The sequence below is a fragment of the Streptomyces sp. HNM0574 genome, from assembly GCF_012726235.1.
Classification (GTDB): domain Bacteria; phylum Actinomycetota; class Actinomycetes; order Streptomycetales; family Streptomycetaceae; genus Streptomyces.
Window position 1 is genome coordinate 171336 of record NZ_JAASAH010000001.1, and the last position, 57671, is coordinate 229006.

The following is a 57671-nucleotide window of genomic DNA, read 5'->3' on the forward strand; positions in this document are numbered from 1 at the left end:
CGCCGCTTGAGCCGGGAGACGGCCGACCGCACCGAGGGCGGGTCGACGCCGAGCGCGCCCATCAGCCGGATCAGGGTCGCGACGGGCACCGTGCCGCCGCCGGGGAACTCGCGGCCGTAGGCGCCGTACAGGGTCAGGATCAGCGGCCCGGGGGCCCGCGCGGAGGCGGCAACTGCGGGCGTGCCGCCGGGAGTCGGCGACTGCGGTGGCGGGCCGTCGGGCCGGTCGGGCTGAGTCACGCGGTCACTCTAGGCCGGTGCCCCGCCGCCCAGGGCGGCCCCCCGGCCCCGTTCCGGTCCGGTCCGCCGCACCCGCTCCGGACGGGGTTCCGGTTCCGGCGTCCGGCCGGTCCTCCGTGCGGAGGCGGAAGCGCTGGAGCTTGCCGGTGGGGGTGCGCGGCAGGGCCTCGGCGAAGACGACGCGGCGCGGGCACTTGTACGGGGCCAGCTCGCCCTTGGTGAACTCCCGCAGCGCGGCGGCGGTTTCGCCGTCCCGCGCGGCACCCTCGCGCAGCACGACGTGCGCGACCGCCACCTGCCCCCGCTTCTCGTCCGGCATCCCGACCACGGCGGCCTCCACCACGTCCGGGTGCCGCAGCAGCGCCTCCTCGACCTCGGGGCCCGCGATGTTGTACCCGGCCGAGACGATCATGTCGTCGGCGCGGGCGACGTACCGGAAGTAGCCGTCCGGTTCGCGGACGTAGGTGTCACCGGTGATGTTCCAGCCGTCCCGTACGTACTCGCGCTGGCGCTCGTCCGCGAGGTAGCGGCAGCCGACGGGGCCGCGCACCGCGAGCAGCCCCGGCTCCCCGTCGGGCACCTCGGCCACGGGGCCGGGCCCGTCCCGCACCACGCGTGCCTCGAAGCCGGGGACGGCTCGGCCGGTGGTGCCGGGGCGCTGGGTCTCCTCGGGCGCGGAGAGGAAGATGTGCAGCATCTCCGTCGCGCCGATGCCGTTGATCAGCCGCAGCCCGGTGCGCTCGTGCCAGGCGTGCCAGGTGGCGGCCGGCAGGTTCTCGCCGGCCGAGACGCAGCGGCGCAGCGAGCCGATCGCGTACGGCCGCTCCCGGCCCTGGCCCTCGGGTTTGTCGAGGGCGGCGAGCATGCCCCGGTAGGCGGTCGGCGCGGTGAACAGCACCGAGACGCGGTGCGCTTCGACGGCCTCCAGCATCTGGTGCGCGCCGCTCCACTGGTCCAGCAGCGCGGAGGCGCCGGCGCGCAGCGGGAAGAGGACGAGCCCGCCGAGGCCGAAGGTGAAGCCGAGCGGCGGGCTGCCCGCGAACACGTCCTCGGGCAGCGGGCGCAGCACCTGCGCGGAGAAGGTGTCGGCGACGGCGAGCACGTCGCGGTGGAAGTGGACGCACCCCTTCGGCCTGCCCGTCGTCCCCGAGGTGAAGGCGATCAGCGCGACGTCATCGGCGGCCGTCGGCACGGCCCGGAACGGCCGCCCGCGGTGCCGCCCGGCCAGCCGCAACAGCTCGGGGCCCGCCTCCGGTTCCGGTTCCGCTTCCGGCCCCGCGTCCCGTTCCGCTTCCGGGCGCGGGCCGTCCCCGCCCACCGTGAACGGGGTGATCCGCAGGCCGGGGAGGTCGCGCGCCGCCTCGGTCAGCCCGTCCAGCGAGCGGCTGTCGCACAGTGCGTGGCTCACCCGCGCGATCGCGCCGATGGTGCGCAGCTCGTGCGCGCTCTGCGCGGCCAGCACCGTCACGGCCACCGCGCCGGCCTTCATCACCGCGAGCCAGCAGGCCGCCAGATACGGGCTGGTGGGCCCGCGCAGCAGCACCCGGTTGCCGGGGACGACGCCGAGGTCCTCGGTCAGCGCGTGCGCGATCCCGTCCACCCGTTCCCGCAGCCCGGCGTACGACCAGATCTCGCCGCTGCCGCCGCGCACCGCGGGCCGTGCCGGACCGTCGGGCCCGAAGCGGGCGACGGTGTGGTCGAGGAGCTCCGCACCGCAGTTGAGGCGCTCGGGGTAGTGCAGCCCGGGACGGTCGAAGACCAGGCGGGGCCACTGTTCGCGCGGCGGCAGATGGTCGCGGGCGAAGGTGTCGACGTGCGCGGACGGGATCGTGTGCATGGCGGATGCGCCCCCTCGCGGGTCCCGGCTCGGCGGTCGCGGCAGGCCCGGCGGGTGAGGCCGGTGCTGCCGGTTCCGGGGAGCGGGAAGGTGATGGATCCTTGCGTGCCGATGTGCCGTTGAGCGTAACGTGATGGTGACGACAGTCAACGGTCCGCGATACAGGAGGCGTTTCGATGCCCGCTTTCGCACTGGAAGCCGAACAGCTGGAGTGGTGCGAGGACCTGCGGAAACTCACGGCCGCACGGCTGCGCCCCCTGGCCGGACGGGCCGCCCCCGGCACCCTCAACCGCGAACTCGTCGCGGAACTCGGCGAACTGGGCCTCGTCGCCCGCGTCGCCCCGCCCGACGGCGCCCCCGTCCGGGCCCTCGACCTGTGCCTGCTGCGGGAGACCCTGGCCCGCGAGTGCACCGAGGCCGAGACGGCGCTCGCGCTCCAGGGCCTCGGCGCCGGACCGCTCGCCCTCGACGGCACGGCGGAGCAGCGGGCGCGCTGGCTGGGCGAGATCGCCGCGGGCCGCGCCGTCGCCGCCTTCGCGCTGAGCGAGCCGGGCGCGGGCAGCGACGCGGCGGCCCTCGCGCTCGCCGCCGCTCCGGACGGCACGGGCGAGGGCTGGCAGCTGTCCGGCACCAAGACCTGGATCTCCAACGCCCCGCACGCCGACGTCCACAGCGTCTTCGCCCGTACCGGCGACGCGGCGGAGGGCGCGCGGGGCATCACCGCCTTCCTCGTCCCCGCGGACCGGCCCGGGCTCACGGGCGAGCCGCTGGACATGCTCTCGCCGCACCCCATCGGCACCCTCAGCTTCGACCGGGTACCCGTCACCCGGGCCGATGTCCTCGGCGAGGTGGGGCGCGGCTTCGGCGTCGCCATGCGCACCCTCAACCTGTTCCGGCCCAGCGTCGGCGCGTTCGCCGTCGGCATGGCCCAGGCCGCCCTCGACGCCGCGCTCGAACACGCCGGACGGCGCCGGGCCTTCGGCGCCCCGCTCCGCGAACTCCAGTCCGTGGCCCACCAGTTGGCCGAGACCGCCACCCGCGTCGAGTCCGCGCGGCTGCTGGTCTACGCCGCGGCCGCCGCGTACGACCGCGGCGACCCCGGCATCGCGCGGTACGCCGCGATGGCCAAGCTGCACGCCACCGAGACCGCGCAGCAGGCCGTCGACACGGCCGTCCAGATCCACGGCGCCGCCGCGCTCCAGCGCGGCCACCTGCTCGAACACCTCTACCGCGAGGTGCGCGCCCCGCGCATCTACGAAGGCGCGAGCGAGGTCCAGCGCTCGATCATCGCGAAGGAGCTCTACCGGTGACCCCCACCCCCGGCACCCCCGTCCCGCACCTGGCACGCACCAACCCCGGCGCGCTCTCCCCGCCCACCGGCTTCTCGCACGCCGTGACCGCCACCGGATCGCGGCTGGTCTTCCTCGCCGGGCAGACCGCGCTCGACGGGGACGGGCACGTCCGGCACCCCGGCGACCTGCCGGCCCAGTTCCGGCTCGCCCTCGGCAACCTCCTCGCCGCGCTGGACGCCTCCGGCGGCACCCCGGCCGACCTCGCCCGCGTCACCGTCTACACCACCGACGTCCCCGCCTACCGCGCCGTGGCCCGCGAACTGGGCGCCGTCTGGCGGGAGCTGGCGGGCCGCGACTACCCGGCGATGGCCGTGATCGGCGCCGTCCGCCTCTGGGACGAGCAGGCCCTCGTCGAACTCGACGGCATCGCGGCCCTGCCCTGAGCGGCACCCCGTGCCCGGCCCCCGGCGCACCGTGCCGGGGGCCGGGCCCCGCTGCCGCGCGATGAGTTCCGTCCGGGGCTACGGTCCGTACCAGGGACAGGGCTGTGCGGCGCCCGGCCGCACCCCGGACCGGCGCTCGCGGAGGTACGGCCATGAAACTCACGCTGACGCTCTTCCTCACCCTGGACGGCGTCTTCCAGGGCCCGGGCGGCCCCGACGAGGACCGCAGCGGCGGCTTCACGCTGGGCGGCTGGGTGGTGCCGTACCTGGACGAGGACTTCAACGCCGCGGTGACGGCCTGGTTCGCCCGGGCCGACGCCTTCCTGCTGGGCCGCCGGACGTACGAGATCTTCGCCGGGTACTGGCCCAAGGTCACCGACCCGGACGACCCCGTCGCAGGACCGCTCAACGCGCTGCCGAAGTACGTCGCCTCCAGCACGCTGACCTCGGCCGACTGGGAGCACGCGGTACTGCTGGAGGGGGACTCCGTCGAGGCGGTGCGGCAACTGAAGCAGGCCCCGGGCCGCGAGCTCCAGATCCACGGCAGCGGCACCCTCGCCCGCACCCTCCTCGCCCACCAACTCATCGACGAGTACCGCCTGTTGACCTTCCCCGTCGTCCTCGGCCACGGCAAACACCTCTTCACCGAGGGCACCCCGCCCACCGCCCTCAAGCCGGCCGACAGCAGCACCACCTCGACGGGCGTCCGCATCACCACGTACCACCCGGCGGGGGCACCGGAGTTCGGGACGGTGGGGGAGTAGGGCCCCGAACGGCCGCGGTGGCGCGCCCGTCCCCGGCCGGGACGGACGCGCCACCGCGCGCGAAGGGGCCGTCAGCGGAGCAGGCCCCCGCCCAGGAGGTTGTCCGTCACCTCGCCCGCGAAGCGCAGGCCCGCGCGCTCCTTGGGCGTGAGCCGGTCGTGGTCGCCGGAGGGGGCGGCGGTGGCGGTGCCGGTGCCGAGGCAGACGGCGGCGAGCAGGACGGCGAGCGGGACGGTGAGCCGACGGAACATGGGCAATCCTTCGTGGTGAGCGGTCCGTTGAACGCCGTCAGCCTGGCCCACCCGCGGGCTCCCGCCCCGCCGTACGACACGGCCGCTGCTGCGAAAGGCCCAGCACCTTCGCCCGCACAGCACGACGCTCCCGGCTCCGCCGCGGACAGGCGGGGCCGGGAGCGTGCCGGGACCGGGAGCGTGCGGGCCCCTCAGATGTCCCGGAAGGTCTCGATCTGGGCGCCGACCTCGTTGAGGCGTTCGGCGAGGTCCTCGTAGCCGCGGTTGATGACGTAGACGTTGCGCAGCACCGAGGTGCCCTCGGCGGCCATCATCGCGAGGAGGACGACGACGGCGGGGCGGAGCGCGGGCGGGCACATCATCTCGGAGGCGCGCCACCGCGTCGGCCCCTCGACCAGCACCCGGTGCGGGTCGAGCAACTGGAGCCTGCCGCCGAGGCGGTTGAGGTCGGTGAGGTAGATGGCGCGGTTGTCGTAGACCCAGTCGTGGATGAGGGTCTGGCCCTGCGCGGACGCGGCGATGGCCGCGAAGAAGGGCACGTTGTCGATGTTGAGGCCGGGGAACGGCATCGGGTGGATCTTGTCGATCGGCGCCTCCAGCTTGGAGGGCCGGACGGTGAGGTCGAGCAGCCGGGTGCGGCCGTTGTCCGCGCGGTACTCGGTGCCGCGTTCGACGTCGAGCCCCATCTCCTCCAGCACCGCGAGCTCGATCTCCAGGAACTCCACCGGCACGCGCCGCACGGTGAGTTCGGACTCGGTCACGACGGCGGCGGCGACCAGGCTCATCGCCTCGACCGGGTCCTCGGAGGGCGAGTAGTCGACGTCGACGTCGATGTGCGGGACGCCGTGCACGGTCAGCGTCGTCGTGCCCACGCCCTCGACCCGTACGCCGAGCTGCTCCAGGTAGAAGCACAGGTCCTGGACCATGTAGTTGGAGGAGGCGTTGCGGATGACAGTGACGCCGTCGTGCCGGGCCGCGGCGAGCAGCGCGTTCTCCGTGACGGTGTCCCCGCGTTCGGTCAGCACGATGGGCCGGGACGGGGAGACCTCGCGGTCGACCTCGGCGTGGTAGATGCCCTCGGTGGCGGTGACGTCCAGACCGAAGTGGCGCAGGGCGCTCATGTGCGGCTCGACGGTGCGGGTGCCGAGGTCGCAGCCGCCCGCGTACGGGATGCGGAAGCGGTCGACGCGGTGCAGCAGCGGGCCGAGGAACATGATGATGCTGCGGGTGCGGCGCGCGGCCTCCTCGTCGATGCCCGCCAGGTCGAGTTCGGCCGGGGGCACGATCTCCAGGTCCGCGCCGTCGTTGATCCAGCGGGTGCGGACGCCGACGGAGGAGAGGACCTCCAGGATGCGGTAGACCTCCTCGATCCGCGCGACCCGACGGAGCACCGTGCGGCCGGAGTTGAGGAGCGAGGCGCACAGCAGCGCGACGCAGGCGTTCTTGCTCGTCTTCACGTCGATGCTGCCGGAGAGCCGGCGTCCGCCGACGACGCGCAGATGCATCGGGCCCGAGTACCCGAGGGAGACGATCTCGCTGTCGAGCGCCTCCGAGATCCGGGCGATCATCTCAAGGCTGATGTTCTGATTACCGCGCTCGATGCGGTTCACGGCGCTCTGGCTGGTGCCGAGCGCTTCCGCGAGTTGCGCCTGGGTCCAGCCACGGTGCTGGCGGGCGTCACGGATCAGCTGCCCGATGCGGGCGAGGTAGTCGTCGGTCATGGAGATGACCGTATCTCAGTTGTGAGATAGCGGCGCGAGGGGGTGCGGCGGGGCGTGTCGTGCCCGGTGCGCGCGTCCACGCGCGGGGCCTGTGAGGCCCGTGTTGCGGGGGTACGCGGCGGGGGCGGCCCCGTGTGTACGGTTCCGCCCCCGGTCACCCGTTCGCCGTATTCGTTCGCCTTGCTCAGCTTTCGGTGGGCTTCCAGGCGGCGGCGATCTCCTCGGCCGCGCGCTCGCCGGAGGCGATGGCGCCGTCGATGTACCCGTTCCAGACGGAGGCGCTCTCGGTGCCGGCCCAGTGGACGCGGCCGGCCGGTGCGCGCCAGCCGTCCTCGCCGTACGCGTGCCAGGTGCCGGGGGTGGGGACGGCCGCGTAGCCGCCGCCGGCCCAGGTGTCGGACGGCCAGATCTTCTCGGTGTAGTCGCGGGGCTCGCCGGCGTCCGGGCCGAACAGCTCCGTCAGCGTGCCCAGCACCTCGCGCCTGCGCGCATCCGCGTCCAGCCGCTGCCAGTGCCGCAGCCGGTCGCCGTAGACGAAGGCGACGAGGGTGCCGGAGGCGGCGTCCTCGGGGGAGTTGTCGAAGACGACGCCGACGGGGTGCTCCCCGTACAGCGTGGCCTGGCCCGAGAGTCCGGCCTCGCGCCAGAAGGGGCGGTCGTAGCAGGCGTGCACCTTGGCGACGTCGCCCATCGGGCTGCGGTGCAGCCAACGGCGTCGCGCGAGGGGCAGTTGGGGGCTGAAGGCGATGCCCGTCGTCGCCTGGGGCGGGGTGGCGACCACGACGCGCTCGGCGCGCACGCTCCCCCGCGCGGTGTGTACGCGCACGCCGTCCGGGAGCTGTTCGACGCGGAGGACGGGGGTGTTCAGGTGCAGGCGGTCGCCCAGGTGCGCTGCGGCGGCGAGCGCGGGGGCCTGCGCGCCGTCGGCGAAGCGGCGTTCCTGGGCGCAGCCCTCGGTCTCCATCAGCTCGTCGAAGCTGCCCGCGGCGGCGATGTAGAAGAGCAGGTGGAAGAGGGAGAGGTCGCGCGGTTCGCAGGACCACACGCCCTGGACGGCGAGGGCGAGGCGGCGCCGCGCCGCGGGTGAGGCGACGGTGCGCTCGCACCAGGAGTGCACGGTCTCGCTGTCCCACTCCTCGGCGCGGGGCGTCCCGGCGGGGGCGTCGAGCCGGATGTGCGCGGCGAGTTCGTCGAGGCGTTCGGCGGCGGCGAGGTACTCCGCCATGCCGGGGCCTTCGTCCGGGCCGGCCCCGTCGTAGGGGCTGCGGGTGCCGTCGTGCCAGAGCTCCAGGTGCTTGCCGGTGTTCCAGGTGGGGAAGGTGGCGCAGCCGAAGCGCTCGGCCCAGGCGAGCAGCCGGTGCTGGGTCGGGCCCGCCCACTGGCCGCCGTGGTCGATGACGGCGGTGCCGCGCCGCTCGGTGAGGACGCGCCCGCCGACGCGTGCGGAGGCTTCGAGCAGCACGGCGGGGATGCCGCGTTCGGTGAGGTTCAGCGCGGCGGACAGCCCGGCGTACCCGGCGCCGATGACGACGGCCGGTGCCTGTGCGGGGAGCTCAGCCTGAGGGGACATACCGGCTTCCTTCTCTTCTCTGACTGGTCAGTCAATTTACGCGCCTACCCCAACTCCCGCTCCATGAACGCCTCTGAGGTCTTCATCACCCAGGCGTTGACAGTTGGTGGGCCCGTCAGAACACTCACTTGACTAGTCAGCCAATCAACAAAGCAAGGAGTGGTCCCCGTGGACGCCAAGGAGTTCGACGCGGAACTGGAGCGCAGACTGCGGCTCCTGGAGGACCCCGGCAGCGGCGAGGGCGTCCTCGACCCCCTGCCCGCGCGCGATCTGTGGCTGACGGTCCTGGGGCTGATCGCCGTGAGCGCCGTCATGTTGTGGTGGGGGTATCCGGGGTGAGCGCCACCGAAGCCGGCCGCGGCGCGGACGCCGCGCGGGCCGCGGACACCGAGGGCGCCGAGGCGGTGCCGTCCGACGCGAAACTGAACGAACTTCCCGTACTGCGCAAGGAACGCATATGGGGCTTCTGGGAGTTCTCCTCCGTCAACGTCGGCCTGGCGATCGCCACCTGGGCGTTCCTCCAGGGCGGCGCCGTCGCGTACTACGTCGGCGCGAAGGCGGCCATCGCGAGCATCGTGATCGGTTACGGGATCAGCGTGTTCCTGGTGGCCCTCGCGCCGAGCCTGCCGTCCGGACGGTACGGGGTGGAGCAATTCACCGCGCTGCGCAGCGTGTTCGGTGGCAAGGGCGCCCGGATCGTGATGATCGTCATGTCCGCGCTGCTCGCCGCCGCCTGGTCCGCGGTGCTGGCGATCATGTGCGGGCACGCGATCGCGAACGTCTCCAACCAGCTCTTCGGCACGCACCTCGGGCACGGCGGGATCGCCGTCAGCCTGATCGCGCTCGCGGCCGTCGTCGTCTCCTGGCTGGTGCTGGCCCGCGGCCCGGTCTCGATCGCCTGGGTGAACCGCTTCGTGGCGCCCGGGCTCGTCGTCGTCACACTCGGCATGCTGGCGCTGGTCTTCACGAAGGCGAGCTGGTCCGAGCTGGTCGCGGCGCCGCCGCTCGGCGGCGCCGGGGGTGATCCGCACCTGAACTTCATGCTCGCCGTCGAGCTCAACATCGCGGGCGGGTTCGCCTGGTGGCCGAACGTGGGCAACCTCGCCCGGCTCTCGCGCAGCAGCCGGGCCGCGTACTGGCCCAACGTCGTCGGACTCTTCCTCGCCTCCGTACTCGCCGCCGTCGTCGGGGTGTTCGCCGCGCTCGTGCTCTCCTCCGAGGACCCGACGCTGTGGATGGTGCCGCTCGGCGGGGCCGTGCTCGGCGTGGTCGCGCTGGCGTTCGTCGGCTTCGCGAACGTCACCAGCGTCGTGGCGCAGGGGTACTCGTCGATGGTCGCGCTCAAGGGCGGCGGCGGGCGGCTGCTGCGCCGCGTCTCCTGGCCGGTGCTCGCCGCCGTCGTGCTCGCGCCCGCCGCGGTCGTGGTCTTCTTCCCGGAGGCGGTGTACGACAATTACGGCCGGTTCGTCTCCTGGGGCGCCGTGCTCGTCGCGCCGCTCTGCGGGGTGCAGATCACCGACTTCTTCCTGCTGCGCCGGGGCGAGCTGCGCTTGCGGGATCTGTACCTGCCGGACGACGTATCGCGATACGCTTTCTGGCGCGGCTACAACCCGGTCGCGTTCCTGGCGGTGGCCGCCGGGGCCGTGACCTACGCGCTGCTGCTCAACCCCGTCAGCTACGAACCGGAGCCAGTCTTCGCATATGTGACGGCATCCCTGCCGTCGTTCGCTGTCGCGGCTGTGCTGCACTATGTGCTGTCGCTCGTGGTCGTGCGACGGCTCGGCCGGGGTGGCTACGCCGCGCGGACGCGGCGCTGAAGACCGCCGCCGCCGTCCGGTGCAAAGTGCGCTTCGGGGATGTGGCGCGCTCGGGGTGCACCGGCCGGCGGCGGCTCCCCCGCCTCTCCACCCGCCCCGCTCCCCTCCCGGTTCGCGCTCGTGAAGTGCCTTTCCCGGCAGGGGAGTTGGGCGTGGCGAGCGTCACTCCGATGTTGACTGGTCGGCAAGTCAGGATTGATAGGCTGCCGTTGATCTTTACCGGACCGAGGGGGTCGCGACCATGCCCAGGCCGAGCGTCGAGGCGGAACGCCGGGCTCAGATCCTCGATTCCGCGTGCCGGGTGATCGCCCGTACCGGAGTCGCGGCGCTGCGCGTCGCCGACGTCGCCAAGGGTGCCGGGATGTCGCCGGGGATCATCCACTACTACTTCGACAACAAGCGCGACCTGACCCGCGCCGCCTTCGAGCAGAACTTCCGGCGCTCGCTGGAGCGCCGCGCCGTCGTCTTCGAGGCCGACCGGGAGCCGGGCCAGAAGCTGCGCGACCTGGTCGAGGTCTACCTGCCGCACGGCGAGGAGACCACCGACGCCTGGCACGTGTGGACCCAGCTGTGGGCCACCGCGCTGCACGACACCGAGCTGCGCGACCTCAGCGACCGCGCGTACGGCGAGTGGCGGCGCAGCATCGCCAGCATCATCCGGGACGGCCAGGCCGCGGGGCAGGTCGCCGAGGGCGACCCGGTGGATCTGGCCAATCTGCTGATAGGAGTGCTGGACGGGCTCGCCGTGCAGGTGCTCGTCGGCTCCCACGTGATGTCGCCGTCCCGGGTACGGGGCATGTGCGGCACCTTCCTCGACCGGCTGCTGCTCGGCCCGGCCGCCTGACGGCCCTCTCCGCCGCCTGCCCTCTCTTGGCCGGAACCCGCTCCGACCTGCGCTGATGCCGTGTGCGCCGGTCCGCTCCGCGGTGTCCGGCGGCGGGCGCGCGTGCGGGGTTTCGGGGGTGGGGTGAAGGTGGTGCGGGGTACCCGTGCGGCACGCCCCGCGCCGGGGGTCCGTGGAATCCGCCGGGGCAGGGCATGACCGCCCGGCGGTCGTGTACTAGTGTTATCTCGACATCGAGATAACTGGCAAAGGCGCACACCGACCGCTCAAGTAAGGCTTACCTAACCAAGCCTTGCCCACCATAGCGGATCGCTAGTCATGCACTGAAGGAGACTGTCGTGTCGGCGAACAGCTTCGACGCCCGCAGCACGCTGCAGGTGGGCGACGAGTCGTACGAGATCTTCAAGCTGGACAAGGTCGAGGGCTCCGCCCGACTGCCGTACAGCCTGAAGGTGCTGCTGGAGAACCTGCTCCGCACCGAGGACGGCGCGAACATCACCGCCGACCACATCCGTGCGCTGGGGAACTGGGACCAGAACGCCCAGCCCAGCCACGAGATCCAGTTCACCCCCGCCCGCGTGATCATGCAGGACTTCACCGGCGTCCCCTGCGTCGTGGACCTCGCCACGATGCGTGAGGCCGTGAAGGAACTCGGCGGCGACGCCGACAAGATCAACCCGCTGGCCCCCGCCGAGCTGGTCATCGACCACTCGGTCATCGCCGACAAGTTCGGCACCCCGAACGCCTTCGCGCAGAACGTGGAGCTGGAGTACGGGCGCAACAAGGAGCGTTACCAGTTCCTGCGCTGGGGCCAGACCGCGTTCGACGAGTTCAAGGTCGTCCCGCCCGGCACCGGCATCGTCCACCAGGTCAACATCGAGCACCTGGCCCGCACCGTCATGGTCCGCAACGGCCAGGCGTACCCCGACACCCTCGTCGGCACCGACTCGCACACCACCATGGTCAACGGCCTCGGTGTGCTGGGCTGGGGCGTCGGTGGCATCGAGGCCGAGGCCGCGATGCTCGGCCAGCCGGTCTCGATGCTCATCCCGCGCGTCGTCGGCTTCAAGCTGACCGGTCAGCTGCCCACCGGCACCACCGCGACCGACCTCGTGCTCACGATCACCGAGATGCTGCGCAAGCACGGCGTCGTCGGCAAGTTCGTCGAGTTCTACGGTGACGGCGTCGGCTCCGTGCCGCTCGCCAACCGCGCCACGATCGGCAACATGTCGCCGGAGTTCGGCTCCACCGCGGCGATCTTCCCGATCGACGACGAGACCATCAACTACCTGAAGCTCACCGGCCGCGACGAGCAGCAGCTCGCGCTGGTCGAGGCGTACGCCAAGGAGCAGGGTCTCTGGCACGACGCCGCGCACGAGCCGGTCTACTCCGAGTACCTGGAGCTGGACCTCTCCACCGTCGTGCCGTCCATCGCCGGACCGAAGCGTCCGCAGGACCGCATCGCGCTCGCCGACGCCAAGGCCCAGTTCGGCCAGGACGTGAAGAACTACGTCGCCGCCGAGACCGACCTGGACGAGGCGGGCAAGGAGTCCTTCCCGGCCTCCGACGCCCCCGCCGTCTCCAACGGCGTGCCCAGCAAGCCGACTCAGGTCACCGGCCCCGACGGCAAGACCTACGAGATCGACCACGGTGCCGTCGCCGTCGCGGCGATCACCTCCTGCACCAACACCTCGAACCCGTACGTCATGGTCGGCGCCGCGCTCGTCGCCAAGAAGGCGGTCGAGAAGGGCCTTTCGCGCAAGCCGTGGGTCAAGACGACGCTGGCCCCGGGCTCGCAGGTCGTCATGGACTACTACGACCGCGCCGGTCTGACCCCGTACCTCGACAAGCTCGGGTTCAACCTCGTCGGCTACGGCTGCACCACCTGCATCGGCAACTCCGGCCCGCTGCCGGAGGAGATCTCCCAGGCCGTCAACGAGAACGACCTGGCCGTCACCTCGGTGCTCTCCGGCAACCGGAACTTCGAGGGCCGGATCAACCCCGACGTCAAGATGAACTACCTGGCGTCCCCGCCGCTGGTCGTGGCCTACGCGATCGCCGGCTCCATGAAGGTCGACATCACCACCGAGGCGCTCGGCGTCGACCAGGACGGCAACCCCGTCTACCTCGAGGACATCTGGCCCTCCGAGCAGGAGGTCGAGGAGGTCGTCGCGGGCGCGATCGGCCAGGAGATGTTCACCAAGAGCTACTCCGACGTCTTCGCCGGTGACGCCCAGTGGCAGGCGCTCCCCGTCCCGACGGGCAACACCTTCGAGTGGGACCAGGAGTCCACCTACGTCCGCAAGCCCCCGTACTTCGAGGGCATGGGCATGGAGCCCACCGCGGTCGAGGACATCTCCGGCGCCCGCGTGCTGGCCAAGCTGGGCGACTCGGTCACCACCGACCACATCTCCCCGGCCGGTGCGATCAAGGCCGACACCCCCGCGGGCAAGTACCTCACCGAACACGGCGTCGAGCGCCGTGACTTCAACAGCTACGGCTCGCGCCGCGGCAACCACGAGGTCATGATCCGCGGCACGTTCGCCAACATCCGCCTGCGGAACCAGATCGCGCCGGGCACCGAGGGCGGCTTCACGCGTGACTTCACGCAGGAGGGCGGCCCGGTCTCCTTCATCTACGACGCCTCGCAGAACTACCAGGCGCAGGGCACCCCGCTGGTCATCCTCGCGGGCAAGGAGTACGGCTCCGGCTCGTCCCGCGACTGGGCGGCCAAGGGCACCGCGCTGCTCGGTGTGAAGGCCGTCATCGCCGAGTCCTACGAGCGCATCCACCGCTCGAACCTCATCGGCATGGGCGTCCTGCCGCTCCAGTTCCCCGAGGGCGGCTCCACCGAGACGCTCGGCCTGAGCGGCGAGGAGTCCTTCTCCATCTCGGGTATCTCCGCGCTCAACGAGGGCGGCATCCCGGAGACGGTCAAGGTGACGACGGACAGCGGTGTCGAGTTCGACGCCAAGGTCCGCATCGACACCCCCGGCGAGGCGGACTACTACCGCAACGGCGGCATCCTGCAGTACGTCCTCCGTTCGCTGATCAACAGCTGAGGTCCGTGACGGCCGGCTGACGGCTCGTCGCGCCGCGGCCGAAGGGCCGCACCCCGCTTCGTGCGGGGTGCGGCCCTTCCGCGTTCCCGGGCTCAGCCCAGGAGTTCGACCTCCGCCAGGCGCGCGCCGCCGCCCCGCGGGACGAGCCGGTAGGTGTCGTACCGGGCCGGCTCCGGCAGCGAGAAGACGCGGGTCTGGCGGTCCCAGCGGAAGCGCTCGTCCCGGCGCCGGTCGACGGGCGTCCACGGCCCGTCGCCGCTGCGGCCCTCCAGCACCCAGCGCCGGGGCGCGTCCCCGGCCCGGTCCGAGGTCAGGGTGTACGCGCGGACCCGGGACCCGTCCTCGACGGTGAACCCGCCGCCCGGTACGGCCCCGGCCGTCGCCGAGGTGTTGTCGAGCAGCGGGCCCTTGCCCGGCGCGGTCACGTCCCGGGGCGGGTCGGGGACCTCGACGTCGCGGGAGAGCGAACTCGGCCCGTCCTGCTTCCCGCTGCCCCACTTCGAGGGCTCGGAGCCCATGTCGAACTCCAGGGTGGCGCCCCGCGCGAGCAGCCGGTGCGGCAGCCGCGTCGACGTCCACTCCTTCCCGTTGACCTTCAGCCCCTGCACGTACGGCGTCCGCGCGCTGTTCCCCGGCGCCTTGACGACCAGCTCGCGGCCGCCGCCGAGCCGGACCCTGGCCTCGGTGAACAGCGGTGATCCGACGGTGTATTCGGGCGCGCCCATCACCAGCGGGTAGAAGCCGAGCGCGGAGAACAGGTGCCAGGCGGACATCTCGCCGTTGTCCTCGTCCCCGGGGTAGCCCTGGCCGATCTCGCTGCCGAGGTAGAGCCGGGAGAGGACCTCGCGGACCTTCGCCTGCGTCTTCCACGGCTGTCCCGCCGCGTTGTACAGGTACGCGATGTGGTGCGCGGGCTGGTTGCTGTGCCCGTACATGCCCATCCGCACGTCGCGGGCCTCCGTCATCTCGTGGATGACGTCCCCGTAGGAGCCCGCGTACTTCTTCTCCGCGGTCTCCGGGGTCGCGAAGTAGCGGTCCAGTTTCCTCGCGAGGCCGGCGCGGCCGCCGTGCAGCGCGGCCAGTCCGCGGGTGTCCTGCGGCGCGGTGAAGGCGAAGTTCCAGCCGTTGGTCTCGGTGTAGTCGTGGCCCCAGACGCGCGGGTCGTAGGCGTCGGGGGCCAGCCGCCAGGAACCGTCCGGCTTCCGGCCCTGGAAGAAGCCGGTCCGTTTGTCGAAGTGGCGGACGTAGTTCTGCGCACGGCCCCGGAAGTACGCCGCCTCCTCCGCGTACCGCCGCTTCCCGGTCTTCCGGTGCAGCGCGGAGGCCATGCGGGCGATGCCCGAGTCGTTGAGGTAGCCCTCCAGCGCCCAGGACATGCCCTCGGGGGTGTCCGTGCTCGTGTAGCCGAGGAACGGCGAGGTCGCCATGCCCTTGCGGCCGACGCCGGGGTCCGGCGGGGCGACCGTCGCGTTCTTCAGCGCCGCCTCGTACGCGGTCTCCGCGTCCAGGCGCACGCCCTTGGCGTACGCGTCGGCGAAGGCGACGTCCGAGCTGGTGCCGGTCATCAGGTCCGCGTAACCGGGCGAGGACCAGCGGGAGATCCACCCGCCGTCGCGGTACTGCTGCACGAAACCGTCGGCCATCCGCGCCGCCCGCTCGGGGGTGAGCAGGGAGTAGGCGGGCCAGGTCGTGCGATAGGTGTCCCAGAAGCCGTTGTTGACGTTGACCTCGCCGTCGACGATCTTCGAACCGGTCTCGGTCGGGGTGTCGGGACGCTCGGCCTTCGAGAACGGGCTGGCGTAGCGGGTGCGTGAACCCACCCGCTCGTGGCCGGAGTTGGGGTAGAGGTAGAGCCGGTAGAGGTTCGAGTACAGCGTCGTGAGCTGGTCCTCGGAGGCGCCCTTCACCTCGACGCGGCCGAGGATGCGGTCCCACTGCCGCCGCGCCCGCTCCCGCACCCGGTCGAAGGCGTCGGCGGCCTTGAGCGCGCCCTTCTTCCCGCCGGAGCCGCTTCCGGCGACCTCCGGGATCTCCTGCCGCAGGTTGTCCTTCGCCTGCTCGACGCTGATCAGCGAGGTGGCGATGCGCATGCTGACGGTGCGGTCGGCGCCCGGAGCGAAGCGCAGGTAGCCCGTGACGTTCCCGTCCTCGCCGCTGCCGCCGCCCCGGAGCGGGCCGCCGTCGGTCACGGGCGCGTCGAAGGCGGCGTACACGAACATCCGGGTGGCGCCGGTCGACAGCCCGCTCTTGACGTCGGAGTAGCCGGTGACGACGCCGCGTTCGGTGTCGAGGCTCAGCCCGCCGCGGTCGTCGACGTTGTCGAAGATCAGGCTCGCGTCGTCGCCGGGGAAGGTGAAGCGCATCATCGCGGCGTGGTCGGCCGGCGCGATCTCGGTGCGCAGGCCGTTCTCGAAGGTCACGCCGTAGTGGTGCGGTTTCGCCGTCTCCCGCTCGTGCCGGAAGGGCAGTGCCCGCTTCTTCCGCGAGGCGTCCGGGGTGCCCCGCGCCGTCGACGGCATGACCTGGAAGGTCTGCCGGTCGCCCATCCACGGGCTCGGCTCGTGGCTCGCGCCGAACGCCTGGAGGGTGGGCCGGTTCTCCGCGTCGTTCCCGCGCGCGTACTCGTACAGCCAGTCCGTGGAGCCCGCGTCGGTCACCGGGGTCCAGAAGTTGAAGCCGCCCGGGACAGCCGTCGCGGGGAAGGTGTTGCCGCGCGAGAAGTCGCCGCTGGAGTGGGTGCCCCGGGTGGTCACCACGTGGTCGGACGGGCGGGCCCGCGGCTCCGGCTCGGGCCGGGGCGCGAGCGTCACGTCGTCCACCCAGCCGCTGAACCGGCCGCCGCCGCGCGGGTTGTCGTACGCGAGGAGGACCCGGTCGACGGTCTTGCCCGCGGCGACGCGGCCGATCCGGGCCTCCCGGTGGTTCCACTGGTTGACGTGCAGCGTCTTCGCGCGGCCCTGCCCGCGCGGCGACATGCGCGTGCCGTGCTGGTCCCGGGCGCGCAGGTCGCTCAGGTAGGTGCCGTCGGTGAAGGCGAGGTCGAGGGAGGCGTGGGTGGCCGCGTAGCGGCGGTCGCCCTCCGGCATCTCGGGGAACAGGCGGTAGGAGAGGACGGTGTCCCGGGTGACGCGGGTGTCGACGTCGAAGACCCGGTTGTAGGACCAGCCGCGGCCGGTGCCCGCGTGCGTCCCGGCGTAGCGCAGCGCCCGGAGGCCGGTGAAGCCGGCGTGCGGCTTGGCCGTCGGGGACTCGGCGGGGCCGCCGCCGGTGCGGGTGGACATGCCGCGGGGCGTGCGGCCGTCGTCGTCGTGGGTGACGCCGCCGGTGCGCGGGGTGCCGTCCGGGGCGGTCTCGACGGAGTCGGCCCAGTCGGGGGCCGGTTCGCCGGGTTCGAAGGAGGAGTGGAAGCGGGTGTGGCCGTCCGCGGCGTCCGGGTGCGGGACGGCGGTGGCCGCGCCCTGGGCCGTCACGACGAGCAGGACGGCGGACAGCAGGGTCGCCGTCCGGGCGGGGCGGGACGGTGCCGGGCGCGCGGGGTGTCGCATCGGGGACCTCGCAACGAGTCTGACATCGTTGTCAACTGCGTGGTGCGAGTGTCAAGTAAGCGGTGCGGAACGGGTGTTGTCAAGGACGCCGAAAGGGCCGGAACTCCGGTGGGGGAGCGGCCGTCGCCGGGGTGGCCTGGGGCGGACCCGCGCGGTTCCGTCCAAGCGTGGCGCGCGGATGTCCAACACCCGCCGCGAAATCGACGGGGGTGAGGTCTCAACTCGGGAAAGATGGACGGCGGGCTTGCTTTCGATCTTGCCCTGCCGACGAAAAGTGGACTATACCTGTCGGCACCTTGCGCGGCCCCACACGGCCGCCGCGGTAGCGAGACCAGCAAGACCCCAGCTTCAACTGACCCGCGGTGCCGGGCCCTTCGCCCGTGGGCGAGCTGACGGGAGGCCGGCGCACCGCCTGAGTCCTGGAGAAGGCGAGGACTTGAGCATGGGATCCACCAGCGTCAACCGTCGCGATCTGATCAAGCGGGCCGCGGCCGCGGGCCTTGTCACCGTTCCCGCGGTATCCGCGCTGACCTCCTGCGCCAGCGGGAGCGGCGACAGCGACCAGGTCGACAAGGGCAAGAAGACCAAGGACAACCCTCTCGGGGTGAACGGCAAGGCCCCGCTGGAGCTGTACATCTTCGACGGCGGATTCGGCGTCAAGTACGCGCAGGACGCGCGGAAGGTCTACGAGAAGAAGTTCCCCGAGGCCAAGGTGGAACTCAAGTCGACGCAGAAGATCCAGTCGGTGCTCCAGCCGCGCTTCAACGGCGGTACGCCGCCCGACCTCATCGACAACAACGGTGCCGAGCAGATGGACATGGGCACCCTCGTCGGCAAGGACCAACTCACCGATCTCACCCCGCTGATGGACGCCCCGTCCTACGACGACCCGGGCAAGAAGGTGCGCGAGACGCTGCGCCCCGGAGTCGTGGAGATGGGCCAGTTCGACGGAAAGCCCGTCTGGGTCCTGTACTACGCCTACACGGTGTACGGCGTGTGGTATTCGCAGACCGCGCTGGAAAAGCTGGACGTGACGTACCCGGAGACCTGGGACGACATGATGAAGGTGTGCGCGAAGGCGAAGAAGGAGGGAATCGCCGGGTGGACCTACCCCGGCAAGTACCCCTATTACTGGCCCTTCAGCCTCTACCCCTTCATCGCCAAGATCGGCGGTCCCGAGACGCTGGACGCCATCGACAACCTGGAGCCCAACGCCTGGAAGCACCCGGCCGTGAAGGCCGCCTTCGAGGCGTACTACGAGCTGGTCCGGAAGGACTACATCCTCAAGGGGAGCCCGGGGCTCACGCACATCGAGTCGCAGACGGCCTGGAACCAGGGCAAGGCGCTTTTCGTGCCGAACGGTTCGTGGGTCGAGAACGAGTCGAAGAACACGACGCCGAAGGATTTCCGGATGCGGGTGTCCGGGCCGACCGGCCTGGACAGCTCGGACAAGATGCCGTTCGGCACGCTCTGGGCCTCGGGCGGTGAACCGTTCATCGTGCCGAAGAACGCCAAGAACCCCGACGGCGGGATGGAACAGCTCCGCGTCATGCTCGGTGAGAAGTCCTCGAAGAACTTCATCCGGCAGGTCTCCTCCCTCACCTCCCTCGACGGCGGGACGGACGGACTCGACCTGCCGCCCGGGCTCAACTCCGCGGTCGAGGCGCTGGACAAGGCGGGCAAGAACATCGTCAACCCCCGTATGCAGGACTGGTACGTGGCACTCCAGAAGGAGAAGATCGGCGTCGGCGGCCTGGGCGAGATGATGGCGGGCCGGGCGACCCCGGCGGAGACCATCAAGAAGATCCAGAAGTACGCGGACGACGCGGCCAAGGACGACTCGATCAAGCACTACAAGCACCGGTGAGCCGGCCGGGGAGCGAGGGGCGCCCCGGAGCGTCCCCGTGACGGCGACGGCACCTGCGGGAAGATCGGGGACACGGTAATGCAGCACGGCAAGTACCGCTTCATCGCGGGATTCCTGGCCGTACCTCTGGGCGTCTATCTGCTCTTTGTCGTATGGCCCTTCATCCAGTCGATCTATTATTCCTTCACCGACTGGACGGGACTCAGTCCGCAGTTCTCGATGGTGGGTTTTGACAACTACACCAAGATGTTCGGGGACGAGACGTTCTGGAAGGCGCTCCAGCACAGCCTCACCTTCATGCTGCTGCTGCCGCTGGTGACGCTGGGCATCGCGCTGTTCCTGGCGTACATGATCAATGTGGGCGGGCGACGGCGTAAGAACGCGGTGGTGGGCGGCGTCCGGGGGGCCGGGCTCTACAAGGTGCTCTACTTCTTCCCGCAGGTGCTGTCGATCGCCATCGTCGCGCTGCTCTTCCAGTTCGCGTACAACCCCCGCAGCGGGGCGCTGAGTTCGGGGCTGGAGGCGCTCGGGCTCGAATCCCTGAAGCGGAACTGGCTCGGTGATCCGCAGACGGCGCTGTGGTGCATCATGGCCGTTCTGGTCTGGAGCACGGTGGGTTTCTTCGTGGTCCTCTTCTCCGCCGGAATGACCTCCATCCCGAAGGATTTCTACGAGGCGGCCGTGCTGGACGGCGCGAACCGCGTGACCACCTTTTTCCGGATCACCCTGCCGCTGCTGTGGGACACCGTGCAGTCGGGCTGGATCTACATGGGTGTGATGGTGCTGGGCGCCGAGGGATTCGCCGTCGTCCAGATCATGACGGTGGGCCCGGGCGGGCCGAACGATTCCACGCAGGTGCTGCCGCTGTACGTGTACCAGAAGGCATTCCGTGACGGCCAGGCCGCGTACGCGACGACCGTCGGCGTCGCGCTTCTCCTCGTCACCCTGGCCTTCGCCGCCATCGTATTGAAGCTCGGACGCCGCGAGCGGCTGGAGTACTGATGAAGACCACGGACATCACGCGGCCCGAGGACACCTCGGGGGAGCCGGGCCCGGAACCGGTGCGGAAAGCGCCGGAAGCGGAGGACGTACGGAAACCCGAGGGCCGGGTGCTCAACGTCTTCTCCCACGGCATGCTCGTGCTCTGGGCGTTCATGGTCACGCTGCCGCTGCTGTGGGCGGTGATGACCTCGTTCAAGACCGACCGCGACATCTTCACCTCGCCCTGGTCGCTGCCGGACGCGCTGCATTTCGAGAACTGGGCCCGTGCCTGGTCCGAGGCGCACATGAGCGAGTATTTCCTCAACACCGTTCTGGTGGTGGGGTGTTCGCTCACCGGCACGCTCGTGCTCGGCTCGATGGTGGCGTACGTGCTGGCCCGCTTCGAATTCCCGGGGAACCGGGCGCTGTACTTCCTGTTCATCGGCGGCATGAGCTTTCCGGTGATGCTGGCCCTCGTCCCGCTGTTCTACGTCCTGAACAACATGGGGATGCTGAACACCTTCCACGGGCTCGTCCTCGTCTACATCGCCTATTCGCTGCCGTTCACGGTGTTCTTCCTGACGGCCTTCTTCCGGACGCTGCCGACCTCGGTCGCGGAGGCCGCCTTCATCGACGGGGCCTCGCACACCCGGACGTTCTTCCAGGTGATGCTCCCGATGGCCAAGCCGGGGCTGATCAGTGTGGGCATCTTCAACTTCCTCGGGCAGTGGAACCAGTACATGCTGCCGACGGTGCTCAACACCGAGAGCGACAACAAGGTGCTGGCGCAGGGGCTGGTGGAACTCGCCGTGAGCCAGGGCTACAAGGGCGACTGGTCCGGGCTCTTCGCCGGCCTGGTGATGGCGATGCTCCCGGTGCTCGCCGCGTACATCCTCTTCCAGCGTCAGGTGGTCTCCGGGCTGACGGCGGGGGCGCTCAAGTAGCACGGCCCGTGACGGCACACGTCGTACCGGCGGTACGAGGGTGGTACGGCGCCCGTACGGCAGGGGCAGGACGGGGCGGTTCCGCGTGAAGGCGGGACCGCCCCGCGTCGTGCCCGCTCACGCTCCGTAGAATGACTCCACATATGAGCGCACCCCCCGCTCAGTCTGCGTTCAAGGTCTTGACGGGGAACTGCGAGCGGGGCTGTGCTTAGAGTTCATATATTGGAGACATGGCCGCGTTCCGACGACGTGACGCGGCAGCACGGGAGGGCCGTCGCGCCGCCCGTCGAGGCAGGAGTGGATCGCAAGTGGAGACTCCGGGGTCGCAGTCCTCGCTGCACCGGGCGAACCTGGAGCGGGTCGTACGGGCCGTACGCATGGCGGGCTCGCTCACGCAGGCGGAGATCGCCCGCACCACAGGGCTGTCGGCGGCCACCGTCTCCAACATCGTCCGGGAGCTGAAGGACGGCGGCACCGTCGAGGTCACCCCGACCTCCGCCGGGGGCCGCCGGGCCAGGGCCGTCTCGCTCAGCGACGACGCGGGCACCGTCGTCGGCGTCGACTTCGGGCACTCGCACCTGCGCGTCGCCGTCGGCAACCTCGCGCACCAGGTGCTCGCCGAGGAGGCCGAGCCGATCGACGTCGACGCCTCGGCCGGAGAGGGCTTCGACCGGGCGGAACAGCTGGTCAAGCGGCTGATCGCGGAGACGGGCGTCAGCCCGGACAAGGTCGTCGGCGTCGGCCTCGGCGTCCCGGGGCCGATCGACGCGGCCACCGGCGTGCTCGGCTCCTCGTCGATCCTCCCGGGCTGGGCCGGCACCAACCCGCGCGAGGAGCTGGCCTCCCGGCTCAGCGTCCCCGTGCACGTCGACAACGACGCCAACCTCGGCGCGCTCGGCGAGCAGGTGTGGGGCAACGGCCGCGGCGCCGCCGACCTCGCGTACATCAAGGTCGCCAGCGGCGTCGGCGCCGGACTGGTGATCAACGGCCAGATCTACCGGGGTCCCGGGGGCACGGCCGGGGAGATCGGGCACATCACGCTCGACGAGTCGGGGCCCGTCTGCCGCTGCGGCAACCGCGGTTGCCTGGAGACGTTCACCGCGGCCCGGTACGTCCTGCCGCTGCTGCACTCCACCCACGGCACCGACCTGACGATGGCCCGCGTCGTCCGGCTCGCCTCGGAGGGCGACCCGGGCTGCCGCCGCGTCATCGTGGACGTCGGCCGGCACGTCGGCAGCGGCGTCGCGAACCTGTGCAATCTGCTCAACCCCTCCCGGGTCGTGCTCGGCGGCGACCTCGCCGAGGCGGGCGACCTCGTCCTCGACCCGATCCGCGACTCGGTCGCCCGGTACGCGATCCCCAGCGCGGCACGGCAGTTGACGGTCGCGCCGGGGACACTCGGCGGGCGGGCCGAGGTGCTGGGGGCGCTGGCGCTGGTCCTCAGCGAGATGGACGAGACGCGGGGGCTGGGGCGGTAGTCGCTCGCGCGGCGGCTCGCCGACGGGTGCCGTGCCGCGCCAACTCGGCTCACCGTATTCAGAGTTGAAACAGATGGCATCGTTGCCGTCTCGTTAATGATTTACTTCTTGACGGTCGAATGCCCTGCGAGTTGACTTCCAGCCACCTCGGCCGCGACGACGCGGCCCCGTCAGGGAGGTTGGGACCGCATGAACGCGTATCCGCGTCGCGTCGTCTTCTCGGCGACCGCCATATGCCTGGCTGTTTCGCTCTCCGCCTGCGGAAAGGCGGGCGGCGGTGACGGCGCCGAAGACGGCGCGGGAGGGGACGGCAAGTCCATCGGCCTGCTGCTTCCGGAGAACAAGACCACCCGTTACGAAACCTTCGACCGCCCGCTCATCGAGAAGAAGATCAAATCCCTCTGCTCGGACTGCGAAGTGCGGTACAACAACGCCACGCAGGACACCGAGACGCAGAAGAAGCAGTTCGACGCGCTGATCACCCAGGGCGTCAAGGTGATCATTCTGGACGCGGTGAACGCCGAGGCCACGAAATCCTGGGTCGACCGCGCGGCCAGGAAGGGCGTCAAGGTCGTCGCCTACGACCGGCTGGCCGAGGGGGACATCTCCGCGTACGTCTCCTACGACAACGAGGAGATCGGCCGCCTCCAAGGGCAGGGCCTCGTACGGGCGTTGGGCGAGAAGGCCGGGGACAGCCGGATCGTCATGATCAACGGTTCGCCGACCGACCCGAACGCCGCGCTCTACAAGAAGGGCGCCCACTCGGTCCTCGACAAGAAGACCGGCGAGATCGTCTACGAGCAGGACATCCCCGACTGGTCGCCGGACGAGGCCAACAAGAAGATGGGCGCGGCGATCACCAAGGTCGGCAAGGACGGGTTCGACGGGGTCTACGCGGCGAACGACGGCATGGCCGGCGGCGTCGCCACGGCGATGAAGAAGTCCGGCGTCCAGGACGTCCCGCTGGGCGGCCAGGACGCCGAACTCGCGGGCCTGCAGCGGATCGTGAAGGGTGATCAGGACTTCACGGTCTACAAGGCGATCAAGCCGGAGGCCGAGACGGCGGCGGCGATCGCGGTCAAGCTGCTCAAGGGCGGCGACATCGGGAAGCTGGCCCCGGAGCGGACCGACAGCAAGAGCGCCCGCGATATCCCGGCGAAGCTGTACGACGCGGAGATCGTGACCCGGGACAACATCAAGGACACGGTCGTCAAGGACAAGGTCTACACGCCCCGCCAGATCTGCGACGGCAAGCAGCTCGCCAAGGCCTGCGCGGACGCGGGCCTGCTGTAGCCGCCCCGTCCCTGTCCAAGTCCCGTACCCCGCAAGCCCGTTCCGCAGTACGCCCGTGCCCGGCGGGGGCAGCAGCGCGCCCCCGCAGATCGGAGTTGGCCCCGTGCCGAACGAACCCGCACCCGAAGAATCCCCGCCGCCCGCGCCGTCCCCGTCCTACGCGCAGGTGCCGCCCGCGCGGCCCGGCGGGGACGACGGGCCCGTGCTGGCGCTGCGCGGGGTGTCCAAGCGGTTCGGCGCCGTGCAGGCGCTGACCGATGTCGACCTGGAGATCCGGGCCGGTGAGGTCGTCGCGCTCGTCGGCGACAACGGCGCCGGGAAGTCCACGCTGGTCAAGACTGTCGCCGGGGTGCACGGCGTCGACGGGGGCCGCGTCGAGTGGCGCGGCCGGCCCGTCACGATCGGCCGGCCGCACGACGCGCAGCACCTCGGAATCGCCACCGTGTACCAGGACCTGGCGCTCTGCGACAACCTCGACGTCGTCGCCAACCTCTTCCTCGGCAGCGAACTGCGGGGCCGGGGCGGGGTGCTGGACGAGATCGCGATGGAGAAGCGGGCCAAGGAGCTGCTGGACACCCTGTCCATCCGGATTCCGAGCGTCCGGATTCCCGTCGCGGCGCTCTCCGGCGGGCAGCGGCAGGTCGTCGCGATCGCCCGCGCGCTGATCGGCGACCCGTCCGTGGTGATCCTGGACGAGCCGACGGCGGCGCTCGGCGTGGAGCAGACGGCGCAGGTGCTCGACCTCGTCGAGCGGCTCCGCGAACGGGGCCTCGGCGTGCTGCTGATCAGCCACAACATGGCCGACGTGCAGGCCGTCGCCGACCGGGTCGCGGTGCTGCGGCTCGGCCGGAACAACGGCGTCTTCCCCGTGGCGGGCACCTCGCACGAGACGGTCGTCGCCGCGATCACCGGCGCCTCCGACAACGCGGTCACCCGCCGCCGCGCCCGCACGGCGACGCCGGAGCAAGCGACCGAACCCGCACCGGAGGGGGAGCAGTGAGCGACAGCCTGACCAGGAGCACGGACGGCGAGCGAGCCCGGGAGGAGGCGGGCGCCCCCGATCCGCGGCTGCTGGTGCGCGAGGCGGGGCTCGCCGGGTACTGGGGCGCGCTGCGGCGCCGGGTGCGCGGGGGCGAGCTGGGCTCGCTGCCGGTCGTCGTTGGCCTGATCGTCATCGCCGTGGTCTTCCAGTCCCTGAACCCGAGCTTCCTCTCGGCGGGGAGCCTGAGCGACATCGGGGTCTACATCGCGGGCACCGGGATCATGGCGACCGGCATCGTCTTCGTCCTCCTTCTGGGCGAGATCGACCTGTCCGTGGGGTCCGTCGCCGGGGTGGGTGCCGCCGTCTGGGCGGTGCTGAGCGTGACGCATGGGGTCGCCGACTGGCTCGCGGTGCTGCTCGCGATCGGCGCCGGGCTGGTGATCGGCGCGCTGCACGGGTTCTTCTTCGCCAGGGTCGGCGTCCCCGCCTTCGTCGTGACACTGGCCGGATTTCTCGGCTGGAGCGGGCTGCAGATCTGGCTCATGGGCGAGGAAGGCAGCATCACCACCCCCGAGGGCAGCATCGTCGAGCACCTGACCGGCTTCTACTTCTCGGACATCTCCGCCGCCTACGGGCTCGCCCTCGCCGCCGTCCTGGTGTACGGCGGGACGCGGCTGGCGGACGCGCGGCGGCGCTCGGCCGCGGGGCTGCCCGCGCCGCCGCCGGCCGAGACGCTGCTGCGTACGGCGCTGATGGCGCTGCTCGCCTTCGCCGCGGCGTACGTGCTCAATCAGTCCCGCGGGCTGCCGCTGGCGCTGGTGCTGTTCCTGGCGGTGCTGGTCGTCGCGGATTTCGTGGTGCGGCGTACGACGTACGGGCGGCGGATCTTCGCCGTCGGCGGGAACGCGGAGGCGGCGCGGCGGGCCGGGGTGAACGTGGAGGCGGTGCGGATCTCGGTGTTCGCCGTCGCGGGGATGCTGGCGGCCTTCGGCGGGCTGTTCATCGCGAGCCTCTCGGGCGGCGCGACGAAGAGCCTGGGCGCGGGGAACACCCTGATGAACGTGATCGCGGCGGCGGTCATCGGCGGTACCAGCCTGTTCGGCGGCAGGGGCAGGATCTGGTCGGCGCTGCTGGGCATCCTGGTGATCCAGTCGATTCAGCAGGGGCTGAATCTGCTCGGTATGGCCAGCGAGATCCAGTTCATGATCACGGGTGCGGTGCTGCTGGCGGCCGTCGTGATCGACTCCGTCTCCCGGCGTACCCAGAAGACCGCGGGCCGCACGTAGCGCCCCGCGCCCGGCCCCGCGCACGCCCCTCGGGGGCGCCCGGGCGTGCGCGGGGGAGTGCGGCGGAGCGCGGAACCTCGGATTGCATCGGCTACCGGGCAACCGCGGGGCCCCGGGCGCGCGTCTGGTGGCTCGTACGGAAGATCGGGACGTGGGTACGGGGGCCCGTGTGCCCGCTCCGGAGGGACGGCCGATCGCGTGACGGGGATCGCACGGCCGGATGCCCCGCCATCCAGGCGGAACATTAGACTCGACGGATCGGCACACAAGCTCTCGATCGCTCGCCAGTGACAGCGACAGCAAGGAGGCACGGGTGGCGTTGCTGACCCGCATCACGGGACCACGTGATCTCGACCCGCTCAGTCCGGAGCAGCTCGAAGAGCTTGCGGCAGAAATTCGGACATTCCTCGTCGAATCGGTCTCGAAGACCGGTGGTCACCTGGGGCCCAACCTCGGCGTGGTGGAGTTGACGATCGCCCTGCACCGGGCCTTCGACTCCCCCCGGGACAAGGTGCTCTGGGACACCGGGCACCAGTCCTACGTGCACAAGCTGCTCACGGGCCGTCAGGACTTCTCGGCGCTGCGCGCCAGGGGCGGCATGTCCGGCTACCCCTCGCGCGCCGAGTCCGAGCACGACGTCATCGAGAACAGCCACGCCTCCACCGTCCTCGGCTGGGCCGACGGCATCGCGAAGGCGAACGAGCTGCGCGAGACGGGCGACCACGTCGTCGCCGTCATCGGTGACGGCGCCCTCACCGGCGGCATGGCCTGGGAGGCGCTGAACAACATCGCCGCCGCCCAGGACCGCCCGCTGGTCATCGTCGTCAACGACAACGAGCGCTCGTACGCGCCGACCATCGGCGGCCTCGCCGACCACCTGGCGACGCTGCGCACCACCGACGGGTACGAGCGCTTCCTCGCCCGCGGCAAGGAGGTCCTCAACCGGACCCCGGTCGTCGGCCGGCCGCTGTACGAGACGCTGCACGGCGCCAAGAAGGGCCTGAAGGACTTCATCGCCCCGCAGGGCATGTTCGAGGACCTCGGCCTGAAGTACGTCGGCCCGATCGACGGCCACGACGTCACCGCCGTCGAGTCCGCGCTCCAGCGCGCCAAGCGCTTCGGCGGCCCCGTCCTGGTGCACTGCCTCACCGAGAAGGGCCGCGGCTACCAGCCGGCCCGCCAGGACGAGGCGGACCAGATGCACGCCGTCGGCGTCATCCACCCGGACACCGGCCTGCCGGTCAAGTCCTCGGGCGCCGACTGGACTTCGGTCTTCAGCGACGAGATGGTCAAGCTCGGCCGCGAGCGCGAGGACGTCGTCGCGATCACCGCGGCGATGATGCGTCCGGTCGGACTGCACGAGTTCGCGCAGGAGTTCCCCGACCGCGTCTACGACGTCGGCATCGCCGAGCAGCACGCGGCGGTCTCCGCCGCCGGTCTCGCCACCGGCGGGCTGCACCCGGTCTTCGCGGTCTACGCGACCTTCCTCAACCGCGCCTTCGACCAGCTGCTGATGGACGTGGCGCTGCACGAGTGCGGGGTCACCTTCGTGCTCGACCGGGCCGGGGTCACCGGCTCGGACGGCGCCTCGCACAACGGCATGTGGGACATGTCGATCCTCCAGTGCGTCCCGGGGCTCCGGCTCGCCGCGCCGCGCGACGCCGACCAGGTGCGCGCCCAGCTGCGCGAGGCCGTCGACGTCGAGAACGCGCCGACCGTCGTCCGGTACTCGAAGGGCGCCGTCGGCCCCGCCGTCCCCTCCGTCGGCCGCGTCGGCGGCATGGACCTGCTGCGCAAGGCCGGGACGCAGCGGCCCGACGTGCTGCTGGTCTCGGTCGGCGCGCTGGCGCCGATGTGCCTGGAGATCGCCGACCTGCTGAAGAAGCAGGGCATCTCGACGACGGTCGTCGACCCGCGCTGGGTCAAGCCCGTCGACGAGGAGCTGCCGCCGCTGGCCGACCAGCACCGCGTCGTCGTCACCGTCGAGGACAACTGCCGCGCCGGCGGCGTCGGTTCGGCCGTCGCGCAGGCGCTGCGGGACGCGGGCGTGGACGTGCCGCTGCGCGACTTCGGCATCCCGGACCGCTTCCTCGACCACGGCTCCCGCAAGGAGGTCATGGCCGAGGTCGGTCTGACGGCCCCGGACATCGCCCGCCAGGTCACGGGCCTCGTCTCCCGCCTCGACGGCGCGGACGACCCGGAGCGCACCCCGGAGGCCGCGCGCGACTGACCGGTCCGCCGCGAGAACCCGACGCCGGTGCGGCGGGAGGAACCCCCTCCCGCCGCACCGGCGTTTCGCGTTCCCGTGCCCCGCGGCCGGCCCCGTCGTCCGCCGCTGCGCCCATCGGGTGAAGACGCCGCCGCCCTGCACCGGACGTACGCCCGGCCCGCGCCACGGTGCGGATCATGGGGCCTCTTGCCGGTCGAGCGCGTCGCGGAGGATGCCGATGAACAGCACGGACCCACCCCCACCACCCAGCGGACTCTTCCGCACCAAGACCGTCGAGCAGTCCATCCAGGACACCGAGGAACCCGACCACGCGCTGAAGAAGTCGCTCAGCGCCTTCGACCTCATCGTCTACGGCGTCGGCGTCGTCATCGGCACCGGGATCTTCGTCGTCACCGGCACGGTCGCGAAGGAGTACGCGGGCCCGGCGGTGGCGGTGTCCTTCGCCGTGGCCGCGCTCGTCTGCGGCCTCGCGGCGCTCTGCTACGCCGAGTTCGCCTCCACCGTCCCGGTCGCCGGCTCCGCCTACACCTTCGCCTACGCCTCGCTCGGCGAACTGCCCGCCTGGATCATCGGCTGGGACCTGGTGCTGGAACTGGCCCTCGGCGCCGCGACCGTCGCGGGCGGCTGGTCCCAGTACATGACCGCGCTGCTCGGCAACATCGGCGTCTCCGTCCCGGAGCAACTCACCCACTCCGGCGACGACTTCGGCTTCGACCTGCTCGCCGCGCTGCTGGTGATGGTGCTCACGGCGGTGCTCATCGTCGGCATGAAACTCTCGGCGCGGGTGACGTCCGTCGTGGTCTCGGTCAAGGTGACGGTGGTGCTGCTGGTCATCGTCGCGGGCGCGTTCTACGTCACCGGCGACAACTACACGCCGTTCGTGCCGCCCGCCGAGCCGGTGGACGCGGGCACCTCGGGGCTGATGTCGCCGCTGGCCGAGCTGCTGTTCGGCTTCACGCCCTCGCAGTTCGGCGTGATGGGCATCTTCTCCGCGGCCGCCGTCGTCTTCTTCGCCTTCATCGGCTTCGACGTCGTCGCCACCGCGGCGGAGGAGACCAAGGTGCCCCAACGCGACCTGCCGCGCGGCATCTTCGGCTCGCTCGCCATCTGCACCCTGCTGTACGTCGCGGTCTCGCTCGTCGTCACGGGCATGGAGAAGTACTCCGAGCTGGAGGGCGACGCGCCGCTCGCGAACGCGTTCAAGAGCGTGGGCGCACCCTTCTTCTCCGGGGTGATCTCCTTCGGCGCGGCCGTCGGCCTCACCTCCGTCGTGATGATCCTGCTGCTCGGCCAGACCCGGGTGTTCTTCGCCATGAGCCGGGACGGCCTGCTGCCGCGCACCTTCTCCCGCACCCACCCCACCTTCGGCACGCCGTACCGCTCGACCCTGCTGCTCGGCACCCTCGTCGCCCTCATCAGCGGCTTCTTCACCGTCACCGAACTCACCGAAATGGTGAACATCGGCACCCTGTTCGCGTTCGTCGTCGTCGCCCTCGGCATCGTCCTGCTCCGCAGGTCCCGGCCGAACCTGCCCCGCGCCTTCCGCACCCCCTGGGTCCCGCTGCTGCCGCTGCTGTCGGTGCTGGCCTCGTTCTGGCTGATGCTCAACCTCAGCGTGGAGACGTGGATGCGGTTCGCGATCTGGATGGCGCTCGGCGTGATGATCTACGCGCTGTACGGCCGGAACCACAGCCGGGTCCGCCGCGCCGCCGAGTGACCGACCCTCGTCGGGAGCGGCCCCCCCGTGCCGGATAACTTGGGGCCATGCCGCAGCCGCGTCCCTCCTCCGAGTCGCTGCGTCCGCGCGCGGGAGCGGGACTGCCCGCGCAGCGCGCCCGGACGGGCACCCGGAACCGGGACGAACGCTGGCCCGGCGGGGACGGACCGTTCTGGCCCCGGCTGCTGCCCCTCCTCGCGCTGCTGACCGTCCTCACCCGGCTGCCCTCCCTCGCCCGCCCGGTGTGGAACCCGGACGAGGGCTTCCTCGCCACCCAGGCCCGCCGGCTCGCACACGGCGGCTCCCTCTACGACACCGTCGTCGACCGCAAACCGCCGCTCCTTCCGCTGCTGTACGAGCTGGCGTTCGCGCTGTTCGGGGACGGCTCGCTGTGGCCGCTGAAGGCCCTGGCCGCCGGCGCCGTCCTCGCCGGCGCGGTGCTCGCCGCCTCGCTGGCCCGCCGCCGGTGGGGCGAGCGCGCGGGCCGGATCGCGGGCGTGCTGTACGTGACGGCCTCGGTCGGCCTCAACCCGGAGGACACCCAGGCGGCGACCTTCGAGGTGTTCATGCTGCCCTGGACGGTCGCCGCCGTCTGGTGCGCCGACCGCGGGAGATGGACCCGCGCGGGGCTCTGCGTGGCGGCCGCCGCGCTCTCGAAGCAGACCGGCGGCGCGGCGCTGGTCCCGGTGCTCGCGCTGCTCTGGCAGCACCGGGCCCTGCCGCGCGCCTGGGCGAGGACCCTCGCCGGTGCGGCACTTCCCGTGCTCGCCGCCGCCCTCGCCTACGGCGTCGGCGACTTCCTCTACTGGACGGCGACCGGCTCGGGCGACTACCTCTCGGCCGAGGGCTCCGGGCTGCGCGCGCTCGGACGCGCCCTCGCGAGCGCGGGGGTGCTCACGCTCGCCTGCGCGCCCGCGCTGTACGCCCTCGTGCACGCCGTCCTGGTCCGCCGCGAGCGGCTGCCGGGCACCGCCGACGTCTGGCTGTGGCTGGCGAGTTCGGCCGGCGCCGCGACCGTCGGCTTCCAGTTCTACGGGCACTACTTCCTCCAGCTCGTCCCGCCCCTGGCGCTGCTCGGCGCCGCGGCCCTGGACACCCTGCGGCCCCGCGCCGTCACCACGGCGCTCGCCCTCACCGGCGCCCTCGCCACCGCCTTCACCGCCTGGGGCCTGGCCGCGCCCCGCGACGAACTCGACCACCAGCAGCGCCTCGCCGCCGTCGTCCGCGCCCGCACCGCGCCGGACGACACCGTCCTGCTGTGGGGCATGCACCCGGAGGGCTACTGGTTCTCCGGGCGCACTCCCGCCTCGCGCTACCTCACCGCCGGCTTCCTCACCAACTTCAGCGGCGGGCGCGGCGGTTCACGCGTCGGCGAGGAGCACGCCATGCCGGGCGCCTGGCAGCACCTGCGCGGCGAACTGCGCCGCAACCCGCCCACCCTGATCGTCGACGACTCCCGAGGCGCCCCCTACGGCCCCGCACACCTGCCCACCCTCCGCACCCACCTGAAGCACCACTACGCCCCGGAGACCACGGTCGACGGCGCGGTGCTGTACCGGTACACGGGGTCGGCCACCGGGCGCTGACGCCGCGCTGACGCCGCGCGGTGACGGAGCGCGGGGCTCCGGGGGAGCATGGGGGCATGCAGAGCGATCTCTTCAAGGACGCGTACCTGGCGCAGCCGGCCACGGCACCGGGGATGTCCCTCCAGAACGGCAAGTCGATCAAGTACGCGGTGAACGGCGAGTGTTACGCGCGGCAGGGCGCCATGGTGGCCTACCGGGGGGACCTCCGGTTCGAGCGGCAGGGCCAGGGCGTCGGCGGCTACCTCAAGCGCAAGGTCACCGGCGAGGGACTGCCGCTGATGGCGGTGCGCGGCCAGGGCGAGGCGTGGTTCGCGCACGAGGCGGCGAGCTGCTTCACCGTCGACCTGGCGCCCGGCGACGCGCTCAGCCTCAACGGCCGCCACGTCCTGGTCTTCGACGCCTCGCTGTCCTACGAGGTCTCCATGGTCAAGGGCGCCGGGATGACCGGCGGCGGCCTGTTCAACAGCGTCTTCACCGGCCACGGCAGGCTCGGGCTGACCTGTGAGGGCGAGCCGATCGTGATCCCCGTGAGCCCGCAGGCCCCGGTCTACGTGGACACCGACGCCGTCGTCGGCTGGAGTGCCCAGCTGCGGACCTCGCTGCACCGTTCGCAGAGCGTCGGCTCGATGCTGCGCGGCGGCTCGGGTGAGGCGGTCCAACTCTGCCTGGAGGGCGAGGGCTTCGTCATCGTCCGCCCCAGCGAGCAGCAGCCGCAGACGGGCTCGGCCTCCTGACGGACCCGCCCCGGGAAACACCGCGGGCGCCCGCCCGCACCGAAGTGGTGCGGACGGGCGCCCGGTACCGTCCGGCGGCCTGACCGTCCCGCCGAGGACGGGCCTTACGCGGGGACGCTGGCGACGCCCTGCTCCAGGAAGCGGCGGCCAACCGCGCGCTCGCTGACGCCCTCGCGGTCCAGGTACGGGGTGATCCCGCCCAGGTGGAAGGGCCAGCCGGCGCCGGTGATCAGGCACAGGTCGATGTCCTGCGCCTCGGCGACGACGCCCTCGTCCAGCATCAGGCCGATCTCCTGCGCGACCGCGTCCAGCACCCGGTCCTTGACCTGCTCCGCGGTCAGCGGGCGCTCGCCCTGCTTCAGCAGCGCGGCGACCTCGGGGTCGAGCGTCGGGACGCCCGAGTCGTGGACGTAGAACCCGCGCTTGCCGGCCTTGACGACGGCGGCGAGGTTCTCCGAGACCTTGAAGCGCTCGGGGAACGCGCCGTGCAGCGTCTCGGAGACGTGCAGGCCGATGGCCGGGCCGACCAGCTCCAGCAGCACCAGCGGCGACATCGGCAGACCGAGCGGCTCGACGCCCTTCTCCGCGACGTCGACGGGGGTGCCCTCGTCGATCACGTTCTGCACCTCGCCCATGAAGCGGGTCAGGATGCGGTTCACGACGAACGCCGGGGCGTCCTTGCACAGGACGGCGGTCTTCTTCAGCTTCTTCGCGACGCCGAAGGCCGTGGCCAGCGAGGCGTCGTCGGTCTGCTCGCCGCGGACGATCTCCAGCAGCGGCAGGATCGCGACGGGGTTGAAGAAGTGGAAGCCGACGACCCGCTCCGGGTGCTTCAGCTTCGACGCCATCTCGGAGACGGACAGCGAGGAGGTGTTGGTGGCGAGGATCGCGTGCTCCGGCACGACGGCCTCGACCTCGGCGAACACCTGCTGCTTGACGCCCATCTCCTCGAAGACGGCCTCGATCACGAAGTCCGCGTCCCCGAAGCCCTCGGCCTTGTCGAGGGAGCCGGTGACCAGGGCCTTGAGGCGGTTCGCCTTGTCCTGGTTGACGCGGCCCTTGAGGAGCAGCTTGTCGATCTCCTCGTGGACGTAGCCGACGCCCTTGTCGATCCGGGCCTGGTCGATGTCGGTCAGCACGACCGGCACCTCCAGCCGCCGGGCGAAGAGCAGCGCCAGCTGCGAGGCCATCAGACCGGCGCCGACGACACCGACCTTGGTGACCGGGCGGGCCAGCGACTTGTCCGGCGCACCGGCGGGACGCTTGGCGCGCTTCTGCACCAGGTTGAACGCGTAGAGCCCGCTGCGCAGTTCGTCGCCCATGATCAGGTCGGCCAGGGCCTTGTCCTCGCCCTCGAAGCCCTGACGCAGGTCGCCGGACTTGGCCTTGGCGATGATGTCCAGCGCCCGGTAGGCGGCGGGAGCGGCGCCGTGCACCTTGCTGTCCGCGATCGCCCGGCCGCGCTCGACGGCCTGGTCCCAGGCCTCGTCGCGGTCGACCTCGGCGCGGACGACCTCGGTCTCACCGGCGAGGACGGAGGCCGCCCACAGCAGGGACTGCTGGAGGAAGTCGGCACCGTCGAACAGCGCGTCGGCGATGCCCAGTTCGTGCACCTGGGGGCCCTTGAGCTGCTTGTTCTGGTTGAGCGAGTTCTCGATGATGACCTTCACGGCGCGGTCGGCGCCGATCAGGTTCGGCAGCAGCGCGCAGCCGCCCCAGCCGGGGACGAGGCCGAGGAAGACCTCGGGCAGCGAGAAGGCCGGGACCGCCTTGGAGACGGTGCGGTAGGTGCAGTGCAGACCGACCTCGACGCCACCGCCCATCGCGGCACCGTTGTAGAAGGCGAAGGTGGGGACACCCAGGTCCGCGAGGCGGCGGAAGACGGCGTGCCCGCCCTGGCCGATGGCCAGCGCGTCCTCGTGCCGCTTCAGCGCCTCGACGCCCTTGAGGTCGGCGCCGACGGCGAAGATGAACGGCTTGCCGGTGATGCCGGCGCCGGTGATCTCGCCGGCCTTCGCCTCCTTCTCGACCTGGTCGATGGCGATGTTCAGGTTCGCCAGCGAACCGGGCCCGAAGGTGGTCGGCTTGGTGTGGTCGAAGCCGTTGTCCAGGGTGATCAGCGCGAAACGCCCGGCGCCCTTGGGCAGGTCGATGTGGCGTACGTGCGCCTCGGTCACGACCTCGTCGGGGAACAGCTGGGCCGCGCCCTTCAGCAGCTCTGTGGTGCTCGTCACTTGCCTGCCCCTTCGAAGTGCGGGTTCTCCCAGATAACGGTTCCGCCCATGCCGAAGCCGACACACATGGTGGTCAGCCCGTAGCGGACGTGCGGCTGCTCCTCGAACTGCCGCGCCAGCTGCGTCATCAGACGCACGCCGGAGGAGGCCAGCGGGTGGCCGTAGGCGATGGCGCCGCCGTACTGGTTGACCCGCGGGTCGTCGTCGGCGATGCCGTAGTGGTCGAGCAGGGCCAGCACCTGGACGGCGAAGGCCTCGTTGACCTCGAACAGGCCGATGTCGTCGATGGACAGGCCCGCCTTGGCGAGCGCCTTCTCCGTCGACGGGACGGGGCCGATGCCCATGACCTCGGGCTCGACGCCGGCGAACGCGTAGGACACCAGGCGCATCTTGACCGGCAGGCCGAGCTCCTGGGCCACGTCCTCGGCGGCGATCAGGGAGGCCGTCGCACCGTCGTTGAGGCCGGCCGCGTTGCCCGGGGTGACCCGGCCGTGCGCGCGGAACGGGGTCTTCAGCCCGGCGAGGCTCTCCAGCGTGGTGCCGGGACGCATCGGCTCGTCGGTGGTGGCCAGGCCCCAACCGGTCTCGCCGCCCTCGGCGTTGGTCCGGCGCACGGACACCGGCACCAGGTCGGACTGGATCTTGCCGTCGGCGTACGCCTTGGCGGCCTTCTCCTGGCTGCGTACCGCGTACTCGTCCGCGCGCTGCTTGGTCAGGTGCGGGAAGCGGTCGTGCAGGTTCTCCGCCGTCATGCCCATGAACATGGCGGACTGGTCGACCAGCTTCTCCGAGACGAAGCGCGGGTTCGGGTCGACGCCCTCGCCCATGGGGTGACGGCCCATGTGCTCGACACCGCCCGCGAGGACGACGTCGTACGCGCCGAAGGAGACCGACCCGGCGGTGCTGGTCACCGCGGTCATGGCACCGGCGCACATGCGGTCGATGGAGTAGCCCGGCACAGTCTGCGGCAGCCCGGCGAGGATGCCGGCGGTGCGGCCGATGGTCAGGCCCTGGTCGCCGATCTGCGTGGTCGCCGCGATCGCCACCTCGTCGATGCGCTCCGGCGGCAGGTCCGGATTGCGACGGAGCAGCTCGCGGATGCAGTTGACGACGAGGTCGTCGGCGCGGGTCTCGTGATAGATGCCCTTGGGGCCCGCCTTGCCGAACGGGGTACGGACGCCGTCGACGAAGACGACATCCCTAGCGGTACGAGGCACGTTGGCTCTCCTCCAGGTGCGGTGCAGGTACGCCGGACGGCGCGCTTCCCACCGCCATGCTACCCGCGGGTAACTGCGGTGCAAGGGCCGCCCGCACCAAGGGGTACAGGTCACACCGCGCACGCCCCCGCGCACACGACGGCGGGGGTGCGGCAGACCCGTGACCGGTCTCCCGCACCCCCGCCGGGTGCCCCTCGCGCCGCCGCGCCTACTCGGCCGGCGCCGCCTTGCTCAGCGCCTCCGTGAGCAGCGGCGCCGTCTGCTCGATCTGCCACTGCCGGGCGCCCAGCGCCCGCAGCGCCTCCTCCACGTGCCCGGGCGTCGACTCCGCCGGCGGCTGCCAGCACAGCCTGCGCACCGTGTCCGGCGTCAGCAGGTTCTCCTGCGGCAGGTTCAGCTCCTCGGCCCGGCCCGTCACCGCGGCCCGCGCCGCGGTCAGCCGCGCCGCCGCCGCCGGGTCCTTGTCCGCCCAGGAACGCGGCGGGGGCGGCCCGTTCAGCTGCTGGCCCTGCTGCGGCAGCGCCGAGTCGGGCAGTGCCTTCGCGCGGTCGACCGCGGCCTGCCACTGCTCCAGCTGCTTGCGGCCCATCCGGTGCCCGTACCCGGGCAGCGCGGAGAGCGCCTGCGCGTTCGCCGGGACCTTCAGCGCGGCCTCGATGATCGCCGCGTCCGTCAGCACCTTCCCCGGCGAGACGTCCCGCCGCTGCGCGATCCGGTCCCGCGCCGTCCACAGCTCCCGTACGACCGCCATCTGACGCCGCCGCCGCACCTTGTGCATGCCGGAGGTGCGGCGCCAGGGGTCCTTGCGCGGCGGGGGCGGCGGCGCGTCCGCGATGGCGGCGAACTCCTGGCGGGCCCAGTCGAGTTTGCCCTGCCCGTCCAGCTCCTCCTCCAGCGCGTCCCGCAGGTCGACGAGCAGCTCGACGTCCAGCGCCGCGTACCGCAGCCACGGCTCCGGCAGCGGCCGGGTCGACCAGTCGACGGCCGAGTGCCCCTTCTCCAGCGCGAATCCGAGCACCTTCTCGACCATCGGGCCCAGGCCGACGCGGGCGAACCCGGCCAGCCGTCCGGCGAGTTCGGTGTCGAACAGCCGCCGCGGCACCATGCCTATCTCCCGCAGGCACGGCAGGTCCTGCGTCGCGGCGTGCAACACCCACTCGGTACCGGCGAGCGCGTCGCCGAGCCCGGAGAGGTCGGGGCAGCCGACGGGGTCGACCAGGGCGCTGCCCGCGCCCTCGCGGCGCAGCTGGATCAGGTAGGCGCGCTGCCCGTAGCGGTAGCCGGAGGCGCGTTCCGCGTCGACGGCGACCGGGCCCCGGCCTGCGGCGAATGCGGCGGTGACCTCCGCGAGTCCGTCGGCGTCCGCGGTCACCTCGGGGATGCCCTCACGGGGCTCCAGGAGAGGGACCGGCGCCGGACCGGAGTCCTCGGAGGGAGCCTGAGCTGCGTTTGCGGGTGCGGTCTCTTGGGCGTCGGTCACCGGTCAAGGGTATCTGTGTGTCCTGCATGCGGAATGCCCGCCGACGGAACGTTCCGTCGGCGGGCATCTGAGCAGGGGTTGAACTCGGTCAGTGAATGATCCCGGTGCGCAGTGCGACGGCGACCATCCCGGCACGGTCACCGGTGCCGAGTTTGCGGGCGATACGGGCGAGGTGGCTCTTGACGGTGAGCGCGGACAGCCCCATGGAAACGCCGATCGCCTTGTTCGACTGGCCCTCCGCCACCAGCCGCAGCACCTCGACCTCACGGCCGGACAGCTCGCGCTGGCCGCCGGGGTGGCCGGGGCCGCCGGGCCCGCCGCCGGGACGGCGCTGCATGCGCGCGGCCGCGGCGCCGATGGGCGCGGCACCTCTGCGGGTGGGCATGGCACCGAGGTTGTTGCGGGTGCCGGTGACGACGTATCCCTTGACGCCGCCCGCGAGGGCGTTGCGCACGGCGCCGATGTCGTCGGCCGCGGAGAGGGCGAGGCCGTTGGGCCAGCCCGCGGCACGGGTCTCGGACAGCAGGCTGAGGCCGGAGCCGTCGGGGAGATGGACGTCGGCCACGCAGATGTCGCGTGGGTTGCCGACTCGGGGACGGGCCTCCGCGATCGACGACGCCTCGATCACATCGCGCACCCCGAGAGCCCACAGATGGCGGGTCACGGTGGAGCGGACTCGGGGGTCGGCAACGACGACCATGGCCGTCGGCTTGTTCGGGCGGTAGGCGACCAGGCTTGTGGGGTGCTCGAGGAGAACAGACACCAGGCCTCCTGAGGGGGTGGCTGAAACGGGGCCGACCGGACTCCGGAAAATTCGGGGCGAGTCGGGGCGATCCGTATGGAAGGGTCACAGGTTCCTTCGGCAGCTCCTCCGCCGGGCTTTAGGGAGTGATCACGAATCGGTGACCCGGCCGTCCGGAACCGGAAACGCGTGCGACCTGCCGTGCGGAGCACGACAGGTCGCGGGTGGGAGGGGTGTGCGCGGGGCGCCGGGCGACGGCGCGGGAACGGCACGGATTTCGGCCGGATTCCGACGGTGCGCGGAGCGGGAGCGGCGCGGGGGAGAGGTGCGGCCGCGTGCCGGGGCCGGTGCGGTCAGAGACTCCGCGGGCCGCGCCGCTGCGGCAGCTGCACGACGGCCGTCCGGTGAGCGGGTGCGCCGGGTTCCCCGGGCTCGCCGCGTTCCGGCGGGAACCCGGCGCACTGGCAGAGCAGTTCGCACCAGGCGGCCAGGTGCCCGGCCACGTCCGGCACCTCACCGCCGTCGCCCGTGACGGGGGTCCAGCTGGCGCGGAGTTCCAGCTCCGAGCGGGGCGTGCGCTCGGCGAGGCCGCCGAAGAAGTACGAGCCGGAGCGGGTGACGGTGCCGCTCGGCTCGCGGTAGGCGAGCCCCTGCGACTCCAGGGCGCCGGTCAGCCAGGACCACGTCACCTCGGGCAGCAGCGGATCGGTGGCCAGCTCCTGTTCGAGGTCGGCGCGGGAGAGGGTGACGACGCGGAACGTGCCCTGCCACGACTCCTGTCCGTCCGGATCGTGGAGCAGGACGAAGCGGCCGTCGGCCAGCTCCTCCGCGTCCTCCGGGTCCTCCGCGCCCCGCTCGTGCGGGGCGGTCACCGATGCCTCCAGCGCGTACGCGAAGGGCGCGAGCCGTTTGGGCGCGGGCATCGCGCCGAGGGCCACCTCCGGGCGGGTCCGTGCGTTCTTCAGGGCTTCGACGGCCTGCCGGAACGGGAGCGGTACGGCGTCCCCGCCCGCTCCCTCCGCGCCGTCGTCGCCTTCCGTCTTCTGTGGTCGTGCCGCTGCCATGGCGGAAGATTAGGCCGAAGCGGGGGTGCGCGGCGGGAGGGACACTCGTCCTCGGCCGCCGCGGACGCGGTCGCGGGCGCGCACCGATCGAAACCGGCCGACCGCCCGGACCCCGGCCGGGGAAGGGGGCGGAACGGGGCCCGGACGGGGCGTGGGAGACTTCTGGCGTGAGCGCCAACGACCGCCCGACGGGCCAGCCGACGACCCCGCAGGAATCCGCCTTCCTCAAGGCGTGCCGCCGTGAACCCGTGCCGCACACACCGGTGTGGTTCATGCGTCAGGCCGGCCGCTCACTGCCCGAGTACCGGAAGCTGCGCGAGGGCATCGGCATGCTCGACTCGTGCATGCGCCCCGACCTCGTCACCGAGATCACCCTCCAGCCCGTCCGCCGGCACGGCGTCGACGCGGCGATCTACTTCAGCGACATCGTCGTCCCGCTCAAGGCCATCGGTGTCGACCTCGACATCAAGCCGGGCGTCGGCCCGGTCGTCGAGAAGCCGGTGCGGACGCGCGGTGACCTGGAGCGGCTGCGTCCGCTGGAGCCCGAGGACGTCGCTTACGTCACCGAGGCCGTGCGGAACCTGACGGGTGAGCTCGGCGGCACGCCGCTGATCGGCTTCGCGGGCGCCCCGTTCACGCTCGCCAGCTACCTCGTGGAGGGCGGCCCGTCCAAGAACCACGAGCACACCAAGGCGCTGATGTACGGCGACCCGCAGCTGTGGGCCGACCTGTGCGACCGGCTCGCCGTGATCACCTCCACCTTCCTGAAGGTGCAGATCGAGGCGGGCGCCTCGGCCGTGCAGCTCTTCGACTCCTGGGCGGGGGCGCTCTCCCCGGAGGACTACCGCCGTGCGGTGATGCCCGCCTCGGCGAAGGTCTTCGAGTCCGTCGCGGGCTACGGCGTCCCGCGCATCCACTTCGGCGTCGGCACGGGCGAACTGCTCGGCGCCATGGGCGAGGCCGGGGCCGACGTGGTCGGCGCGGACTGGCGCGTCCCCATGGACGAGGCCGCGCGCCGCGTCGGCCCGGGCAAGGCCGTGCAGGGGAACCTCGACCCGGCGGTGCTGTTCGCGCCGCGCGAGGCGGTCGAGACCCAGGCGCAGCGGGTGCTGGACGCGGCCGCAGGCCTGGAGGGCCACATCTTCAACCTCGGCCACGGCGTCCTCCCGGACACCGACCCGGAGGCGCTCACCCACCTCGTCCGGTACGTCCACGAGCGGACCGCGCGCGGCTGAACCGCCGCCCGCGCGGGGTCAGTCGGCGTCCTCGCGTACCGCCGCCGTCGCCTTCCTGGCCGCGACCAGGACCGGGTCCCAGACGGGGGAGAACGGCGGCGCGTACCCGAGGTCCAGGGCCGTCATCGCCTCGACGGTCATGCCCGCGGTGAGCGCGACGGCGGCGATGTCGACGCGTTTGCCCGCGCCCTCGCGGCCGACGATCTGGGTGCCCAGCAGCCTGCCGGTGCGGCGCTCGGCGAGCATCTTCACGCGCATCGTCGCGGCCTTCGGGTAGTAGCCGGCGCGGCTGGTGGAGTCGGCCGTCACCGTGACGAACCGCAGCCCCAGATCGGCGGCCTGACGCTCCAGCAGGCCCGTCCTGGCGATCTCCAGGTCGCACACCTTGCTCACGGCGGTGCCGACGACGCCGGGGAAGGTGGCGTAGTCGCCGCCGATGTTCGCGCCGATGATCTGCCCGTGCTTGTTGGCGTGCGTGCCGAGCGCGATGTGCCGGGTGCGTCCTGAGACGAGGTCGAGGACCTCGACGCAGTCGCCGCCGGCCCAGATGTGCTCGTGCCCGCGCACCCGCATCGCCAGGTCCGTCAGCAGCCCCCCGGACTCGCCCAGCGGCAGCCCCGCCTCCCGCGCGAGCCCGGTCTCGGGGCGGACGCCGAGGCCGAGGACGACGACGTCCGCCGGGTACGTGGCCGACTCCGTGCGCACGGCGTCGGCGCGGCCGTCCGGTCCGGTGCGGATGCCGGTGACGGCCGCGCCGGTGACGACCTCGATGCCCATGCCGTCCATCGCCTCGTGCACCAGCGTGCCCATGTCGGGGTCGAGCGTGGTCATCGGCTGGGCCGCGCGGTCCAGGACGGTGACCTGGAAACCGCGCTTGACCAGGGCCTCCGCCATCTCCACGCCGATGTAGCCGGCGCCGACGACCACCGCGCGGCGGGCCCGCGGGCCGAGCCCTTCGAGGGTGTCCAGCAGGGCCTGGCCGTCGTCCAGGGACTGCACGCCGTGCACGCCCGGAGCGTCGATGCCCGGCAGGCCGGGGCGCAGGGGCCGGGCGCCGGTGGCGATGACCAGGTCGTCGAAGTCCGTCCACTGCCCGGCCGCTTCGGCTCCGCCGGACGCGGGCCCGGTGCGTACGCGGCGGCGTTCCGGGTCGATCGCGGTCACCTCGGTGTGCAGCCGCAGGTCGATGCCGCGCGCGCGGTGCTCCTCGGGGCTGCGCGCGATGAGCGCGTCCCGCGAGCCGACGTCCCCGCCGATCCAGTACGGGATGCCGCAGGCCGAGTACGAGGTGAAGCCGCCCCGTTCGAAGGCGGTGATCTCCAGCTCGTCCGGGCCCAGCAGCCTGCGTGCCCGGGACGCCGCCGCCATCCCCGCCGCGTCCCCTCCGATGACCACGAGCCGTCGTGCTGCCGCCATGCCGTCCGCTCCCGTCGTCCGGTGTGTCCCGTCGCGGCCCCACGCTATGCGGCCGCCGGGCTCCGGTGGGCCGATGAGAGGGTGGACGTATGCATGTGATCGTGATCGGCGGTGGCATTTCCGGGCTCGCCGCGGCCCAGCGGCTCCTCACCGGCGGCGCGGAGGTGACGCTGCTGGAGGGGTCCTCGCGGCTCGGCGGCAAGCTCCTCGCGGGGGACGTCGCGGGCAGCGCCGCCGTCGACCTCGGCGCCGAGTCGATGCTGGCCCGCCGCCCCGAGGGCGTGGACCTCGCGCGGGCCGCCGGGCTCGGCGACGCCTTGCAGCCGCCGACGACGGCGAGCGCGTCGATCTGGTCCCGCGGCGAGCTGTGTCCCATGCCGAAGGGCCACGTCATGGGCGTCCCCGGGGACCCGGCCGCGCTCGGCTCGCTGCTCTCGCCCGAGGGTGTCGAGCGGATCGGGCAGGACGAGGAACTGCCGCGCACCGAGGTGGGCGAGGACGTCACCGTCGGCGGGTACGTCGCCGGCCGGCTCGGCCGCGAGGTCGTCGACCGGCTCGTCGAGCCCCTGCTGGGCGGGGTGTACGCGGGCGACGCGTACCGGATCTCGATGCGGTCCGCCGTGCCGCAGCTGTTCGAAGCGGCCGCCGGGGAGCGGTCGTTGCTGGCCGGGGTGCGCGGCATCCAGGAGCGCGCGGCCCGCAACGCGGCGACGGGCCCGGTGTTCATGGGCATCGAGGGCGGCATCGGACGGCTGCCGCTCGCGGTCGCCGACGCCTGCCGCGCGGCCGGGGCCGACATCCGCACCGGCGTGACGGCGCGTTCGCTCACCCGCGCCGGGGACGCGGCGGGCGGCCCCGTGCGGTGGCGGGTGGCCACCCAGTCGGGCAGCGTGCTGTCCGCCGACGCCGTCGTCGTGGCGCTGCCCGCGCCGCAGGCCGCGCGGCTGCTGGCGGACGAGGTGCCCGCCGCTGCCGAGGAGCTGTCCGCGATCGAGTACGCGTCGATGGCGCTGATCACGATGGCCTTCCGGCGCGCGGACCTGGAGTCGGTGCCGGTCGGCAGCGGCTTCCTGGTGCCGCCGGTGGACGGGCGGACGATCAAGGCGGCCACCTTCTCCAGCAACAAGTGGGGCTGGGTCGACGCGCAGAACCCGGAGCTGTTCGTCCTGCGCACCTCGGTCGGCCGGTACGGCGAGGAGCGTCAACTGGAGCGCGAGGACGGCGAGTTGACCGAGGTCTCGCTGCGCGACCTGCATGCGGCGATCGGGCTCACGGCCCGCCCCGTGGACAGCGTCGTCACCCGCTGGAACGGCGGCCTGCCGCAGTACCCGCTGGGGCACACGGCGCGGGTCGGGCGCATCCGCGCGGCCGTGGCCGGGGTGCCGGGTCTTGAGCTGTGCGGCGCCGCGTACGAGGGCGTCGGCATCCCCGCGTGTGCGGGCGGCGGCCGGCTGGCGGCCGAGGCCACCCTCGCGTCGGCCGGTCCGGGCGGCGAGTGAGAATAGAGCCATGACTGACGCACCGGAGAAGACGCCCAACGCGGGCAAGAAGGCCAAGGACCTCAACGAGGTCATCCGCTACACCCTCTGGTCGGTCTTCCGGCTGCGCGACGTGCTGCCCGAGGACCGTGCCGGTTACGCGGACGAGGTGGAGGACCTCTTCGCCGAGCTCGCCGGGAAGGACGTCACGGTGCGCGGCACCTACGACGTCTCGGGCCTGCGCGCCGACGCGGACCTGATGATCTGGTGGCACGCGGAGAGCTCGGACGCGCTCCAGGAGGCGTACAACCGCTTCCGCCGCACCCGGCTCGGGCGCGCGCTGGAGCCGGTGTGGTCGAACATGGCGCTGCACCGCCCCGCCGAGTTCAACAAGTCGCACATCCCGGCGTTCCTGGCCGACGAGGAGCCGCGCCAGTACGTCAGCGTCTACCCCTTCGTGCGCAGCTACGAGTGGTACCTGCTGGCCGACGAGGACCGCCGCCGGATGCTCGCCGACCACGGCAAGATGGCCCGCGGGTTCCCCGACGTCCGCGCCAACACCGTGCCGTCCTTCTCGCTGGGCGACTACGAGTGGATTCTCGCCTTCGAGGCGGACGAGCTGTACCGCATCGTCGACCTGATGCGGCACCTGCGCGGCTCCGAGGCGCGGATGCACGTGCGCGAGGAGGTGCCGTTCTACACGGGCCGCCGCAAGCCCGTCGCGGAACTGGTCGCCGGTCTCGCCTGAGGCCCGCGGGAAAATAGATAAGGCCCCGGCCATTTGACGGCCGGGGCCTTTCTCTGCGTATATTGGGCGTTTCCATGATTACGCGGAAGCAAATGTAATCATGACGCTGAAATGCATTCTACGCGGCAGGGAGCTGAATTGTCAACCGAGGGCAGCCAGGGCGGCCGGGGCGATGAGGAATTGCAGGAGGAACAGCAATTCGTCTCTCTCCTCTACGGGCGCCTCGACACCTTGCGAGCCCGCGCGGCCGAGGCCGTCCGGGAGTCTCTGGCCCAGGTCGGAAACGGTATGCAGGCACGCATCGAACGGGACGTGACGGTCGCGGAACGCGGCCGCCACGTCGCCGCTCTCGACGCCGTGGAATCCGGCCTCTGCTTCGGCAGGCTCGATTTCTCCGACGGCGTCACCCGGCACATCGGACGCATCGGAATCCACGACGACGACGAAGAACGCACCCCGATGCTGATCGACTGGCGCGCCCCCGTGGCCCGGCCTTTCTACCTCGCCACGGGCCACACCCCGATGGGACTGCACCGCCGCCGTCACCTCACCACCCACGGCCGCCGCGTCACCGCCCTGCACGACGAGACCCTCGCCCTGGACCACTTCGCCCGCGGCGGCCACGAGGACCCCAGCGGCGACGCCGTCCTGCTCTCCGCGCTCAACTCCGCCCGCACCGGCCGGATGTCCGACATCGTGCGCACCATCCAGGCCGAGCAGGACGAGATCATCCGCGCCCCGCACCAGGGCGTCCTCGTCGTCGAGGGCGGGCCCGGCACCGGCAAGACGGCCGTCGCCCTGCACCGGGCCGCGTACCTGCTGTACGCGCACCGCGAGCGGCTCTCCCGCAGCGCCGTGCTGATCGTCGGCCCGAACCCGGCCTTCCTCGGCTACATCGGCGAGGTGCTGCCCTCGCTCGGCGAGACCGGCGTGTGGCCCGCGACCGTCGGCGAACTGTTCCCCGGCGTCGTCGCCACCGGCACGGACAGCCCCCGCGCCGCCGCCGTCAAGGGCGACGCCGCGATGGCGGACGTCCTCGCCGCCGCGCTCCGCGACCGGCAGGAACTCCCGGACCCCGAGCTGGAGATCGAGCACGAGGACCACGGGACGCTGGTGCTGCACCGGGACGTCGCCGAGGACGCCCGCACCCGCGCCCGCGACTCCCTGCTGCCGCACAACCTGGCCAGGCCGCACTTCGCGTTCCGGGTCATCGACGCGCTCACCCGGCAGCTCGCCGACCGGATCGGCGCCGACCCGTTCGGCGGCCCCAACCTGCTCGACCCCTCCGACATCGCCCAGCTCGGCCGCGAGATCGCCCAGAGCCCGGCCGTGCAGCAGGCCGTCGAGTCGCTCTGGCCGACGCTCACCCCGCAGCGTTTCCTCGCCGACTACCTGGCCGACCCCACCCACCTCCCGGCCGCCGACGCGGACGCCGTACGCCGCGGCCCCGGCACCTGGACCGGCGAGAAGTGGACCCCGGCACCCTGGACCCCGGCCGACGTCCCGCTGCTGGACGAGGCCGCCGAACTCCTCGGCGAGGACGACTCCGCGGCCCGCGCCGCCGCCGAACGGGAGCGGCGGGAGCGCGTGGAGTACGCGCAAGGCGTGCTGGAGGTCGCCTACGCCTCGCGGACGTACGAGTTCGAGGACAAGGACGACGAGGACTCCGAGGTGCTCGGCGCGCAGGACGTCATCGACGCCGAGCGGATGGCCGAGCGGCACGAGGAGGACGACCACCGCAGCGCCGCCGAACGCGCGGCCGCCGACCGCGGTTGGGCCTTCGGGCACATCATCGTCGACGAGGCGCAGGAGCTGTCGGCGATGGCCTGGCGGCTGCTGATGCGGCGCAGCCCGAACCGTTCCATGACCCTCGTCGGCGACCCCGCGCAGACGGCGGACGCGGCCGGCCTCGGCACCTGGGACGCGATCCTCTCGCCGTACGTCGGCGACCGCTGGGAGTACACCCGCCTCGGCGTCAACTACCGCACGCCGGTGGAGGTGATGGACGCGGCGGCCGCCGTACCGCGCGCCCGGAACCCGGAGTTCACGCCGCCGCGCTCGGTGCGCTCCACGGGCGTGCGCCCCTGGGCGCGGCGGACGGACCAGGTGCTGCTGGCCTCCGCCGTCGCCGAGGCCGTCAAGGAGGAGACGCCGGAGGACGGCCGCCTCGCGGTGATCGCGCCCGCCGCGCTGCACGCGGGACTCACCGAGGCGCTCCCCGAGGCGTCCTGGGGTCCGGTGCCGGACCTGACCCGCGCCGTCGTCCTCCTCGACCCGCGGCAGGCCAAGGGGCTGGAGTTCGACGCGGTACTCGTCGTGGAACCGCAGGAGTACGGGACGAGCGACCTGTACGTCGCCCTCACGCGGGCCACGCAGCGCCTCGGCCTGCTGCACACCGCCGCGCTCCCCGAGGGCCTGGCCGAACTGCTCGACCACCGCTGACGGCCGGGGCCCCGCCGCCCCGCGCTCAGGAGCCGGACGGGGCCCCGGGGCCGGCCGGTTCGGGCCGGGGTGCGGGGCGGGCGGGGCAGGTGGCGGTGGGGCCCGGTGTGGTGCCGTCGAGGAGGTAGCGCTCCAGGTGGCGGTCGGCGCACCGGTTGCCGCCCGCCACCCCGTGGTCGCCCGCGCCCCGCTCGGTCACCAGGGACGAGCCGGGCAGCCGCCGCCAGGTGGCGACCGCGCCCTCGTGCGGGGTGGCGGCGTCCCGGCTCGCGGACAGCAGCAGCACCGGCGGCAGCACTCCGGGCGGGGCGCCGACGTCGACGGGGTGGCCCGGGTCGACGTCCCAGTGCGCGCAGGGGAGGTTCATCCAGGCGTTCTCCCAGGTGTGGAAGGGCGCGGTGCGGGCCAGCCGAGTGTTGTCCTCGTCCCAGCTGCGCCAGTCGCGCGGCCAGGGGGCGTCGGCGCACTGCACGGCGTTGTAGGCGGCGTTGCTGTTCTCCTCGTCCCGGGCGCTGTGCGGATCGGGGGCCAGCAGCTGCCGGAGCCCGGTGGGGTCGCCCCCGCGGAAGTCCGCGAGCGCGGCGGCGTGCCGGGCCCAGGTGGAGTCGTCGTAGCCCACGTCCAGATAGCCGGCCAGGAGTTCCTTCGCGCCGACGCCCCGGCCCAGGCGCCCCCGGTCGGCGGCGTCGCGGGCCTGGTCGAAGACCCGCTGGACCTGCCGCGGGGTGGAGCCCAGCCGGTAGGTGGCGCGGTGCTTCGCCGTCCACCGCTTCCAGTCCTTCCAGCGGCGCTCGAAGGCCGTGTTCTGCCGCAGGTTGGACTCGTACCAGATGCTCTCTTCACTCGGGTCGACGACGCTGTCCAGGACGAGACGGCGGACGTGCCCGGGGAACAGCGTCGCGTAGACGGAGCCCAGGTACGAGCCGTAGGAGGCGCCGTAGAAGTTCAGCCGGCGCTGGCCCAGGGCGGCGCGGAGGACGTCCAGATCACGCGCGTTGTCCGCGGTGGTGAAGTGGCTGAGCCGCTCGCCGTACTTGCGGGCGCAGCCCCGCGCGTACGCGGCGGCCCGCTGGTTCTGCTTCCGCTTGAACTCCGGGCCGGGGTCGCGCAGTGAGCGGTGCGGACCCCGCTGGAAGGCGGCCGGGTCCTGGCAGGACAGGGGAGCGGAGCGGCCGACGCCGCGCGGTGCGTAACCGACGAAGTCGTAGGCGGAGTTGAGCCGCTTCCACACCTTGCCGGTGACCACGGGGAACATCGGGAAGGTCATGCCGTTGCCGCCCGGGCCGCCCGGGTTGTGCAGCAGTGGCCCCTGACGCTCCGCGCGCGGTCCGGTGGCCTGTTTCCGGCTCACCGTGAGACGGATCTTCTCGCCGCGCGGCGCGGTGTAGTCGAGCGGAACGGTCACCGTGCCGCAGCGGACGGTGGGCGGGAGCCCCTCGGAGTCCGGGCACGTCCGCCAGTCGATCCCGGCGGCCGCCGCGTCCCGGGCCGCCTCCGCGACGCCGCGCGCGGCCAGCGCCCGCTCGACGGCGCCGGAGGCGGGCAGCGGGTCGGGCAGTCTGCCGCCGGCCGCCTGCGCGGGGGAGGGGGCGACGCCGGTGACGGTCGTCGCCGTCAGCGCCACGGCGCCGAGTGTTCCGTACAACGCGGCTGTGCGCACCGGGTGCCCCTGTTCGTCGACGTACCGCACACCGGTGCGCACACCGTGCGATCCGGCGGACTCTCCATGACGCACGGGATGTTCGGGGCGGGGCCCGGTGAAGTAAAGGACGGGCGGCGGGTGTCGGAGGGGTGCCCCCGAAGCGGTGACGGAACCCCGGGCCCGGGCCCGCGGCGGCACGCCCGTTCGACAGCCGGGCCCGCTCAGTGGCGCAGGGCCAGGCGGCGGCGCAGCCGGTGCAGGGGGCGCAGCGGGCCGCGGGGGAGCGGCGCGGGGCCGGAGCGCTCCAGCCACCAGGCGCGCAACCGGCCGCGCGCGGCCCGCTGTTCGGCGCCGGTGCCCGACTCGGGCGGCAGGCCGGCCTCGAGCAGGTGCGCGGCGAAGGCCAGCGCGTCGTGCCGGTACCCGTCGGTCAGCGGCCTGCCCCGCGCGTACCCGGCGAAGGCCGCACGGTAGGCCGATTCCCCGAGGATGCGCGGAAGTTCGGGCGCGACCTTCACGACGACGTCCGCGCGCTTGGCGCGCAGCGCCCGGCTCTGCACGGCCAGCCGCTCCCCGTCGAAGCCCACCGGCACCTCCCCGCCCGCCACCAGGGCCGCCAGCAGCCCGAACTGCGCCGCGCCCAGCCGCTGCCGCGCCCCGTCCGCGACGCCGTCCCGCGCACCGTCCGGGGCGCGGGACGCGGGAGCGGGCGCGGGGACGGCGGCCCGAGGGGGAGACGCGGCGGCCGGCCGGCCCGGGGTGGTGACGGGGCCGGTGACGGTCCGGATCGCGGCGAGTTCGTCGGCCAGTTCGGCCACCGGCGGGAAGTGCTCGTCCCGCTCCAGCAGCGTGCCGGGCGGCGTGGTGCGGGCGCACAGCGCGGCCAGCACGTCGAGGACGGGACGGCTGACGGGGTGCGCGTGCGTGTCGTGCCACACGCCGTCCCGCTCCAGCCCGCCCGCCACGTGGACGTACGCCAGTGCCTCCAGCGGCAGTTCGTCCAGGGCGCGCGCCGGGTCCTCGCCCCGGTTGACGTGATTGGTGTGCAGGTTCGCGACGTCGATCAGCAGCCGTACGCCGGTGCGTTCGACCAGGGCCGAGAGGAACTCGCCCTCGGTCATCTCCTCGTCCGGCCAGTTGACCAGGGCCGCGATGTTCTCCAGCGCGAGCGGGACGGGCAGCGCGGCCTGGGCGATGCGGACGTTCTCGCACAGCACGTCCAGCGCGTCCCGGGTACGCGGCACCGGCAGCAGGTGCCCGGCCTCCAGCCGGCCCGTTTCCGTGCCACTCTCCGGGCGCCCGCGGACGAACGCGATGTGCTCGGTGACCATCGGCGCGCCCAGTGCCTCCGCGCGTTCGGCGAGCGCCGTCAGCCGTGCGGGATCGGGCCGTTCGGCTCCGCCGAGGCCGAGGGAGACGCCGTGCGGGATGACGGTCACGCCGCGGCCGCGGAGCCGCAGCAGACTGTCCGGGAGGTGGCAGGGGCAGATGTTCTCGGCGACGACCTCGACCCAGTCGACCCCCGGCAGCGCCTCGACCCCCTCCGCGATCTCCGGCCGCCACCCGATCCCCGAACCGAGCCGCACCCGGCCCCCGTCCGGCCCCGTGCCCTGCCGCCCCGCCCGCGCGCCTGCGCCCTCCATCTGGTCCTCCCCGTCCCTGTACGGCCCCGTGCCCCTCTCCTGCCACCGAGCGGGAGGACGAATCACCGGACGGGACGGTTCTGAGGAGGACTTGAGCTTTGCCCGCCGGCGACGTGCCGGGAGCGGTAAGACACGACGGAGGGGACGGTGCGGAATCCGCGCCGTCCCCTCCGTGCGTCAGCGCGTACCCCCGTACGCGCCCCGGCTCACCCGAAGTCGTCCTTGTTCCACTTCTTCTCCGCCTCGCGGGCGGCCTGGACCTCGGGGCTGGGCGGTGCGGGGCTGAGGGAGGAGAGGAAGTCCTGGAAGTCCTCGATGACTTCCCCCAGCTGGCTCCGCTTCGCCGTCAGCGCGACCTCGATCTCGACGCGCTCACCGGACTGCTGCTCGTCGTCGAGCACCAGGATGAACTGGCTCTGCGCGAGCTCCATCGGCTGCCCGTTGACGGTGGCCTGGACGTACAGGTTCTGCACGATGCCAGGGGCGCTGATGAGACCGGGCGCCGGGGAGGTGCCCACCTCGGCGCGCTTGACGATCTCCACGGCGCCGACGGTCTCCCGCAGCCGCTGCACCGCCCCCTCGGCCAGGCTCTCCAGGTTCTCCGCGCCCTCCAGGGCGCGGCCGGTGACGGTGATGTTCGGCATGAAGCCCTGGCCGTGGGAGGCCATGTGCAGTGCGACGAAGGCGGCGTTCGGGGCGCCGACCTCGTCCGGGGGTGCCGGCTGCCAGCCCTGCGGGATCTGGACGTCGAGCGGCACCGGAATAGTGCCCGGCATGGTGGATCAACTCCTTGCGGTACGGATTCCGACGGTACGGGAAAACGAAGGTGGCGGGGGCGGCGGGGCCGCCCCCGCGGCGGTCAGTCGAACCAGCCGCCGACCGTGTCCTTCGCACTCCCGGCCCAGTCCCCGACCGTGTCCACGGCATCGCCGGCCGCGTCGGTGACCTTGCCCGGGTCGATCTCGATCTGGCCGCCGAGCTTCGCGCCGACGCCGAGGCCGATGCCGGCCTCGCCGCCGATGGTGAAGGTGCCGTCGTCCTTGAACCCGGCGTCGAACTTGGCCTCGGCGCCGACACCGGCCCATGCCTCGGCCGTACCACCGACGCCGACACCGGCCACCGAGGCGGAACCCTCGGCCGTGGCCTTGGCGCCGGCGAAGGCCCCGGCTTCACCGTGCACACCGTCCGCGCCGATGGAGCCCTTGGCCTCGGCCTCGGCTCCTGCGTACGCCTCGGCCTTGCCGCCGGCCTCGAAGTACCCGGCCTCGTACTTACCCTCGGCCGTCGCCTGGGCCAGGTACGCCTTTCCGGACGCCGACGCGGTGGCATTGCCGTCCTGGAGGCCGACGCCTGCCTGGCCCTCGACGCCGAGCAGGTTCACGCCCGCCTTGCCGGAAACCTCACCGCCGGCGAACTTGCCGCGCCCCTGGGCCTCGGCGCCCCAGACCTTGGCGTCGCCCTTGACTCCGGGCCCCTGCACGGCGACGCCGGGGCCCTTGCCGGAAGTCTCATCGCGGAGCGTCTGCCGCTGCTCCTCGGTCATGTTCTTGTAGTCGCCCCAGGCCTTGGGGGACGTCAGCGGGTTCATCCGGTCGGTGAACTCGCGGTTGGCGAGCTCCATGCTCGTCTTGCCCTCGTTGCTCTGGGCCGCCTCCGCCGAGAAGAACAGCCAGTCCGGGGCGTCGTCGCCCTTGCCGCCCTGGGCTTCGAACTTCTTGGCCGCGCTGCCGCCCGCGGTTTCGAGCTGGGTGCGCGCGGAGTTGAGCTTCGTCTCCGCCGCTGCCTCGTTCCCGTCCTCGTGCAGCCGGATCGCGTCTTCTGCCTCGGACTGGGCCCAGGTGAGCGTGTCGGCGTAGTCGCGCAGCGCCTTGGCGGCCTCGGACAGCGAGTCCGAACCGCGGTGCCAGCGCGATTTCTGGGGCGAGAAGTCGTTCCAGAAGCCGTCGCTCGCCTTGCCTTCCCAGCTGGGGATGCGGACGGAGCCCAAGTCGTCCCCGATGCCGTCGAGGGTCTTGGACTTGTCTTCGAGTTTTCCGGCCCGGTCGTTGAGCGTCTCCGGGTTGCCCGGAATCAGCTGCCGCGGATCGCGGGTGCCGCCGAGTTGTGCCGCCATGGATCCCCCGTCAGTACACCGGGCCGGGTCCGGTGACCGCAGGCCCGGTGAAGTGGTTCTGTGACTGCTGTTCGGAACGCTCGTAGTTGTCCGCGTTGTCGTTGAGCTTGTCCGCGGCGGACTCCCCGTCGTCCTTGAGTGTCGTGGTGACGGCCACGTTCCAGGTGGCCATCAGTTCCGAGAAGGCCTTGGAGGCGTCGCCGTGCCCGAACGCGTCACCCGCGTCAGCGAGTTCGTCGAGCTTCAGCTTGTCGCCCTTGCCCACCGAATCCTTGATCTTCTTGGAAGCCGACCGCAGCTCGGAGGGTTCGACGTCGAACTTGCTCATCCGCTTCCACCCCCTCTATGTCCGTGTGAGTTCGAACACTCGCCCACACCCTGGTTGTTGAGAACCCATCAAGGTTCCCTCGAAGGAGGGGTGTTCAACACCATGAAGGGGTCATCGTCATGATCTCTACCGGGAAGATTCACAGATTGACCGGATAGTGGGTTGCACGGCGGAGCCGGGTACGGCAAGAAAGCGCGGGGACGCCGCAGTTGCGACGTCCCCGCGCGAGGAGCAGCTTCCGAACAGAGGGCGTATGTGCTACGGCGTCTGCCGGGGATGGGCGAGCGAGTCCACTCCCAAGTGGCCCGCAGCATCGAGGAGATACTCCAGCGGAGCGTCGAAGGACTCGCTGTTCAGGGCGGTCCGCTCGCGCCAGGTGATCAACTGGCCGTCGTGCAGACGGAGTGGCATCTCGGTGGCGCGGGGGTCGGACGTCAAGAAGTTCGCCAGGCCGCCGATCAGGACGGCTCGGGCGCGCTCCTCATCCTGGGAGACGATGTGAAAGTCCTGGTCGAGCTGCGGGACCCCCACCTCCATGGCGCGCCCACGCGAGACGCTGTCGAACCGGCCATCGCGGTAGATGCGCAGATCCGGCACCTCGATGCCCAGGTCCAGGGCCCAGAACGCGTGGATGGTGACGGTCGTGGTGTCCGTGCTGTCCGGGTCGATGTCCGTCGTGCTGTAACGGTACTCGAACGCGCGGAAGCGGAGTCCGCGATGGGTGCCGTCCACGACGTGCTCACCCGCGAGGCCGCGGGCCGTGACCGGGAGCGGAGCGGCCCCCTGGTATGCCTCGACGACTCCCGGGGCCACGCCCTCGTAGCTCCATCCGCGGCTCTCGGCGAGTGACCGCAGCTGCGCGTAGTGCTCCTGGGCCTCGCGCTTCTTCCTGGCCTTTCGCCGGAAGATCCACACGACGAGCGCGACGACGGCGACCCACCACAGTGGGATCAGGACGTTCTGGATTCCACTCATGCGTCAGCTTCTCTCCGCGGCCCCTGCTACCTGGCCTGGGCCGGGATCTTCTGGACGGCGTCGGCGAGGAAGTCGAGCGGCTCGTCGAGGTTCTCCGTCGAGAGCTTCTGTTCCGAGCGCCAGGTGATCAGGTGGCCGTGACGCACCTCGAGCGGCAGCTCACCGGCGCGCGGGTCGGAGACCAGGAACTGGCCGAGACCGCCGAGCACCAGCGACCTGGCGCGCTCCTCGTCCTCCGCGACGATGTGGAAGTCCTCGTCGACCTGGGGGATGCCGGTGGTGAGCGGGCTCCCGACCGTGAGCTTGCTGTGCCAGCGGCGGTGCTCGACGCGGAAGTCGGGGACGGACCCGTTCAGCTTCAGTGCCCACACCGGGGTGTAGTGGATGTGCCGCTGCATGTGGTCGTCGACCCCGGACCCGATGGCCAGGGTGCTCTGGTGCTCGAAGGCGCGGAAGGCGAACCCGCGGTGCGTCCCGGTGACGACGTTCCCGCCCGGTACGCCCTTCGCGACGGGCAGCGGCCCGGCGCCTGAGAACTGGTCGATGAGCCCGGGCACACCGGCCTCATAGGTCCATCCACGGCTCTCCGCCAGGGACTTCAGTTCGGCGCGCTCGTCCGCGTTGTTCTGGGCACGCCGAGCGGAGCGCTTCCGGGTCCAGACGATGAGAGCTGCGATCGCGACGAACCACAGCACGTACAACAAGGCTTCCATGGGACCAGCATGCCTTCCCGCGCCCTGCCGGGCCCAGTCCCCTCCCGCTTCGGCGCAACCTGCACCTGGGCATCACACGTCACCCACATCTGCGCCATGCGCCGGAAAGCCCGGTCGTGAAATGCGCGGTGCGGGCGGTGTGTCCGGGGTGGGACGCGCGTGGCCCCGCCGTGCCGCAGACGAGCTACGAGCGGGGCCCTGCGCAGGTCCGCACGCTTACTGGTCGGCCTTGATGTCGTACTTGATCTGGTTGCCGTCGACGGCGGTGACCTTGACGGTCACGCCGAGGCTGCTGCCGTCGCTCGCGGTGAGCTTGCAGCGCATCGAGGTGCCGACCTTGCCGACGAGGTCCTCGGGGCAGGTGACGTCCGGCTTCGGCTGGCCCGTCTGGGCGGCGAGCTTCTCGGCCACCGTGTTCGCCACCTCGTCCTTGGCCATCTTCGCCTCCGACGAGCAGCCCACCAGCAGCGCGCCGGCGGCGGCTGCGGCGAGGCCCCAGGCGGCGAAGGAAGAGCGGGACTTGGGCATGGTGGGCTCCGTTCCGAGCGGGAGGACCGCGTGGGTCACAAGGGTCGACAAAAGACAGTCATCGGACTGCTTATCAGCCCGGAAGGCCCGTTCGGCAGATCTTCACAGCCTCCCGCGACGGCCCGCAAACGATCTTCACGGATTTCCCTTCACCTCGTGAAGTGGCCCACTCACGCCCCTCGTTCAGCGCGGAGCGTGGCCGGCCTCCCGCGCGAGCGGGCAGAAGCGGGTGCCGCCCTCGGCCACGACGGTGTTGCCCGGGGCGATCTCGGTGAAGCCCGCGTCCCGGACCACGGGGAGGCCGCTCGACGTGAGCTCCGTCCAGGCCGCGGTGCCGGGTGCCGTGCGGACGGCGAGCGGGAAGCCGGCCTCGCGCCACTCCGTCCGGCTGTCCTCGTCCAGCCGCCACCAGGCGAGCTGGGCGGCGTGCCCGGCCTGTGCCATGGTCTTCCCGGCCGACATGTCCAGGTCCGGGTTCAGCCACAGGACGGGCAGGCCCTCGGCGGGCGGGGCCGGCGGCTCCGGGTCGTCCAGGTCGGTGCCCGAGACCTGGAGCTTCGCCAGGTCCTTCGGCCAGCCGTCGAGCGGGACGGGCGGGAACGCGCGCACCTCGGCCGTGCCGCCCGCGACGGTGATCCCCGGCAGCGCCTGCGCACGCCGCCACTCGGCGCCCCGTGCCCGGCGCACCACCTTGCGGATGCCCCCGCCGTGCACGTCCTCCCAGCGCCCGACCGCCTCCGCCCACGCCCCCGGCGTCTCCTCCGCGTCCGGGCCGTCCGCCGCCTCCGGGGCGGGCGGGGTGCCGGTGGTGCGCCGGTCGGCGAGCAGGGTCAGGACGGCGCGGGCCGCGGTCTCCAGCGCGTCGGTGCGGGTGGGCGGCGCGGTGCGCTCCAGCCGTACGACGAGCGGGAGGACGTGGGCGGGGACGGGGGCGGTGGAGTCGTTCACCCGTTCAGTCTGCCAGCCCCCGCTCCGGCGGCCTGGGCTACCGTGCGGGCCATGAGACTGCACCGCGTCGGCCGCCGTTACGGCATGGCCGGGCCCTGGGTGCTGAGGGGCGTCGACGCCGAGCTCCCCGCCGGGGCGCTGCTGCGCGTGGAGGGCGCGAACGGCAGCGGCAAGTCGACGCTGCTCCGCCTGCTCGCCGGAGTGGACGCGCCCAGCACCGGCCGGATCACCGGACGCCCGCGCAGCGCCTACGTCCCCGAGCGGTTCCCCGCCGGGCTGCCCCTCACCGCCGCCTCCTACCTGACGCACCTGGGCCGGGTGCGCGGGCTGCGGCGCGGCGAGGCGGTACGGGAGGCGGGGGAGCTGCTGGAACGGTTCGACGCGGCGGCGTACCTCCGCACGCCGCTGTCCGCGCTGTCGAAGGGCGGCAGCCAGAAGGTCGCCGTCGCCCAGGCGCTGCTGGGCCGCCCCGGACTGATCGTGCTCGACGAGGCGTGGACGGGCCTCGACCCCGCGTCCCGCGCCGTCCTGGACGACGTCGTGGCCGAACGCGTCGCCCGGGGCGCCACGGTCGTCTTCGTGGACCACGACCCGCGCCGCCTCGCGGGCGCCGCGCACGCCACCTACCGCCTCACCGACGGTCAACTCGCCCCCGTCGCACGGGAGTCACCGGCGCCGCCCCTCCCGGAGAGCGCCGTCACCCGGATCGTCGCCGTGGGGCCGCCCGGCGCGGCGCTCGACACGGCCGGGCTGCCCGGCCGTCCGGCGGTGGAACGCGAGCCCGGCGGGGCGCTGCGGCTGACTGTCCCGCCCGAGCGGTCGGACGCCCTGCTGCACGCCCTCCTGACCGGCGAACCGCCCTGGCACATCCGCTCCGTGGCACAGGAAGCCCCCGCCCGGGAGCGGCCGCAGCCGGAGAACGGCCCTCCACCCGCACCCGGGCGCGAGCCGCGGCTCGCGCAACTGGTGCGCTACCAGCTCGCGTTGCTCCTGCGCTCCCAGCGCTGGCTGCCGCCCCTCCTGCTGTACGCGGCGCTCCTCGCCGTCGGGGTGCAGCCGGGGCAGCCGCTGCTCGACGGGTTCGGGTACGCGGCCGCGATGCTGCTCCCGGTGGCGGCCTGGACGGCGCGGGTCTGCGTCACGGGCGAACCGGAGGCCGCGCGGCACTGCGCGGCAGCGGCGGCGGGCCCGCGCCGGGCCCATCTCGGCGCGCTGCTGGCCGCGTTGGCGGCGTCCCTGGTGCTCGGCCTCGCGGGGACGCTGTACGCGGCGCTCTCGGGCGAGCCGCACAGCACGGGCGGCGCGGTCGCCGTCCCGCCGCTCGCCTCGGCCGGCGCCGGTCTGTCGGCGACGGTCACCTGCGCGCTGACCGGTACGGCGGTGGGCGCGCTCTGCGCGCGTCCGCTGGTGCGCGGGACGGGCCGCGCGGTGCCGGCCCTGCTGGCCGGGGTGCTGCTGGCGCTGGTGAACCCGGCCTCCCCGGCGAACGCGGCGGTGCGGGCCCTGACCGCCGGTTCCCGCGAGGGCACCGTCCCGGCACCGTGGCTGCCCCTCGCCCTGTCCGCCCTCCTCGCGGCCGCGGCCTGTGCCGTGACGGCATGGCTCGCCCCGCGCCGGGACCCCACGTCCGCCGGCTAGCGCGCGCACGGAAACGGCGGGCACCCGGCGAGGAGGGTCGCCGGGTGCCCGCCGTGCCGGGTACGCGGGTGGGTCAGTGGCGCCAGGGCCCGGTGACGGCGAACGTGGTGCCCGGGTCGTAGCAGTTGACGTACATGGTGCGGTTGTCCGGGGAGAAGGTCACTCCGGCGAACTCGCCCCATTCGGGCTTCTCCGGCGTCCCGATGTTCTGCCTGCCGCGCGCCATCGGGTAGACGGAGCCGCCGCGGGTCAGCCCGAAGACGTGCTGTGCGCCCTCCCCGTCCTCGCACACCATCAGGCCGCCGCTCGGGGCGAGGCAGATGTTGTCGGGCTCCTCGCCGGGGAGGTTCAGATCGGTGTCCGGGCCGAAGACGACGACGAGGGTGAGCACCGAGCGCTGCGGGTCGTAGCGCCAGATCTGGCCGAAGTGGTCGGCCTTGGAGCCCTCCGCGCTCTTGGCGTAACTGGAGACGAAGTAGACGCACCGTCCGCCCCAGTAGCAGCCCTCCAGTTTCTGCGCGTGGGTGATGCCGCCCTTGCCGAAGTCCTGGAAGCGGATGGGGGTTTCGGCCGCGAGCGGGTCCGGGACGTCGACCCACTCGAT

45 protein-coding genes (2 of these 45 cut by a window edge) are annotated in these 57671 nt (G+C 72.4%); 23 read left to right on the plus strand and 22 right to left on the minus strand.

Translation table 11 applies throughout. The features are described from left to right. A protein-coding gene (locus HCC30_RS00685) for a PaaX family transcriptional regulator C-terminal domain-containing protein (RefSeq protein ID WP_206323260.1) crosses the window boundary here: on the minus strand, nt 1–143 show its start. It extends 652 nt beyond the left edge of the window; only the first 143 of its 795 coding nucleotides appear in the window; the start codon lies at nt 141–143; its stop codon lies beyond the left edge, outside the window. Between the two features lie 100 nt (nt 144–243). After that, nucleotides 244–2076: an AMP-binding protein gene (locus HCC30_RS00690; protein ID WP_169439958.1), complete on the minus strand. Its 1833-nt coding sequence runs from the start codon at nt 2074–2076 to the stop codon at nt 244–246. A 176-nt stretch (nt 2077–2252) separates the two neighbouring features. Here HCC30_RS00690 and HCC30_RS00695 point away from each other — a divergent pair, with 176 nt between their 5' ends. From HCC30_RS00695 to HCC30_RS00705, 3 genes are all read left to right on the plus strand, one after another. Then, nucleotides 2253–3386, plus strand: a complete 1134-nt coding sequence (locus tag HCC30_RS00695) for an acyl-CoA dehydrogenase family protein (protein ID WP_169439959.1) — start codon at nt 2253–2255, stop codon at nt 3384–3386. Continuing rightward, entirely contained in the window at nt 3383–3811 is a 429-nt protein-coding gene (locus HCC30_RS00700; protein WP_346776440.1) for a RidA family protein, read from the plus strand. Before HCC30_RS00695 ends, HCC30_RS00700 begins: the two co-directional genes overlap by 4 nt. A 152-nt stretch (nt 3812–3963) precedes the next feature. After that, a complete protein-coding gene (locus HCC30_RS00705; protein ID WP_169439960.1) occupies nt 3964–4575 on the plus strand; it encodes a dihydrofolate reductase family protein in 612 nt (203 codons plus the stop codon). Between the two features lie 71 nt (nt 4576–4646). On the opposite strand, the gene HCC30_RS00710 is transcribed toward HCC30_RS00705, so the two are convergent. The 3 genes from HCC30_RS00710 to HCC30_RS00720 form a co-directional block, all read right to left on the minus strand. Then, on the minus strand, nt 4647–4826 hold the full coding sequence (locus HCC30_RS00710) for a hypothetical protein (protein WP_169439961.1): 180 nt from the start codon (nt 4824–4826) through the stop codon (nt 4647–4649). 191 nt (nt 4827–5017) lie between these two features. Further along, nucleotides 5018–6547: a UDP-N-acetylglucosamine 1-carboxyvinyltransferase gene (locus HCC30_RS00715; protein ID WP_169439962.1), complete on the minus strand. Its 1530-nt coding sequence runs from the start codon at nt 6545–6547 to the stop codon at nt 5018–5020. A gap of 184 nt (nt 6548–6731) precedes the next feature. After that, nucleotides 6732–8117: an FAD-dependent oxidoreductase gene (locus HCC30_RS00720; RefSeq protein ID WP_169439963.1), complete on the minus strand. Its 1386-nt coding sequence runs from the start codon at nt 8115–8117 to the stop codon at nt 6732–6734. 168 nt (nt 8118–8285) lie between these two features. On the opposite strand from HCC30_RS00720, the gene HCC30_RS29110 reads away from it, so the two are divergent. From HCC30_RS29110 to acnA, 4 genes are all read left to right on the plus strand, one after another. Beyond that, nucleotides 8286–8456, plus strand: a complete 171-nt coding sequence (locus HCC30_RS29110) for a hypothetical protein (protein ID WP_169439964.1) — start codon at nt 8286–8288, stop codon at nt 8454–8456. Continuing rightward, nucleotides 8453–9934 carry a cytosine permease gene (locus HCC30_RS00730; protein ID WP_206323211.1) on the plus strand — a complete coding sequence of 494 codons (1482 nt, stop codon included), beginning with the start codon at nt 8453–8455 and terminating at the stop codon, nt 9932–9934. The genes HCC30_RS29110 and HCC30_RS00730 overlap by 4 nt, the downstream gene beginning before the upstream one ends. 241 nt (nt 9935–10175) lie before the next feature. Beyond that, on the plus strand, nt 10176–10778 hold the full coding sequence (locus HCC30_RS00735) for a TetR/AcrR family transcriptional regulator (RefSeq protein ID WP_169439965.1): 603 nt from the start codon (nt 10176–10178) through the stop codon (nt 10776–10778). 338 nt (nt 10779–11116) lie between these two features. Continuing rightward, the gene (acnA, locus tag HCC30_RS00740) at nt 11117–13840 is read left to right on the plus strand and encodes an aconitate hydratase AcnA (protein WP_169439966.1); all 2724 of its coding nucleotides are present in this window, start codon (nt 11117–11119) and stop codon (nt 13838–13840) included. Nucleotides 13841–13932: 92 nt separating this feature from the next. On the opposite strand, the gene HCC30_RS00745 is transcribed toward acnA, so the two are convergent. Then, entirely contained in the window at nt 13933–17385 is a 3453-nt protein-coding gene (locus tag HCC30_RS00745; RefSeq protein ID WP_169439967.1) for a GH92 family glycosyl hydrolase, read from the minus strand. Between the two features lie 442 nt (nt 17386–17827). On the opposite strand from HCC30_RS00745, the gene ngcE reads away from it, so the two are divergent. The 11 genes from ngcE (at nt 17828) to HCC30_RS00800 (ending at nt 32483) form a co-directional block, all read left to right on the plus strand. Beyond that, on the plus strand, nt 17828–19252 hold the full coding sequence (gene ngcE, locus HCC30_RS00750; RefSeq protein WP_169439968.1) for an N-acetylglucosamine/diacetylchitobiose ABC transporter substrate-binding protein: 1425 nt from the start codon (nt 17828–17830) through the stop codon (nt 19250–19252). A gap of 78 nt (nt 19253–19330) precedes the next feature. After that, nucleotides 19331–20254, plus strand: a complete 924-nt coding sequence (locus HCC30_RS00755) for a sugar ABC transporter permease (protein WP_169439969.1) — start codon at nt 19331–19333, stop codon at nt 20252–20254. After that, on the plus strand, nt 20254–21177 hold the full coding sequence (locus HCC30_RS00760; protein WP_169439970.1) for a carbohydrate ABC transporter permease: 924 nt from the start codon (nt 20254–20256) through the stop codon (nt 21175–21177). The genes HCC30_RS00755 and HCC30_RS00760 overlap by 1 nt, the downstream gene beginning before the upstream one ends. Nucleotides 21178–21485: 308 nt before the next feature. Then, nucleotides 21486–22655 (plus strand): ROK family transcriptional regulator, encoded by a 1170-nt coding sequence (locus tag HCC30_RS00765; protein ID WP_169439971.1) that lies wholly within the window; start codon nt 21486–21488, stop codon nt 22653–22655. A 189-nt stretch (nt 22656–22844) separates the two neighbouring features. After that, entirely contained in the window at nt 22845–23948 is a 1104-nt protein-coding gene (locus HCC30_RS00770) for a substrate-binding domain-containing protein (protein ID WP_169439972.1), read from the plus strand. A gap of 202 nt (nt 23949–24150) precedes the next feature. Then, complete coding sequence (locus HCC30_RS00775; RefSeq protein WP_169440479.1) at nt 24151–24948, plus strand: ATP-binding cassette domain-containing protein; 798 nt, start codon at nt 24151–24153, stop codon at nt 24946–24948. Nucleotides 24949–24956: 8 nt separating this feature from the next. Further along, on the plus strand, nt 24957–26216 hold the full coding sequence (locus tag HCC30_RS00780) for a sugar ABC transporter permease (RefSeq protein WP_206323263.1): 1260 nt from the start codon (nt 24957–24959) through the stop codon (nt 26214–26216). Between the two features lie 313 nt (nt 26217–26529). Beyond that, nucleotides 26530–28446: a 1-deoxy-D-xylulose-5-phosphate synthase gene (dxs, locus tag HCC30_RS00785; RefSeq protein ID WP_169439974.1), complete on the plus strand. Its 1917-nt coding sequence runs from the start codon at nt 26530–26532 to the stop codon at nt 28444–28446. A gap of 217 nt (nt 28447–28663) precedes the next feature. Further along, a complete protein-coding gene (locus tag HCC30_RS00790; protein WP_169439975.1) occupies nt 28664–30163 on the plus strand; it encodes an amino acid permease in 1500 nt (499 codons plus the stop codon). A gap of 47 nt (nt 30164–30210) precedes the next feature. Continuing rightward, the gene (locus HCC30_RS00795) at nt 30211–31749 is read left to right on the plus strand and encodes a glycosyltransferase family 39 protein (RefSeq protein ID WP_169439976.1); all 1539 of its coding nucleotides are present in this window, start codon (nt 30211–30213) and stop codon (nt 31747–31749) included. Nucleotides 31750–31805: 56 nt separating this feature from the next. Further along, nucleotides 31806–32483, plus strand: coding sequence for an AIM24 family protein (locus HCC30_RS00800; protein WP_169439977.1), 678 nt, complete (start codon nt 31806–31808; stop codon nt 32481–32483). Nucleotides 32484–32587: 104 nt separating this feature from the next. Here HCC30_RS00800 and HCC30_RS00805 read toward each other — a convergent pair whose 3' ends face one another. From HCC30_RS00805 to HCC30_RS00825, 5 genes are all read right to left on the minus strand, one after another. Then, the gene (locus HCC30_RS00805; protein ID WP_169439978.1) at nt 32588–34717 is read right to left on the minus strand and encodes a 3-hydroxyacyl-CoA dehydrogenase NAD-binding domain-containing protein; all 2130 of its coding nucleotides are present in this window, start codon (nt 34715–34717) and stop codon (nt 32588–32590) included. Continuing rightward, complete coding sequence (locus HCC30_RS00810) at nt 34714–35934, minus strand: acetyl-CoA C-acyltransferase (RefSeq protein ID WP_169439979.1); 1221 nt, start codon at nt 35932–35934, stop codon at nt 34714–34716. Before HCC30_RS00810 ends, HCC30_RS00805 begins: the two co-directional genes overlap by 4 nt. A gap of 208 nt (nt 35935–36142) precedes the next feature. Beyond that, entirely contained in the window at nt 36143–37414 is a 1272-nt protein-coding gene (locus HCC30_RS00815) for a ribonuclease D (RefSeq protein ID WP_169439980.1), read from the minus strand. Between the two features lie 88 nt (nt 37415–37502). Further along, nucleotides 37503–38177 (minus strand): response regulator transcription factor, encoded by a 675-nt coding sequence (locus HCC30_RS00820; RefSeq protein ID WP_169439981.1) that lies wholly within the window; start codon nt 38175–38177, stop codon nt 37503–37505. 332 nt (nt 38178–38509) lie between these two features. Continuing rightward, nucleotides 38510–39220, minus strand: coding sequence for a DUF3000 domain-containing protein (locus HCC30_RS00825; RefSeq protein ID WP_169439982.1), 711 nt, complete (start codon nt 39218–39220; stop codon nt 38510–38512). Between the two features lie 167 nt (nt 39221–39387). Between HCC30_RS00825 and hemE the strand changes: the two genes are divergently transcribed. Continuing rightward, nucleotides 39388–40455 (plus strand): uroporphyrinogen decarboxylase, encoded by a 1068-nt coding sequence (gene hemE / locus HCC30_RS00830; protein WP_169439983.1) that lies wholly within the window; start codon nt 39388–39390, stop codon nt 40453–40455. An 18-nt stretch (nt 40456–40473) separates the two neighbouring features. Here the strand turns inward: hemE and HCC30_RS00835 are convergent, their stop codons facing one another. After that, the gene (locus HCC30_RS00835) at nt 40474–41871 is read right to left on the minus strand and encodes an FAD-dependent oxidoreductase (protein WP_169439984.1); all 1398 of its coding nucleotides are present in this window, start codon (nt 41869–41871) and stop codon (nt 40474–40476) included. Nucleotides 41872–41960: 89 nt separating this feature from the next. On the opposite strand from HCC30_RS00835, the gene hemG reads away from it, so the two are divergent. The 3 genes from hemG (at nt 41961) to HCC30_RS00850 (ending at nt 46539) form a co-directional block, all read left to right on the plus strand. Continuing rightward, nucleotides 41961–43370, plus strand: a complete 1410-nt coding sequence (gene hemG, locus HCC30_RS00840) for a protoporphyrinogen oxidase (RefSeq protein ID WP_169439985.1) — start codon at nt 41961–41963, stop codon at nt 43368–43370. Nucleotides 43371–43380: 10 nt separating this feature from the next. Further along, on the plus strand, nt 43381–44097 hold the full coding sequence (hemQ, locus tag HCC30_RS00845) for a hydrogen peroxide-dependent heme synthase (RefSeq protein ID WP_169439986.1): 717 nt from the start codon (nt 43381–43383) through the stop codon (nt 44095–44097). 180 nt (nt 44098–44277) lie between these two features. Then, the gene (locus HCC30_RS00850) at nt 44278–46539 is read left to right on the plus strand and encodes a UvrD-helicase domain-containing protein (protein WP_240979275.1); all 2262 of its coding nucleotides are present in this window, start codon (nt 44278–44280) and stop codon (nt 46537–46539) included. Between the two features lie 25 nt (nt 46540–46564). Here HCC30_RS00850 and HCC30_RS00855 read toward each other — a convergent pair whose 3' ends face one another. The 9 genes from HCC30_RS00855 to HCC30_RS00895 all read right to left on the minus strand — a co-directional run bounded on the left by HCC30_RS00855 (nt 46565) and on the right by HCC30_RS00895 (nt 55429). Continuing rightward, complete coding sequence (locus HCC30_RS00855) at nt 46565–48241, minus strand: alpha/beta hydrolase (RefSeq protein ID WP_346776441.1); 1677 nt, start codon at nt 48239–48241, stop codon at nt 46565–46567. 161 nt (nt 48242–48402) lie between these two features. Further along, complete coding sequence (locus tag HCC30_RS00860) at nt 48403–49824, minus strand: DUF692 domain-containing protein (protein ID WP_206323213.1); 1422 nt, start codon at nt 49822–49824, stop codon at nt 48403–48405. 206 nt (nt 49825–50030) lie between these two features. Beyond that, on the minus strand, nt 50031–50600 hold the full coding sequence (locus HCC30_RS00865; RefSeq protein ID WP_169439988.1) for a hypothetical protein: 570 nt from the start codon (nt 50598–50600) through the stop codon (nt 50031–50033). Between the two features lie 83 nt (nt 50601–50683). Then, on the minus strand, nt 50684–51937 hold the full coding sequence (locus HCC30_RS00870; RefSeq protein WP_169439989.1) for a putative T7SS-secreted protein: 1254 nt from the start codon (nt 51935–51937) through the stop codon (nt 50684–50686). A 10-nt stretch (nt 51938–51947) separates the two neighbouring features. Beyond that, complete coding sequence (locus HCC30_RS00875; RefSeq protein ID WP_169439990.1) at nt 51948–52265, minus strand: hypothetical protein; 318 nt, start codon at nt 52263–52265, stop codon at nt 51948–51950. 258 nt (nt 52266–52523) lie between these two features. After that, nucleotides 52524–53240: a hypothetical protein gene (locus HCC30_RS00880; RefSeq protein WP_169439991.1), complete on the minus strand. Its 717-nt coding sequence runs from the start codon at nt 53238–53240 to the stop codon at nt 52524–52526. A 26-nt stretch (nt 53241–53266) separates the two neighbouring features. Further along, on the minus strand, nt 53267–53953 hold the full coding sequence (locus HCC30_RS00885) for a hypothetical protein (RefSeq protein ID WP_169439992.1): 687 nt from the start codon (nt 53951–53953) through the stop codon (nt 53267–53269). A 216-nt stretch (nt 53954–54169) separates the two neighbouring features. Then, a complete protein-coding gene (locus HCC30_RS00890) occupies nt 54170–54481 on the minus strand; it encodes a DUF4333 domain-containing protein (RefSeq protein ID WP_169439993.1) in 312 nt (103 codons plus the stop codon). Between the two features lie 183 nt (nt 54482–54664). Next, the gene (locus HCC30_RS00895; protein ID WP_346776442.1) at nt 54665–55429 is read right to left on the minus strand and encodes a peptidyl-tRNA hydrolase; all 765 of its coding nucleotides are present in this window, start codon (nt 55427–55429) and stop codon (nt 54665–54667) included. 51 nt (nt 55430–55480) lie between these two features. Between HCC30_RS00895 and HCC30_RS29115 the strand changes: the two genes are divergently transcribed. Further along, a complete protein-coding gene (locus tag HCC30_RS29115) occupies nt 55481–57067 on the plus strand; it encodes an ATP-binding cassette domain-containing protein (RefSeq protein WP_169439995.1) in 1587 nt (528 codons plus the stop codon). 73 nt (nt 57068–57140) lie between these two features. Here the strand turns inward: HCC30_RS29115 and HCC30_RS00905 are convergent, their stop codons facing one another. After that, nucleotides 57141–57671 carry the 3' end of an alkaline phosphatase PhoX gene (locus tag HCC30_RS00905; RefSeq protein ID WP_169439996.1) on the minus strand. The gene runs 864 nt beyond the window's last position, so the window shows 531 of its 1395 coding nt (coding positions 865–1395); its start codon lies off the right edge, out of view — the gene reads right to left on this strand; the stop codon is at nt 57141–57143.

Coding starts and splice junctions, on each gene's coding strand:
- HCC30_RS00890 (WP_169439993.1), bottom strand. CDS start 54,481: ATGCCCAAGTCCCGCTCTTCCTTCGCCGCCTGGGGCCTCGCCGCAGCC.
- HCC30_RS00885 (WP_169439992.1), bottom strand. CDS start 53,953: ATGGAAGCCTTGTTGTACGTGCTGTGGTTCGTCGCGATCGCAGCTCTC.
- ngcE (WP_169439968.1), top strand. CDS start 17,828: ATGGGATCCACCAGCGTCAACCGTCGCGATCTGATCAAGCGGGCCGCG.
- HCC30_RS00800 (WP_169439977.1), top strand. CDS start 31,806: ATGCAGAGCGATCTCTTCAAGGACGCGTACCTGGCGCAGCCGGCCACG.
- HCC30_RS00705 (WP_169439960.1), top strand. CDS start 3,964: ATGAAACTCACGCTGACGCTCTTCCTCACCCTGGACGGCGTCTTCCAG.
- HCC30_RS00865 (WP_169439988.1), bottom strand. CDS start 50,600: ATGCCGGGCACTATTCCGGTGCCGCTCGACGTCCAGATCCCGCAGGGC.
- HCC30_RS00710 (WP_169439961.1), bottom strand. CDS start 4,826: ATGTTCCGTCGGCTCACCGTCCCGCTCGCCGTCCTGCTCGCCGCCGTC.
- HCC30_RS00720 (WP_169439963.1), bottom strand. CDS start 8,117: ATGTCCCCTCAGGCTGAGCTCCCCGCACAGGCACCGGCCGTCGTCATC.
- HCC30_RS00755 (WP_169439969.1), top strand. CDS start 19,331: ATGCAGCACGGCAAGTACCGCTTCATCGCGGGATTCCTGGCCGTACCT.
- HCC30_RS29115 (WP_169439995.1), top strand. CDS start 55,481: ATGAGACTGCACCGCGTCGGCCGCCGTTACGGCATGGCCGGGCCCTGG.
- HCC30_RS00875 (WP_169439990.1), bottom strand. CDS start 52,265: ATGAGCAAGTTCGACGTCGAACCCTCCGAGCTGCGGTCGGCTTCCAAG.
- HCC30_RS00760 (WP_169439970.1), top strand. CDS start 20,254: ATGAAGACCACGGACATCACGCGGCCCGAGGACACCTCGGGGGAGCCG.
- HCC30_RS00735 (WP_169439965.1), top strand. CDS start 10,176: ATGCCCAGGCCGAGCGTCGAGGCGGAACGCCGGGCTCAGATCCTCGAT.
- HCC30_RS00825 (WP_169439982.1), bottom strand. CDS start 39,220: ATGGCAGCGGCACGACCACAGAAGACGGAAGGCGACGACGGCGCGGAG.
- hemG (WP_169439985.1), top strand. CDS start 41,961: ATGCATGTGATCGTGATCGGCGGTGGCATTTCCGGGCTCGCCGCGGCC.
- HCC30_RS00695 (WP_169439959.1), top strand. CDS start 2,253: ATGCCCGCTTTCGCACTGGAAGCCGAACAGCTGGAGTGGTGCGAGGAC.
- HCC30_RS00770 (WP_169439972.1), top strand. CDS start 22,845: ATGAACGCGTATCCGCGTCGCGTCGTCTTCTCGGCGACCGCCATATGC.
- HCC30_RS00790 (WP_169439975.1), top strand. CDS start 28,664: ATGAACAGCACGGACCCACCCCCACCACCCAGCGGACTCTTCCGCACC.
- HCC30_RS00880 (WP_169439991.1), bottom strand. CDS start 53,240: ATGAGTGGAATCCAGAACGTCCTGATCCCACTGTGGTGGGTCGCCGTC.
- HCC30_RS00835 (WP_169439984.1), bottom strand. CDS start 41,871: ATGGCGGCAGCACGACGGCTCGTGGTCATCGGAGGGGACGCGGCGGGG.
- HCC30_RS00690 (WP_169439958.1), bottom strand. CDS start 2,076: ATGCACACGATCCCGTCCGCGCACGTCGACACCTTCGCCCGCGACCAT.
- HCC30_RS00745 (WP_169439967.1), bottom strand. CDS start 17,385: ATGCGACACCCCGCGCGCCCGGCACCGTCCCGCCCCGCCCGGACGGCG.
- hemQ (WP_169439986.1), top strand. CDS start 43,381: ATGACTGACGCACCGGAGAAGACGCCCAACGCGGGCAAGAAGGCCAAG.
- HCC30_RS00870 (WP_169439989.1), bottom strand. CDS start 51,937: ATGGCGGCACAACTCGGCGGCACCCGCGATCCGCGGCAGCTGATTCCG.
- HCC30_RS00860 (WP_206323213.1), bottom strand. CDS start 49,824: ATGGAGGGCGCAGGCGCGCGGGCGGGGCGGCAGGGCACGGGGCCGGAC.
- HCC30_RS00795 (WP_169439976.1), top strand. CDS start 30,211: ATGCCGCAGCCGCGTCCCTCCTCCGAGTCGCTGCGTCCGCGCGCGGGA.
- HCC30_RS00715 (WP_169439962.1), bottom strand. CDS start 6,547: ATGACCGACGACTACCTCGCCCGCATCGGGCAGCTGATCCGTGACGCC.